The sequence below is a fragment of the Agromyces sp. NBRC 114283 genome (genome assembly GCF_030268405.1).
Taxonomy (GTDB): domain Bacteria; phylum Actinomycetota; class Actinomycetes; order Actinomycetales; family Microbacteriaceae; genus Agromyces; species Agromyces mediolanus.
Genome location: NZ_BSQP01000001.1, coordinates 3017411 through 3074490 on the forward strand (window position 1 = coordinate 3017411; position 57080 = coordinate 3074490).

At 71.9% G+C, this 57080-nt stretch carries 52 protein-coding genes (2 of these 52 running past the window's edge); 20 read left to right on the top strand and 32 right to left on the bottom strand.

Features of this window, described 5'->3' with window-relative positions:
* The 3 genes from purE to QSJ60_RS14530 all read right to left on the bottom strand — a co-directional run.
* Positions 1–236: the 5' portion of a 5-(carboxyamino)imidazole ribonucleotide mutase gene (purE, locus tag QSJ60_RS14520; RefSeq protein WP_285465338.1), read on the bottom strand. Its footprint begins 232 nt before the window's first position; 236 of the gene's 468 nt are visible here — the first part of the coding sequence; its start codon is at positions 234–236; its stop codon lies beyond the left edge, outside the window.
* Between the two features lie 91 nt (positions 237–327).
* Positions 328–1560, bottom strand: coding sequence for an acyltransferase family protein (locus QSJ60_RS14525; RefSeq protein ID WP_285464058.1), 1233 nt, complete (start codon positions 1558–1560; stop codon positions 328–330).
* An 11-nt stretch (positions 1561–1571) separates the two neighbouring features.
* Positions 1572–2777 carry a 5-(carboxyamino)imidazole ribonucleotide synthase gene (locus QSJ60_RS14530; RefSeq protein ID WP_502871406.1) on the bottom strand — a complete coding sequence of 402 codons (1206 nt, stop codon included), beginning with the start codon at positions 2775–2777 and terminating at the stop codon, positions 1572–1574.
* Between the two features lie 42 nt (positions 2778–2819).
* On the opposite strand from QSJ60_RS14530, the gene QSJ60_RS14535 reads away from it, so the two are divergent.
* Complete coding sequence (locus QSJ60_RS14535) at positions 2820–3410, top strand: GtrA family protein (protein ID WP_230765911.1); 591 nt, start codon at positions 2820–2822, stop codon at positions 3408–3410.
* Here the strand turns inward: QSJ60_RS14535 and QSJ60_RS14540 are convergent.
* From QSJ60_RS14540 to QSJ60_RS14550, 3 genes are all read right to left on the bottom strand, one after another.
* On the bottom strand, positions 3377–4219 hold the full coding sequence (locus QSJ60_RS14540; RefSeq protein WP_285464064.1) for a DarT ssDNA thymidine ADP-ribosyltransferase family protein: 843 nt from the start codon (positions 4217–4219) through the stop codon (positions 3377–3379). The two genes, QSJ60_RS14535 and QSJ60_RS14540, sit on opposite strands and share 34 nt — an antisense overlap.
* A gap of 108 nt (positions 4220–4327) precedes the next feature.
* Entirely contained in the window at positions 4328–4867 is a 540-nt protein-coding gene (locus tag QSJ60_RS14545; RefSeq protein WP_285464067.1) for a PH domain-containing protein, read from the bottom strand.
* A 4-nt stretch (positions 4868–4871) separates the two neighbouring features.
* Entirely contained in the window at positions 4872–5750 is an 879-nt protein-coding gene (locus QSJ60_RS14550) for a biotin--[acetyl-CoA-carboxylase] ligase (RefSeq protein WP_285464068.1), read from the bottom strand.
* A gap of 129 nt (positions 5751–5879) precedes the next feature.
* Here QSJ60_RS14550 and QSJ60_RS14555 point away from each other — a divergent pair, with 129 nt between their 5' ends.
* Complete coding sequence (locus tag QSJ60_RS14555; RefSeq protein WP_189086258.1) at positions 5880–7481, top strand: acyl-CoA carboxylase subunit beta; 1602 nt, start codon at positions 5880–5882, stop codon at positions 7479–7481.
* Positions 7482–7490: 9 nt separating this feature from the next.
* Positions 7491–7721: an acyl-CoA carboxylase epsilon subunit gene (locus QSJ60_RS14560; RefSeq protein WP_285464069.1), complete on the top strand. Its 231-nt coding sequence runs from the start codon at positions 7491–7493 to the stop codon at positions 7719–7721.
* 279 nt (positions 7722–8000) lie between these two features.
* On the opposite strand, the gene QSJ60_RS14565 is transcribed toward QSJ60_RS14560, so the two are convergent.
* From QSJ60_RS14565 to QSJ60_RS14580, 4 genes are read right to left on the bottom strand one after another with little or no spacing between them, the layout of a single operon-like run.
* Positions 8001–9059, bottom strand: a complete 1059-nt coding sequence (locus QSJ60_RS14565; RefSeq protein WP_285464071.1) for a DUF8320 family protein — start codon at positions 9057–9059, stop codon at positions 8001–8003.
* A complete protein-coding gene (locus QSJ60_RS14570; RefSeq protein ID WP_285464073.1) occupies positions 9056–10246 on the bottom strand; it encodes a sensor histidine kinase in 1191 nt (396 codons plus the stop codon). Before QSJ60_RS14570 ends, QSJ60_RS14565 begins: the two co-directional genes overlap by 4 nt.
* A 34-nt stretch (positions 10247–10280) precedes the next feature.
* On the bottom strand, positions 10281–10970 hold the full coding sequence (locus QSJ60_RS14575) for a response regulator transcription factor (RefSeq protein ID WP_189086254.1): 690 nt from the start codon (positions 10968–10970) through the stop codon (positions 10281–10283).
* Positions 10971–10998: 28 nt separating this feature from the next.
* A complete protein-coding gene (locus QSJ60_RS14580; RefSeq protein WP_285464075.1) occupies positions 10999–12336 on the bottom strand; it encodes a class I SAM-dependent RNA methyltransferase in 1338 nt (445 codons plus the stop codon).
* 53 nt (positions 12337–12389) lie between these two features.
* Between QSJ60_RS14580 and QSJ60_RS14585 the strand changes: the two genes are divergently transcribed.
* Both QSJ60_RS14585 and QSJ60_RS14590 read left to right on the top strand, forming a co-directional pair.
* The gene (locus QSJ60_RS14585) at positions 12390–13025 is read left to right on the top strand and encodes a Maf family protein (RefSeq protein WP_285464077.1); all 636 of its coding nucleotides are present in this window, start codon (positions 12390–12392) and stop codon (positions 13023–13025) included.
* Positions 13026–13160: 135 nt separating this feature from the next.
* Positions 13161–14939, top strand: coding sequence for an acetyl/propionyl/methylcrotonyl-CoA carboxylase subunit alpha (locus QSJ60_RS14590; RefSeq protein ID WP_189086251.1), 1779 nt, complete (start codon positions 13161–13163; stop codon positions 14937–14939).
* A gap of 24 nt (positions 14940–14963) precedes the next feature.
* Here the strand turns inward: QSJ60_RS14590 and QSJ60_RS14595 are convergent, their stop codons facing one another.
* Positions 14964–16151, bottom strand: coding sequence for an MFS transporter (locus tag QSJ60_RS14595; RefSeq protein WP_285464078.1), 1188 nt, complete (start codon positions 16149–16151; stop codon positions 14964–14966).
* Positions 16152–16231: 80 nt separating this feature from the next.
* Between QSJ60_RS14595 and QSJ60_RS14600 the strand changes: the two genes are divergently transcribed.
* Both QSJ60_RS14600 and QSJ60_RS14605 read left to right on the top strand, forming a co-directional pair.
* Positions 16232–16555 carry an ArsR/SmtB family transcription factor gene (locus tag QSJ60_RS14600; protein WP_189086248.1) on the top strand — a complete coding sequence of 108 codons (324 nt, stop codon included), beginning with the start codon at positions 16232–16234 and terminating at the stop codon, positions 16553–16555.
* A 78-nt stretch (positions 16556–16633) separates the two neighbouring features.
* The gene (locus QSJ60_RS14605; protein WP_285464079.1) at positions 16634–17680 is read left to right on the top strand and encodes a GNAT family N-acetyltransferase; all 1047 of its coding nucleotides are present in this window, start codon (positions 16634–16636) and stop codon (positions 17678–17680) included.
* Positions 17681–17803: 123 nt separating this feature from the next.
* Here QSJ60_RS14605 and QSJ60_RS14610 read toward each other — a convergent pair whose 3' ends face one another.
* The 6 genes from QSJ60_RS14610 to QSJ60_RS14635 all read right to left on the bottom strand — a co-directional run bounded on the left by QSJ60_RS14610 (position 17804) and on the right by QSJ60_RS14635 (position 21940).
* Entirely contained in the window at positions 17804–18316 is a 513-nt protein-coding gene (locus tag QSJ60_RS14610) for a hypothetical protein (protein ID WP_285464081.1), read from the bottom strand.
* A gap of 52 nt (positions 18317–18368) precedes the next feature.
* Positions 18369–19196 carry a hydrolase gene (locus tag QSJ60_RS14615; protein WP_285464083.1) on the bottom strand — a complete coding sequence of 276 codons (828 nt, stop codon included), beginning with the start codon at positions 19194–19196 and terminating at the stop codon, positions 18369–18371.
* 64 nt (positions 19197–19260) lie between these two features.
* On the bottom strand, positions 19261–20436 hold the full coding sequence (locus tag QSJ60_RS14620) for an adenosylhomocysteinase (RefSeq protein ID WP_285464086.1): 1176 nt from the start codon (positions 20434–20436) through the stop codon (positions 19261–19263).
* A 27-nt stretch (positions 20437–20463) separates the two neighbouring features.
* On the bottom strand, positions 20464–21096 hold the full coding sequence (locus QSJ60_RS14625; protein WP_285464088.1) for a dihydrofolate reductase family protein: 633 nt from the start codon (positions 21094–21096) through the stop codon (positions 20464–20466).
* Positions 21096–21602, bottom strand: a complete 507-nt coding sequence (locus QSJ60_RS14630) for an SRPBCC family protein (RefSeq protein WP_285464090.1) — start codon at positions 21600–21602, stop codon at positions 21096–21098. Before QSJ60_RS14630 ends, QSJ60_RS14625 begins: the two co-directional genes overlap by 1 nt.
* On the bottom strand, positions 21599–21940 hold the full coding sequence (locus QSJ60_RS14635; protein WP_285464092.1) for an ArsR/SmtB family transcription factor: 342 nt from the start codon (positions 21938–21940) through the stop codon (positions 21599–21601). Before QSJ60_RS14635 ends, QSJ60_RS14630 begins: the two co-directional genes overlap by 4 nt.
* A 212-nt stretch (positions 21941–22152) precedes the next feature.
* Between QSJ60_RS14635 and QSJ60_RS14640 the strand changes: the two genes are divergently transcribed.
* From QSJ60_RS14640 to QSJ60_RS14655, 4 genes are read left to right on the top strand one after another with little or no spacing between them, the layout of a single operon-like run.
* A complete protein-coding gene (locus tag QSJ60_RS14640; RefSeq protein ID WP_285464094.1) occupies positions 22153–23106 on the top strand; it encodes a ribokinase in 954 nt (317 codons plus the stop codon).
* Positions 23103–23960 carry an MIP/aquaporin family protein gene (locus QSJ60_RS14645; RefSeq protein ID WP_230765887.1) on the top strand — a complete coding sequence of 286 codons (858 nt, stop codon included), beginning with the start codon at positions 23103–23105 and terminating at the stop codon, positions 23958–23960. The genes QSJ60_RS14640 and QSJ60_RS14645 overlap by 4 nt, the downstream gene beginning before the upstream one ends.
* A 10-nt stretch (positions 23961–23970) precedes the next feature.
* On the top strand, positions 23971–24774 hold the full coding sequence (locus tag QSJ60_RS14650) for a class I fructose-bisphosphate aldolase (RefSeq protein WP_285464096.1): 804 nt from the start codon (positions 23971–23973) through the stop codon (positions 24772–24774).
* 39 nt (positions 24775–24813) lie between these two features.
* Positions 24814–25563 (top strand): GntR family transcriptional regulator, encoded by a 750-nt coding sequence (locus QSJ60_RS14655; RefSeq protein WP_285464097.1) that lies wholly within the window; start codon positions 24814–24816, stop codon positions 25561–25563.
* On the opposite strand, the gene QSJ60_RS14660 is transcribed toward QSJ60_RS14655, so the two are convergent.
* Together QSJ60_RS14660 and QSJ60_RS14665 are read right to left on the bottom strand one after the other, a co-directional pair.
* Entirely contained in the window at positions 25538–26431 is an 894-nt protein-coding gene (locus QSJ60_RS14660) for a CPBP family intramembrane glutamic endopeptidase (RefSeq protein WP_285464101.1), read from the bottom strand. The two genes, QSJ60_RS14655 and QSJ60_RS14660, sit on opposite strands and share 26 nt — an antisense overlap.
* Before the next feature lie 98 nt (positions 26432–26529).
* Positions 26530–27579 carry a GNAT family N-acetyltransferase gene (locus QSJ60_RS14665; RefSeq protein ID WP_285464102.1) on the bottom strand — a complete coding sequence of 350 codons (1050 nt, stop codon included), beginning with the start codon at positions 27577–27579 and terminating at the stop codon, positions 26530–26532.
* A gap of 177 nt (positions 27580–27756) precedes the next feature.
* On the opposite strand from QSJ60_RS14665, the gene QSJ60_RS14670 reads away from it, so the two are divergent.
* Both QSJ60_RS14670 and QSJ60_RS14675 read left to right on the top strand, forming a co-directional pair.
* Positions 27757–29103, top strand: a complete 1347-nt coding sequence (locus tag QSJ60_RS14670; RefSeq protein ID WP_285464103.1) for an alpha/beta hydrolase family protein — start codon at positions 27757–27759, stop codon at positions 29101–29103.
* A 236-nt stretch (positions 29104–29339) separates the two neighbouring features.
* Positions 29340–30845 carry a nucleobase:cation symporter-2 family protein gene (locus tag QSJ60_RS14675; protein ID WP_285464105.1) on the top strand — a complete coding sequence of 502 codons (1506 nt, stop codon included), beginning with the start codon at positions 29340–29342 and terminating at the stop codon, positions 30843–30845.
* A gap of 18 nt (positions 30846–30863) precedes the next feature.
* Here QSJ60_RS14675 and QSJ60_RS14680 read toward each other — a convergent pair whose 3' ends face one another.
* Positions 30864–32294: an NAD(P)H-quinone dehydrogenase gene (locus tag QSJ60_RS14680; RefSeq protein ID WP_189086233.1), complete on the bottom strand. Its 1431-nt coding sequence runs from the start codon at positions 32292–32294 to the stop codon at positions 30864–30866.
* Between the two features lie 84 nt (positions 32295–32378).
* On the opposite strand from QSJ60_RS14680, the gene QSJ60_RS14685 reads away from it, so the two are divergent.
* Both QSJ60_RS14685 and QSJ60_RS14690 read left to right on the top strand, forming a co-directional pair.
* A complete protein-coding gene (locus QSJ60_RS14685) occupies positions 32379–33206 on the top strand; it encodes a purine-nucleoside phosphorylase (protein WP_189086232.1) in 828 nt (275 codons plus the stop codon).
* Between the two features lie 58 nt (positions 33207–33264).
* Entirely contained in the window at positions 33265–34974 is a 1710-nt protein-coding gene (locus QSJ60_RS14690; protein ID WP_285464109.1) for a phospho-sugar mutase, read from the top strand.
* 46 nt (positions 34975–35020) lie between these two features.
* Here the strand turns inward: QSJ60_RS14690 and QSJ60_RS14695 are convergent, their stop codons facing one another.
* From QSJ60_RS14695 to QSJ60_RS14735, 9 genes are all read right to left on the bottom strand, one after another.
* The gene (locus QSJ60_RS14695; RefSeq protein ID WP_230765875.1) at positions 35021–35305 is read right to left on the bottom strand and encodes a PTS sugar transporter subunit IIB; all 285 of its coding nucleotides are present in this window, start codon (positions 35303–35305) and stop codon (positions 35021–35023) included.
* Positions 35302–35754, bottom strand: a complete 453-nt coding sequence (locus QSJ60_RS14700; protein ID WP_230765874.1) for a PTS sugar transporter subunit IIA — start codon at positions 35752–35754, stop codon at positions 35302–35304. The genes QSJ60_RS14695 and QSJ60_RS14700 overlap by 4 nt, the downstream gene beginning before the upstream one ends.
* 69 nt (positions 35755–35823) lie before the next feature.
* A complete protein-coding gene (locus QSJ60_RS14705) occupies positions 35824–36939 on the bottom strand; it encodes an adenosine deaminase (RefSeq protein WP_189086228.1) in 1116 nt (371 codons plus the stop codon).
* Positions 36940–37066: 127 nt separating this feature from the next.
* On the bottom strand, positions 37067–38368 hold the full coding sequence (locus QSJ60_RS14710) for a thymidine phosphorylase (RefSeq protein ID WP_189086364.1): 1302 nt from the start codon (positions 38366–38368) through the stop codon (positions 37067–37069).
* A 2-nt stretch (positions 38369–38370) separates the two neighbouring features.
* Positions 38371–38817 (bottom strand): cytidine deaminase, encoded by a 447-nt coding sequence (locus QSJ60_RS14715; RefSeq protein ID WP_189086227.1) that lies wholly within the window; start codon positions 38815–38817, stop codon positions 38371–38373.
* Positions 38818–38944: 127 nt separating this feature from the next.
* On the bottom strand, positions 38945–40261 hold the full coding sequence (locus QSJ60_RS14720; RefSeq protein ID WP_373292273.1) for an ABC transporter permease: 1317 nt from the start codon (positions 40259–40261) through the stop codon (positions 38945–38947).
* On the bottom strand, positions 40258–41538 hold the full coding sequence (locus QSJ60_RS14725) for an ABC transporter permease (protein WP_285464115.1): 1281 nt from the start codon (positions 41536–41538) through the stop codon (positions 40258–40260). Before QSJ60_RS14725 ends, QSJ60_RS14720 begins: the two co-directional genes overlap by 4 nt.
* Positions 41535–43049 (bottom strand): ABC transporter ATP-binding protein, encoded by a 1515-nt coding sequence (locus QSJ60_RS14730; RefSeq protein ID WP_189086226.1) that lies wholly within the window; start codon positions 43047–43049, stop codon positions 41535–41537. Before QSJ60_RS14730 ends, QSJ60_RS14725 begins: the two co-directional genes overlap by 4 nt.
* Before the next feature lie 168 nt (positions 43050–43217).
* Positions 43218–44315: a BMP family lipoprotein gene (locus QSJ60_RS14735; RefSeq protein WP_230765872.1), complete on the bottom strand. Its 1098-nt coding sequence runs from the start codon at positions 44313–44315 to the stop codon at positions 43218–43220.
* 437 nt (positions 44316–44752) lie between these two features.
* Here QSJ60_RS14735 and QSJ60_RS14740 point away from each other — a divergent pair, with 437 nt between their 5' ends.
* A complete protein-coding gene (locus QSJ60_RS14740) occupies positions 44753–45052 on the top strand; it encodes a GIY-YIG nuclease family protein (protein WP_285464118.1) in 300 nt (99 codons plus the stop codon).
* Between the two features lie 169 nt (positions 45053–45221).
* On the opposite strand, the gene QSJ60_RS14745 is transcribed toward QSJ60_RS14740, so the two are convergent.
* Both QSJ60_RS14745 and QSJ60_RS14750 read right to left on the bottom strand, forming a co-directional pair.
* On the bottom strand, positions 45222–46280 hold the full coding sequence (locus tag QSJ60_RS14745; RefSeq protein ID WP_285464119.1) for a BMP family lipoprotein: 1059 nt from the start codon (positions 46278–46280) through the stop codon (positions 45222–45224).
* 57 nt (positions 46281–46337) lie between these two features.
* Positions 46338–47453, bottom strand: a complete 1116-nt coding sequence (locus QSJ60_RS14750; RefSeq protein ID WP_285464121.1) for a mannose-1-phosphate guanylyltransferase — start codon at positions 47451–47453, stop codon at positions 46338–46340.
* A 161-nt stretch (positions 47454–47614) separates the two neighbouring features.
* Here QSJ60_RS14750 and sdhC point away from each other — a divergent pair, with 161 nt between their 5' ends.
* Genes sdhC through QSJ60_RS14770 form a run of 4 tightly spaced genes read left to right on the top strand, consistent with a single transcriptional unit; the run spans position 47615 to position 51068 of the window.
* The gene (sdhC, locus tag QSJ60_RS14755; RefSeq protein ID WP_189086221.1) at positions 47615–48037 is read left to right on the top strand and encodes a succinate dehydrogenase, cytochrome b556 subunit; all 423 of its coding nucleotides are present in this window, start codon (positions 47615–47617) and stop codon (positions 48035–48037) included.
* A gap of 11 nt (positions 48038–48048) precedes the next feature.
* Complete coding sequence (locus QSJ60_RS14760; protein WP_189086220.1) at positions 48049–48492, top strand: succinate dehydrogenase hydrophobic membrane anchor subunit; 444 nt, start codon at positions 48049–48051, stop codon at positions 48490–48492.
* A gap of 7 nt (positions 48493–48499) precedes the next feature.
* Positions 48500–50305, top strand: a complete 1806-nt coding sequence (gene sdhA / locus QSJ60_RS14765; protein ID WP_285464125.1) for a succinate dehydrogenase flavoprotein subunit — start codon at positions 48500–48502, stop codon at positions 50303–50305.
* 1 nt (position 50306) lies between these two features.
* Positions 50307–51068 (top strand): succinate dehydrogenase iron-sulfur subunit, encoded by a 762-nt coding sequence (locus tag QSJ60_RS14770; RefSeq protein ID WP_230765863.1) that lies wholly within the window; start codon positions 50307–50309, stop codon positions 51066–51068.
* Positions 51069–51296: 228 nt separating this feature from the next.
* Here the strand turns inward: QSJ60_RS14770 and QSJ60_RS14775 are convergent, their stop codons facing one another.
* A protein-coding gene (locus QSJ60_RS14775; RefSeq protein ID WP_285464126.1) for a DUF5979 domain-containing protein crosses the window boundary here: on the bottom strand, positions 51297–57080 show its 3' portion. It continues 1890 nt past the right edge of the window; 5784 of the gene's 7674 nt are visible here — the last part of the coding sequence; the start codon falls outside the window, past its right edge; its stop codon occupies positions 51297–51299.

Sequence of the window (57080 nt, forward strand, 5' to 3'; positions counted from 1 at the left end):
GGCACGCCGACGACGGGCAGAGTGGTGACGGAGGCGAGCATGCCGGGCAGGTGCGCCGCTCCCCCGGCCCCGGCGATGATGACCTTGAGCCCGCGGCCGGCGGCCCGCTTGCCGTAGTCGATCATCTTCTCGGGCGTGCGATGGGCGGAGACGACCTCCACCTCGTGCGGGATGCCGAACTCGTCGAGCAGCTCGGATGCCTCGCGCATGACGTTCCAATCGGAATCGGAACCCATGACGACGCCGACGAGCGGAGCGGGAGAGGTCTCAGTCACTCGAACGAGTGTAGGGGCGAGGGCTGGGAGATGCCCGCAACGACGCCGCGCGTCAGCCCTGGTTGCGCCCGAGGCTCGCCGTCAGCGCCGAGGCCCGGCGCCCCACCCACCCGGAGGCGCGGTGGGACGGCGCCTCGACGATGCGGTAGAAGACCGTGCCGACGAGCAGGGACAGCGGGATGCCGAGGGCCATGATCCAGTGCGCCGGCAGCTCGGGCAGCGCGAAGCGGAGCGCCACGATCACCGGCACGTGCACGAGGTAGAGGCTGAACGAGATGCGCGCGAGGTACTGCACCGGGCGGGAGCCGAGCGGGCCCGCCGCACCGCGCGAGCCGAGGCAGCAGAACACGAGCAGCGCGGCTCCGACCACGACGACGACCTTGAGCAGCGGGGCGAACTCGGCGATCGAGCCGAAGGCGCCGAGCTCCCAGCGGAGGACCAGCAGCACGCATCCCGTGACGAGCAGCCCCGTCCACGCGAACGGCGCCCAGCGAGCGCGATTGATGGCGGCGGCCGCCCGCTCGAGCACATCGAGCTTCGCCGCGAGGAGCACGCCGATGAGGAAGACCGGCAGGTACTCGAGCGCCGCCGTCCCGGTCTCGGCCCCGACCCAGACGCCGGCGAGGGCCGCGACGAGGCCGAGCGGCCACCAACGGCGCACCGCGAGCGCAAGCACGACGAAGACGGGCAGCGTGACGGAGAAGATCATCTCCCACTGGATCGACCACAGCGGGTTGTCGAGCTTGTACGACCCGTTGAAGAGGTTCAGCGCGTTCAGCACGAGGTGCCAGTCGAGCTCCTTCGCCGTGCGCTCCTCGACCCAGGGCGAGAACCGCTCGACCGCCGGGCGCGGCACCACGGCGATGAGGAACGCGGCGAACGCGACGGCGCCCACGACCGGCAGTCCGAGTCGCACCATGCGACGCGGGAAGTAGGACACCCAGTCGAAGCCGCCGCGCAGCACCGGCAGCGCGAGCACGAAGCCGCTCAGCACGAAGAACACGGTGACTGCCTCGTGCCCCGCGTTCGTGAGCTTCAGCGGGCTGTAGGTGAGCCACCAGAGCACGGTTCCCGGTTCAGGTGCGCTTCCGCCCTTGACGTAGAGCGAGGAGATCGAGGGGTTCAGGAGCAGGGCGTGGTGCACGAGCACGACGAGCGCCGCGATGCCGCGCAGCCCGTCGAGCGCGAGGAAGCGGCCCCGTCCGGCGCCGGCGCTTCCGCCCGCGCCCGCGGGCGCGCCGGATCGCTCCGACGACAGCGCCGTCGAGTCCAGCGATGCGGTCATCGCGCCGGACATCAGTCCTGGAACACCGCCGCAGCGGCGCGGGCCTGATAGACCACGTCGTCGAGATCGGGGCCCACCGCGGTCACGTGCCCGATCTTGCGGCCGGGCCGCGGGGCCTTGCCGTAGTTGTGCACCTTCACCGTCGGGTGACCCGAGAGCGCCTCGGGGTAGCGGTCGGTGAGTGAGCCCTCGGCGGGGCCGCCGAGGATGTTCACCATGACCGACCACGCGTCGTGGGTGCCGGTGCCGCCGAGCGGCAGGTCGAGCACGGCGCGGAGGTGCTGCTCGAACTGCCCGGTCGTCGCGCCGTCCATCGACCAGTGGCCGCTGTTGTGCGGGCGCATCGCGAGCTCATTGACGAGCACGCGGTCGTCGTGCGTCTCGAAGAGCTCGACCGCGAGCACACCGGTGACGCCGAGGCCCTCGGCGATCGCGATGGCCACGTCGGCGGCCACATCGGCGAGGCGGCCTGCGGAGCGCGGGGCCGGCGCGATCACTTCGCTGCAGACGCCGCCGACCTGGACGGTCTCGACGACGGGCCACGCCGCGAGTTCGCCGGAGGGGCGACGAGCGACGAGCTGCGCGAGCTCGCGGCGGAACTCGACGAGCTCCTCGACGAGGAGGGCGCCGGGGCGGCCGTCCTCGGCGAGCGCGGCGAACCACTCCGCGACCTCGGCGGAGCCGTGCACGACGCGCACGCCCTTGCCGTCGTAGCCGCCGCGGGGGGTCTTCACCACGGCCGAACCGCCGTGCGCCTCGATGAAGCGGTCGAGCTCCTCCGCGGTCTCGACGCGGGCCCAATCGGGCACCGGCAGGCCGAGTTCGGAGAGGCGCTCGCGCATGAGCAGCTTGTCCTGCGCGAAGCGGAGCGCATCGGGGCCCGGGTGCACCGGGATGCCGGCGTCGACGAGGGCGTGCAGCACGTCCTGCGGGACGTGCTCGTGATCGAAGGTGACGACGTCGACCTCGCGCGCGAAGGCCAGCACGGTCTCGGCGTCCAGGTAGTCGCCCACCGCGGTCGCGGCGAGCTCGGCGGCCATGCCCTCGGCCTCGGCGAGCACCCGCAGCTCGACGCCGAGCTCGATCGCCGCAGGGATCATCATCCTCGCGAGCTGCCCGCCACCGATCACTCCGACCCGCACCCGACCGACCTCTTCCTCTGCTCCGCCTCGCGAGGTCCGGGAGACCCCGCGCCCGGCCGAACGGCCGGATCCGATGCCCCCAGTCTACGGGCGGCGCCTGTGGCTAAGATGTGCCGGGTGACGACGCGCGATCTCGCGGCGGGAGCGGCGACCGGCTCCCGGGCCGGAGATCTCGCGCGCCGACTGTGGCGGGGCGTGGTGGCGTACGCGCTGAAGTTCGGCGTCGTCGGCCTGATCGGCCTCGCGATCGACGTCGCGCTGTTCAACGCGCTGCGGCTCGGCGCGTTCGGGGCGGATGGCTGGGCGCAGTCGGCCCTCGGCGCGAAGACCATCTCGACGAGCGTCGCGATCGTGTTCAACTGGCTCGGCAACCGCTACTGGACGTTCCGTAGCCATCGCCGGAAGAACTACCTCCGCGAGTTCGCGGAGTATGTCATCGTCTCGCTCGGCGGGATGGCGATCGCGCTCGCCTGCCTCTGGATCAGCCACCACGTCCTCGGCCTGACGAGCCTCGTCGCCGACAACATCGCCTCGAACGTGATCGGCCTGGGCCTCGGCACGCTCTTCCGCTTCGTGCTGTACCGCTACTGGGTGTACGGCCACCACCGCGCGGACGGGCTGTCGCAGCTCGCCCGCGCGGAGGAGGCGCAGCGCGCGCTCTTCGAGGAGCCGGCTCAGTCCTCGGCGGGCAGGAACCAGGGCGGGTAGACCGCGATCCGGGTCTTCGCGCCCACTGCGGAGAGCGCGGCGCGCACGCGGTCGCGGACGCGCTCGTTGCCGACGGCGATGAGCGCGATCCGCTCGAGCGGGACCTCGCCGCGCACGAGGAACTCGGCGGTGCGCAGGCGCGCGGTCTCCTGCTCGTGGGCGAGCAGTCGGAGCATCCGCTCGACCGCCGGCCACGCGACGGCGAGCTCCGCGCCGGGCAGCGCGGCGTCGACGTCGCTGACGGCGACCGCGCCGTCGGCCGTGGTGGCGCCGCGCGCGGCCGCGACGGAGCTCACGAGCATGACGTGGTCGGCCGCGGGGCGCTCGACGGCCTCGGCGGCGAGCCGCGGGTCGGGCGTGCCCTCGCGCACCGCGTTCCAGACCAGCGCGTCGGGGGTGAGCAGGAAGGGCACGTAGTCGGCGATGACCGCGTCGGTGCCGTCGACCGCGCGAGCGCGGCGGAACTCGCGCACTGCGGGGGCCGAGAGGTCGACGAGCGGTGCGGCCCCGGCCGCGTCCGGCACGAGCGCGCCGGCGCCGAGGATGCGAGCCAGGTTGTCGAGGTGCGTCACGTGGTAGATGCGCACAGCCCCGGCGTCGATGGGCGGGGCGCTGAGCGCACCGGCGCCCGCCTTCGCGCGGGCGGGCTTCGCGACCGGCGCGCGCAGCGACGCTGCGCTCGGCCGCCGGCCCGGGACGCGGTTCGCCCGAGCCGCCGGTTCGGGCTGCGGCGCGGGCTCAGGGGCCTTCGGCGGGAAGCAGATGGCGCACAGGCCGTCGTCGAAACCGTGGATGCATTCGTCGGCCAACAGGCACCTTTCCTCTGCGTCCCGCGCCGGGGGCGCGCGGGAACCGCCCGTCTACTTTACGCGTGCGCGGAGGCCTCCGCCGCCAGGTGCGGCGACTCGCGGGCTGCGTCAGCGCTGGCCCCACATGACGGTGTCGGCGTCCGTCTGGGCCGGCTGCAGCGGGGCCACCGAGGGCGCGCCGGCGATGAGCTCGTGCAGCGCCTGCTGCGCGAGCTCGGGCGCGGGGAGGTCCTTCAGCACGAAGGGGCGGTCGCGGCCCACGTCGATCCGGACGTCGCCCGAGCCGAACATCCGCTGGCCGGGCGTCCGCCGGACGGTCACGTCGTAGCCGCGGCGCAGCGGCAGCTCGCGACGGACCCGGACGAACACCCCGTTCGTGACGATGACGCGGCGGTCGGTGATGGTGACCCGCCCGGCGAGCCAGGACAGGAAGGGCAGGAGGCACGCGAGCAGCACGAGGAGCACCGAGCCGCCGAGCAGGGCCCAGCGCTGCCAGTCCTCGAGCAGGATGCCGCTCGCGTACGCGGCGCCGCCGGCCACGCCGATCAGCACGATCGCCGGCAGGATCAGGCGCCGCCCGTGCCGGCGCAGACGCGCGACGACCCGTTCGGGGGTCGCCTGACGCTGCTCGGTCTCGGGTGGCCTCATACGGTCATTCATACCGCAGGTGCGTCACATCGCCCGCGGCGACGGCCTGCGATTCGTCCGACTCGCGGTCGAGCACCAGCAGGCGGCCGTCGGCGTCGAGCCCCTCGGCGGTGCCGAGGAGCATCCGCCCGCCCGGCAGCTCGACGCGCACCTCCTCGCCGATCGTCCCGCAGAGCGAGGCGACGCGCGCCGCGATGCCGGACGCGGCCGCGTCGCCGCCCGCCGCGCGGTAGGCGTCGAAGAGCTCGAGGAAGCCCGCCAGGTAGTCGGCGAGCACCGCGTCGGCGTCGGGGCGGCGCCCGCTCGCGAGCAGGAGCGAGGTCGAGGTGAGCGTGGGCAGGTCGTGCTCGTCCAGGGTGAGGTTCAGCCCGGCGCCGACGACGACGCCGCCCGGCGCGGCCTGGCCCGGTTCGGGCGGCAGCAGTTCGGAGAGGATGCCGCAGACCTTGTAGCCCGACACGAGCACGTCGTTCGGCCACTTCAAGTCCACCTCGAGGAGGCCGGGGCCGTCGGCGTCGTCGTCAGCGGTCTCGTCGAGGCGCGCGACGCGGGCGGCGTCGAGCTCCCGTCGCACCGCCCCGGTCATCGCGGCGCCCGCGATGAGCGGGATCCAGCCGTAGGCCTCGAGCGGGAGGGCCGGCGCCCGGCCGTCACCCGGGCGCAGCAGCAGCGAGATCGCGAGCGTCTTGCCGCTCGGGGCGAGCCAGCTCCGTCCCAGCCGGCCGCGCCCGGCGGTCTGCTCGTCGGTCACCACCACCGCGCCGTGCGGCCACGTCGAGGCATCCGCCCCGGTCGCCGCGATCCGCAGCTCGTCGTTCGTCGATCCGGCCCGTTCGAGGAACTCGAACCGGGGCACGGCGGCCCGCGATCGCTCCCAATCCATGGCCATCACCCTAGCGACGGCGGTCGCGCCCGGGTGCGCGTCGCGTGGCGGGAGGCGGGAAAGGAGCGCCCCAGATTTGTAGGGTTCCGTCAACGATCCGGCCGGAGTGCTCACCGGTAGAGTGATCCGGTGACCGAAGCGACGAACGACGGCCCCGACCTCTCGACCACCGCGGGCAAGCTCGCCGACCTCAAGGCGCGCTACCACGAGGCGGTGACCGCCTCGGGGCAGGCCGCCATCGAGAAGCAGCACGCCAAGGGCAAGATGACCGCGCGCGAGCGCATCGAGGGCCTGCTCGACCCGGGCTCCTTCGTCGAGCTCGACGAGTTCGTGCGGCACCGCACCCATGCCTTCGGCATGGAGTCGAAGCGCCCCTACGGCGACGCCGTCGTGACCGGTACGGGCACCATCCACGGCCGCCAGGTCGCCGTGTACTCGCAGGACTTCACGATCTTCGGCGGCTCGCTCGGCGAGGTCGCCGGCGAGAAGATCATCAAGGTGATGGAGCTCGCGCTGAAGATCGGCGTGCCGATCATCGGCATCCTCGACTCGGGCGGCGCCCGCATCCAGGAGGGCGTCGTCGCGCTCGGCAAGTACGGCGAGATCTTCCGCCGCAACACCGCCGCCTCCGGCGTCATCCCCCAGATCTCGATCATCATGGGCCCGGCGGCCGGCGGCGCGGTCTACTCCCCCGCCCTCACCGACTTCGTGATCATGGTCGACAAGTCGAGCCACATGTTCGTCACCGGCCCCGACGTCATCAAGACCGTCACGGGCGAGGAGGTCGGCTTCGAGGAGCTCGGCGGCGCGCTCACCCACAACACGGTCTCGGGCGTGGCGCACTACCTCGCGAGCGACGAGGACGACGCGCTCGACTACGCGCGCACCCTCGTCTCGTTCCTGCCCGACAACAACATGGCCGACCCGGTCGTGTACGAGTCGGAGATCGAGCTCGAGATCACCGACGAGGACCGACGCCTGAACACCGTCATCCCGGACTCGCCGAACCAGCCGTACGACATGCGCACCGTCATCGAGGGGCTCGTCGACCACGCGGACTTCCTCGAGGTGCAGCCGCTCTACGCGCCGAACATCGTGATCGGCTTCGCCCGCATCGAGGGGCGTTCGGTCGGCATCATCGCGAACCAGCCGAGCCAGATGGCCGGCACCCTGAACATCGCCGCGGGCGAGAAGGCCAGCCGCTTCGTGCGCTTCTGCGACGCCTTCTCCATCCCGATCCTGACGCTCGTCGACGTGCCGGGCTACCTGCCGGGCACCGACCAGGAGTGGACCGGCGTGATCCGCCGCGGCGCGAAGCTGCTCTACGCGTACGCCGAGGCGACCGTGCCGCTCGTCACGGTCATCACCCGCAAGGCGTACGGCGGCGCGTACATCGTGATGGGCTCGAAGCAGCTCGGCGCCGACATCAACCTCGCCTGGCCGACCGCGGAGATCGCGGTCATGGGCGGGCAGGGCGCCGTCAACATCCTCTACCGCGCCGAGATCAAGCGCGCCGAGGAGGCCGGCGAGGACGTCGCCGCGGTGCGCACGCAGCTCGCGAACGAGTACACCTACAACGTGGCCTCCCCGTTCCTCGCCGCCGAGCGCGGCGAGCTCGACGGCGTCATCGAGCCCGCGGCCACCCGCGTCGCCATCGCCAAGGCGCTCCGCACGCTGCGCACGAAGCGCGCGAGCCTGCCGCCGAAGAAGCACGGCAACATCCCCCTGTAAGGAGCCGCTGTGACCGATCAGGACGCCCCGCCCGCCGTCGACCTCCGCTTCGTCGACCGACGGCCGCCGACGCCCGCCGAGACGGCGGCCGTCATCGCCGTCGTCACCGCCGTGCTCGAGGAGCACACCCCCGAGGCCTCCGTCGCGCCCGCCGGTCGGGACGAGTGGGTGCGCTCGGGATCGGCGCTCCGCCGCCCGGTCGAGACCGGTCAGGGGCGCTGGCAGCGGTCCCTCCGCTAGGGGGACGCGATGAGGACCCGTTGTCCTCACAAATGCTGACTATTGCGAACCTCGCCCCTGTTGCACTATTGATGTGCAGGCTCCAGAGGAGTCGCCATCATCACCGGTCGGGTAACCGGTGATTGTTGGGGGCGAGCCAGGGCGATATTCGGGTTGTCGCCGTGGCTCGGGCTGTGAGGGGGCCGGTCATCGACCGGCCCCCTCCTCATTTAACTCGCGGCGGTCTTCGCGGGCGTCGCCCACGGCGCGGATGCCTCGACCGGCCCGATCCGCAGCGGCTCAGTCCTCGGCGGACTCGATCTCGGCGGCGGGCATCGCCGCCTCGGCCTCGCTCTCGGGGAGCCGCGGGATCTCGAGCCACAGCTCGACCTCGGCGTCGTCGCCGTCGTCGCCCGGCACCGCCGAGGTGCGCAGGCCGACGACCGTCACCGCGGCGGCCGAGCCCTCAGCGGCGGTGCGGGCGATGATCCGGTCGGCGTTCGAGCCCGCGATGGCCTCGGCGAGCTGCGAGAGCACGCGGTCCCGCGCGACCTCGTCGAGGTCGTCGATGCCGCCCTCGTCGAGGAGGGTCACGGTCATGCCCCGCTCACGGGCGCGCTGCACCTCGACGCGGACGGCGTCGGTGAGCAGCATCCGGCCGCGGATCTCGTCGCGGATGGCCGCCTCGAGCCGTCGGCACTCCTCCCGCTGCGACTCGCTGAGGACGCCGTCGCGGTCGATGATCCGGCGGAGCATGGGCGCGGCGACCCGGTTCGTGTGGGCGAGCCGCATCCGCCCCTCGAAGAGGTACGCGTCCTGCGCCGCCTGCCAGGCCGCCGCCTCGCGCTCTGCCTGCGCGTAGCGCCGGGTCTCCCGGGCGGAGTTCGCGAGGGCGGAGGTGAGCGCGTGCGCGATGGCCACCCAGACCACGCTGCCGATGACGCCGAGCGAGCCGAGCGCGAGCGGTCCCGCCCACACCATCGTCTGCACCGCGAGCGCGATGACGCCGAGCCACGCGACGACGAGCTGCCGGCGCGCGGCTGCGATCGTCATCAGCGTGCCGACGGCCGCGACGTACCAGGTGGCGTAGCCGTTGTCGCCAGCGGCGTCGAGCTGGCTCGTCGCGAGCAGGGGCAGGGCGATGCTCACCGCGAGGTCGAACGCGGCGAGCCAGTCGGGCATCCGCGCCCGCGAGGACGGCCAGAGGCTCAGCACGGTCGCGAAGGCGTAGCAGGCGAGCGCGACGACCGCCGGCCAGGGGCTCGCGGGCACCGCGAGCGAGTAGACGCCGAGGATGACGTGGTAGGTCGAGAAGAGCGCCGCGAGGACGAGCAGCAGCCACCTGGGGACGGAGATCACGCGTCGCCCCCGATCGCACCCGTGGGCCAGGCGAGGATGACCGTCGTGCCGTGGCCGGCGAGCGACTCGATCTTCGCGAGGCCGCCCGCGTTCGTCATCCGCTCCTCGATGGAGACGCGCACGCCGAGCCGCTCGTGCGGCACCGTGATGGGGTCGAAGCCCACTCCGTTGTCGGCCACCTCGACGACGCAGCCGTTGGCGCGCACACCGCGGACGCGGAGCTCGCGCCGCGTCACCCGGCCGGGCTCGTCGGCGTGCTGGAGGCTGTTGACCATCGCCTGCACGGCCGCGGAGTAGAGGGCTTCGACGGCCTCGACCGGCAGCTCCACGCCGCCCGCGTTCACGACGCGCACGGCGAAGCTCGCATTGAAGGTGCCGATCGCGGTGCGCAGCCGGCGCACGAGCACGCCGAGGGAGACCCGATCGAGGGAACGAGGGCCGGCGACCCCGGCTTCGTCGAGGCGGGCGATGGCGTCTTTCGCCATGCGCGCGGCGAGCGCCTGCTGCTCGGGCCTGGTGGCGGCCGCCGCCGAGAGCAGCGTCGTCAGCACGCTGTCGTGCACGAGGGCGTCGACCTTGACGCGCTCGAGCTCGTTCGCGTGCAGCCGGGCGGCGAGGTCGTAGCGCTGCAGGGCCGCCTCCTGGGCCTGGTCGACGCCGATCGCCGCCTGCCGCAGCATCGTGATGATGACGAGCACGACGATGCCGAGGATGAGCGCGTAGGTGGCGTCGAGCACGGCGAGCAGCGGCTCGGCCGCCCCCCCCGACGGCGAGACGCGGACGATGCCGTACACGATCGGCACGACGACGGTGTACGCCGCCGCCCACCAGCTCGGCAGCGCGACGACGGCGGCGGTCGTCGCGACGGTGCAGAGGAAGTAGAGCCAGGGCACCTGCCCGGCCATCGCGCCGAAGTCCTCGACCAGGGTGGGCCAGGACAGCAGGGCGAGCAGGTAGAGGATGGCGAAGGAGAGGCACGCGGCACGGATGGCGACCTTCGAGAGGGTGGCCACGGCGAGGGCGACGATCGCGCCGTACACGACGGCCATGAGCGCGGCGCCGGCCCCGGGACGGAGCACCGCGGCCTCGGCGAGGGCGGACGGCACCGTCTGCGCGGCGAAGACGAGGCCTGCGATCCCGACCGCGCGAGCGGAGATCGTCTCGACCTGGCTCCGGCTGACCGACATCCTCCGCCGTGCGGTGGGCCGGGCGACGCGCCACTCAGCGGAGGGCATCGCCCGCTTCGCCGTCGAGGCCGGGGAGGATGCCGTCTTCGACCGCCCGGCGCAGCAGGTCGACCTTGGTCGGCGCGGGACGGCCGACCTCGACGTACTTGGCGCGGATGCGGTCGAGGTACTCGCGGGCGGTCGAGTGCGCGATGCCGAGCTGGGCGGCGACGAGCTTCAGCGGCAGGCCGGAGGCGTACAGGTGCAGCACGTCGCGCTCGCGACGGCCGAGCTGCGCCCTCGCGAAGTCGCGGTCGGCCTCGATCGCGCTCGCCCACTCGACGTTGTTCAGCACGTCGCCGCGAGCGACGGTGGAGATGGCGCCGATGACCGCGGCCATCGGCGAGGCCTTCGGGATGACGCCCGCGGCCCCCGCGGCGAGCGCCTCGCGGACCGCGGCGACGCGGTCGGCGATGGAGTGCACGAGCACGTGGCTGCCGGTGGCGAGCACCTGGCGCACGTTGTCGGTGACGCTCGAGCCGTCGCCGAGCGAGAGGTCGAGGACGACGACGTCGCAGCTGCCGCCGCCGAGTGCGGCGAGGAGCTGGGGCACATCGGCCGTGTCGGCGATGACGTCGTAGCCGGCGTCCTGGCAGGCGGCGCGCAGCCCGAGCCGGACCGCCTCGTGGTCGTCGACGATCGCGACCGTCGCCTGGCGTGCGTCGCTGTCGCGCTCGTCGCTCACAGCACCCCCCGTTTCCTCAGGTGCCACCCTAGCGGGCGAGACGCACCACTGCTTCGAGGTGATGCGTGTTCGGGAACAGATCGAACGCCTCGATCGACTCCGGTTCGTAGCCGTGCCCTCGGAAGAGGGCCACGTCGCGCGCGAGCGCGACCGGGTCGCACGCGACGTAGACGATCTGGGCCGGTGCGAGCCCGGCGATCCGGTCGACGACCTCGCGGCCGGCGCCCGCGCGCGGCGGGTCGAGCACGACCGTGCCGGCCGTGAGGCTCGCGCGCTCGGCGGCGCCCGCGCCGGCCTCGAGCTCGGCGAGGAAGCGGTCGACGCGGCCGGTCACGGCCTGCGCTCCGACCCACTCGGCGAGGTTCTCCCCGGCGTGCAGCGTGGCGCGCGCATCCGCCTCGACGGTCGTGATGCGGGTGGTGTCGCCGAAGCGGTCGCCGACGGCGGCCGCGAGCAGGCCGACGCCGCCGTAGAGGTCGAGGTTCGCGGCGCGCGGGTCGAAGCGCTCGGCGTCGATCGCGCGCTGGACGGCGGCGTGCAGGGTGGCGGCGGCGCCGCGGTGCACCTGCCAGAAGCCGCCGCGGTCGACCTGGAAGCGCCGCCCGGCGACGAGCTCCTCGACGATCACGGTGTCGCGGGGCGGCGCCGGGGGCGCGGGCTGCGCGCGCCGCTGACCGCCGCGCCGGCCCCGCTGGCCCCGCTGGCCCCGCTGGCCGCGCTGGCGCGGTTCGGCGGTCGCCTCGACGGTGACGAGCTGGGCCTCGCCCGCGCTCGGCAGCACGAGGTCGATCGCCCCGACGCCCGGCATGCGCGCGTCGAGCGGGGCGAGCGCCGCCAGCTCGACCGCCGCGAGCGGCAGCGAGGCGACGGGGACGACCCGGCGGCTCCGCGCGGCGTACGGCCCGACCCGGCCCTCCTCGTCGACGTGCAGCCGCACCCTGGTGCGCCAGCCCGTGCCGTTCGCGGCGTCGACGCCGGGCGCGAGTCCCTCGGCCACGGCCGCGACCTCGGGGGCGAGCGCGACGCCGCCCATGCGCGAGAGGGCGTCGGCGAGGACCTCGCCCTTGAGCGCGCGCTGGCGCTCGATGCGGATGTGGCCGAACTCGGCGCCGCCGGCGCGCTCGGCGGGGTCGCGATCGACGGAGGCCTCGGCCCAGACGTGCTCGCGGCGGTCGGGCGAGGCGTCGAGGACCTCGACGGTGTCGGCGCGCCAGAACCGGTCCTTCGAGGCATCCGTCACCCGTGCCCGCACCCGCTCGCCGGGGATGGCGTCGGCGACGAAGACGACGCGGCCGTCGTGGCGGGCGACCGCGATGCCGCCGTGGGCGATGCGGTCGACCTGGAGGTCGAGCAGGGTTCCGAGCATGCATCGAGCATCCCACAGCAGCGCGGGCGGCCTCCGCCCGGCAAGATGGTCGCATGCGCCTCTACCTCGCCTCCACCTCCCCCGCCCGGCTGCAGACGCTCCGCGCGGCGGGCATCGAGCCGATCGCCGTCGCCCCCGGCGTCGACGAGCGCGCGGTCGTCGAGGCGTACGAGGGGCAGCACGGGCCGCTGCCGGTGGAGCGGATGGTGCAGCTGCTCGCGCAGGCGAAGGCGGAGGCGCTGCTCGGCTCGACCCCCGGCGGCGAGCCGATCGACGGGCTGATTTTCGGCGGCGACTCGGCGTTCCTCGTCGACGGCCGCATCCACGGCAAGCCGCACACGCCGGAGGTCGCCAAGGAGCGCTGGCTCGCCCAGAACGGCGGCAGCGGCGCGCTGTGGTCGGGGCACTGGCTCATCGACCACCGCGGCGGCCGGGTGAACCGGGCGGTGGGTCGGGCGGATGTCGCGACGGTGCGCTTCGCGACGCTCGACGAGGCCGAGATCGACGCCTACATCGCGACGGGCGAGCCGCTGGCGGTGGCGGGAGCGTTCACGGTCGACAGCCTGGGCGGCCCGTTCATCCGCTCGGTCGAAGGCGACCCCTCGACCGTCGTCGGCCTCTCGCTCTCGACGCTCCGGGAGCTCGTGCGCGAACTCGGCGTGCCGTGGACCGGGCTCTGGAACCGCTGAGCCCCGAACGCACCGATCCGATCGGCAACTCCGGCGAGCTGAGGCCGCAGTTGTGAGCTGCCGCACCATGCAACCGTGTCTTTTTGTGGGAGCCCTTCAAAGCCGAGGGGGTCCCGCGCAATAGAGTTGAGAACTATGCCGCGCATCACCAAGGTCCTCATCGCCAACCGTGGCGAGATCGCCGTCCGCGTCATCCGGGCGGCCCGCGACGCCGGAATCGGCTCGGTCGCCGTCTACGCCGACCAGGACCGCGACGCGCGCCACGTGAAGCTCGCCGACGAGGCGTACGCCCTCGACGGCGCCACGAGCGCCGACACCTACCTCGTCATCGACAAGCTGCTCTCGGTCGCCCGTCGCTCCGGCGCGGACGCGGTGCACCCGGGCTACGGCTTCCTCGCCGAGAACCCCGACTTCGCCCGCGCGGTCATCGCCGCCGGCCTCGTCTGGATCGGCCCCTCCCCCGAGGCCATCGAGCGCCTCGGCGACAAGGTCTCCGCGCGGCACGTGGCCGAGAAGGTGGGCGCGCCCCTCGCCCCCGGCACCCTGAACCCGGTCGCGGGCGCCGACGAGGTCCTCGAGTTCGTCGACCAGCACGGCCTGCCCGTCGCCATCAAGGCGGCGTTCGGCGGCGGCGGCCGCGGCCTCAAGGTCGCCCGCACCCGCGAGGAGGTGCCCGAGCTCTTCGACTCGGCCACCCGCGAGGCGGTCGCCGCCTTCGGCCGCGGCGAGTGCTTCGTCGAGAAGTACCTCGACAAGCCACGCCACGTCGAGACCCAGTGCCTCGCCGACCAGCACGGCAACGTCGTCGTCGTCTCGACCCGCGACTGCTCGCTGCAGCGCCGCCACCAGAAGCTCGTCGAGGAGGCGCCCGCGCCGTTCCTCAGCCAGGTGCAGATCGACGCCCTCTACTCGGCCTCGAAGGCCATCCTGAAGGAGGTCGGCTACGTCGGCGCCGGCACCTGCGAGTTCCTCATCGGCCAGGACGGCACCGTCTCCTTCCTCGAGGTGAACACCCGCCTCCAGGTGGAGCACCCCGTGTCCGAGGAGGTCACCGGCCTCGACCTCGTGCGCGAGCAGTTCCGCCTCGCCGAGGGCGGCGTGCTCGACTACGACGACCCCGAGGCGAGCGGCCACTCGATCGAGTTCCGCATCAACGGCGAGGACCCGGGCCGCAACTTCCTGCCCGCGCCGGGCCCGATCCACCAGCTCCGCTTCCCCGGCGGCCCCGGCATCCGCGTCGACTCGGGCGTGACGAGCGGCGACGAGATCTCAGGCGCCTTCGACTCGCTGCTCGCGAAGCTCATCGTGACCGGCAAGGACCGCCAGGAGGCGCTCTCGCGCGCCCGCCGCGCCCTCGACGAGTTCGAGGTCGCCGGCCTGCCCACGGTGCTGCCGTTCCACCGCGACATCGTGACGAACCCGGCCTTCGCGCCCGAGGGCGAGCAGCCGTTCTCGATCTACACGCGCTGGATCGAGACCGAGTACGAGAACACGCTCGAGCCCTGGTCGGGCGAGCTCGAGGAGGTGCGCGGCCCGGCCGCGCGCGCGAGCGTCGTCGTCGAGGTCGACGGCCGACGCATCGAGGTCTCGCTGCCGAAGAAGCTCGTCGGCACCGCCGGGTCCAACGGCGGCGCCTCGGCCGGCGCCCCGGCTCCTCGCCGCCGCGCCGCGGGCGGGGCGGTCGACACCGCCACCGGCGACGCTGTGAAGGCCCCCATGCAGGCCACCGTCGTGAAGGTCGCCGTCGCCGAGGGCGACAAGGTCGTCAAGGGCGACCTCGTGCTCGTGCTCGAGGCGATGAAGATGGAGCAGCCGATCATCGCGCACAAGGACGGCATCGTCGGCGTCGTGAACGCCGAGCCCGGCGTCACGGTGTCGAGCGGGCACCTGCTGCTGTCGATCGCCGACGCGTAGGCGCCGAGGCCCGGCAGGGACGGCTCAGTAGCCCGCGCGGCCGGGCGCCCGCCAGCGCAGCGCCGCTGCGAGAACGGCGAGCAGCACGACGACCGCGCCGTAGCCGTAGGTCGTCGCGCCCAGCGAGATCGCGGGGGCGAGCAGGCCGGCGACGACGGCGGGGATGCCGAACGCCAGGTAGGACACCGTGTAGAGGGCGGCGAAGGTCGCGGCCCGCTCCGCCGGATCGACGCTCGGGATGATCGACCGCAGCACGCCCATGAAGGCGGTGCCGAATCCCGAGCCGGCGACGACGACGGCGGCGAAGTACGCGGCGAGCGAGTGCGCGCCGAGCGCGAGCAGGCTCAACGCCATTCCCGCGGCGAGCGCGGCGGCCCCGTAGATCGTGATGAAGCGCGGGGTGCGCGAGCGGATGAGCGCCGCCGACACCGCCCCGGAGCCGGCGAGCGCGGCGACGGCGAGGCCCTGCCAGAGGTGGAGTTCGGCGCCGAGTTCGCGGTGCACGATGCTCGCCCCGAGCGAGAGGAAGAGCCCTCCGGTCGCCCAGCCGGCGAGCACGACGGGGGTGCTCTTCACGAACAGACCGCGCACGTGCGCGGGAACGCCCAGCCGTGGCCGAAGCGAGGCCGGCCATCCGGGGTGGCGCGGGGAGGTCTCCGGCGCGACCCACGCGAGCGCGGACATCGCGAGGAAGGCGATCGTGAGGGGCAGGAACACGGCGGCGAACGGGTCGGGGGCGATGTCGAGCACCGCGCCCGCGGCGAGCGCCCCGAGCGCGAGCCCCGCCATCGGGGCGACCGCGTTCCAGAGGGCGGCGGAACCGGGACGGCCGGCCGGCTCGAGATCGGCGATGCTCGCGGAGAGCGCGGAGAGCAGGAGTCCGCTCGCCGCCCCCTGCACCGCCCGAGCCGCGAACAGGGTCGCCGTGGCATCCGCGTGCCAGAACAGGAGCACGCTCACCGCGAGGAGCAGGAACCCGGCGCTGACGACCGGGCGGCGGCCGAGGTGGTCCGACAGCGACCCGGTCGTGAGCAGCGCGCCGAGGAGCGTGATCGCGTAGACCGCGAACACCGCGGTGATGGTGCCCGAGTCGATGCCGAGCTCGAGCTGCAGCACGGGATAGAACGGCGAGGGGGCGCTCGCGCCGGCCATCATCACGGTGACCCCGACGATCGCGAGGGCGAATCCGGGGCCGGTCGGGCGAGTGTGCATGAGGCATCCTGTCTGTTCCAAAAATGTCGAACGATTGGACGCTACTCGCCATCCGCGCATTATTCAACTATTCTCGAACCATGCGCGCCCCCGTCGAGCTCCCGCACCCCGAGCGGGCGGAGCTCACCCTCAGCGCGGTGCTCTTCGCGCTGAGCGACCCCGAACGGCTCGCCATCGCGCAGCAGCTCCACGACGGCCCCCTCGACATGGCCGCCTGCCACCTGAGCGACCCGAACGTGCCGAAATCGACGAAGTCGCACCTCATGAAGGTGCTCCGAGAAGCCGGGGTCATCCGAAACGAGCCGAACGGGCGCGGGCGCATCCTCACCCTGCGCCGCGAGGACCTCGACGCCCGCTTCCCCGGTCTCCTCGACACGATCCTCGACGCCGCCGGGCCTTCCTGACCCGCCCGGGCGAAACCCGGCACGAAGCCCATCCGCCCGCCCGTTGTCGGCCGACGGCGGCCCGCCTAGGATGAGCGGATGACCGAGCGGACCGCCGGGCGCCCCCGGACGCCACTCAGCGAACGGGTGCGACCCGCCGCAGCGCCGCGCTTCGCCCATCCGGACGTCGCGGACTGGCGCTCCGTCGGCGAGGCGGAGCTCGACGCCGTCGCCGAGCTCGAACGTGCGATCTCGGAAGCCGACCACCCCGAGTACTCGACGACCCGCGACGATCTCGCCGACGAGCTGGGCATGTCGTTCGTCGACCGCGAGCACGACTCGATCGTGGCCCTCGACGACGCGGGACGCGCGATTGCCTGGGGGCTCGTGCAGCAGCCGCCCGGGCAGGAGACGCTCGTGCGCTCGATCGCCATGGGCGGTGTGCACCCGCGCCATCGCCGGCGGGGCGTCGGGCGGCTCCTCCTCGACTGGCAGCGGGCGCGAGCCGAGCAGCAGCTCGCGGCGTCCGAGCGCCCCCTCCCCGGCTGGATCATGGCCTTCTCCGACGACCGCGCCGCGGGCGCCGCTCCGCTCTTCGACGCGGCAGGGTTCACCGCCGCCAGGTTCTTCGCGGGCCTGCGCCGCGACCTCGCCGAACCGATCGAGCCGCTCGAGCTCGGCGACGGCCTCCGGCTGGAGTGCCTGACGGCCGAGCGCTTCGAGCAGGTGCGCGAGGCGCGCAACGACGCCTTCCGCGACCACTGGGGCAGCCAGCCGTCCTCAGCCGAGCAGTGGCGGGCGTTCGTGTCGCGAACAGCGTTCCGACCGCAGCTCTCATTCGTCGCCGTCGACCCGGCGATCGACGCGGCCGTCGGCTTCGTGCTCGCCGACGTCGACGAGGACGACTGGCCGCGGCAGGGGTACTCCAGCACCCACGTGCCGCTCGTCGGCGTCGCCCGCGCGGCGAGAGGGCGCGGCGTCGCCAGCGCCCTGCTCGCCGCGCACCTCCGGGCGAGCGCGGCGGAAGGGATTGAGTTCTCCACGCTCGAAGTCGACGCGGCGAGCCCGACCGGCGCCTTCGCCCTTTACGAACGAATGGGGTACCGACCGGCGGCCCGGGAGACCGGGTACACGATCGTGTACTAGTCCGGTCGGAGCCGGCCCCGTCTCCGCACTGACCAAACGGGCTTCGGCAACCATTGCTCGTCGTACGGCATCCGGCTCTGAGCGCTCGCCGTCGAGGTGCGGAGCCACGCGGACGCGCTCGCCTCAGCAGACCTCTTCGGACTGCTCGGTCAGGATCCAGCGGCCACCCTCGGGCACGAGCGCGACCGTGCCGCAGTCGCCGGAGCCGTAGGTGACGAACAGCGCGGCGCGATCGGCCGCCTCGTCGAGCGTCTCGACCTCGGCATCCGCCGTCTCGCCGAGCGCGGCGTACAGCTGCGCGGTCGTCGCGATCAGCTCGGTGCAACCGCCGAGCGAGACGCCGCTCGCCGCGAGCTCCGCGAGCATGTTCGCGACGAGCTCGTCGCTCAGGTAGGAGCAGGCCAGTTCGACGTCCGGCTCGCGGCTCGCCGCGAGCCAGGTGCGGAAACTCTGCTCCGGGGTCTCCGCCGCGGCCGCGCTCGGCGAGGCGGGCGCCGGCGACGCTGGGGCCGACGCCGCCCCGCTCGGCGCAGCTCCGCCCGCCGGCGCGCTCGTGCAGCCGGCGAGGAGGCCTGCAAGGAGGGTCGCGGCGAGCAGCGGGCGGATGGCGCGGCGAATCGATCGGGACGTGGTCACCGTCCCATCCTGCCGGGTTCCGAGCCGGGGCTGCGGCGCCCGCCCACGCCCGTCAGCCCGGCCCGGTGAGGTGATCGAAGTCGCCGCGCGCCCAGGCGGCGTGCCGGTCCGCCGAGGCGCGCAGTCGCGCCTTCCCCTCGGAGCGGATGGCGCCGCCGAAGTTGCCGTAGATGCGCTCGAACTCGTACCGCTCGACGTGATCGGCGATCCGCAGCACGACGCCGGCCGACAGCGGGATCCGATTCGGGTACGAGCGCATGAAGGCGAGCGACTCCCCGTCGGGGTTGACCCCGATCGTGTCGCCGGTCAGCAGCACGCCGGCGCCGTCGCGCCCGGCCCAGTGCACGACGCAGCTGCCCGGGAAGTGGCCGCCGGGCTGCGAGGCGACCACACCGGGGACCAGCTCGATCTCGCCGTCCCAGTGCACGACCGGCTCCGGCACGACGCCGAGCCATTCGCGGTCCGCGTTCGACACGTACACCGGCGCCCCGCCGAGCGCCCGCGACCACTGCGACTGCAGCCCGTACATGTGCGGATGCGAGGCGATGATCGCGGCGAGTGGGCCGAGCACGCGAACCGCCTCGACCGCGGGCTCGGTGATCGACGCCGGCACCTCCACCATCACGTTGCCCGCCTCGGTGACGACGACCTTCGCCTGCTGGTCGATGCCGGGGCCGCCCTCGACCGCGATCGACCACAGCCCGGGCTCGGTCTCGAAGACCTCGATGCCGCCGGTGAAGTCGGCCGGGTCGACCCAGTGCTGCCGCCGATCCGCGGCGAGGTACTGGCGTTCGTCGGCGCAGATCGGACAGATCTCAGGCAGCGCCTCGGGGTCGTATTCGACGCCGCAGACGGCGCACTGCAGCACAGCTGGGTTCATGCGGGCTCCTCACCTCGCACCCCAGTCTCGAACCTCGAGTGCACTCGAAGTCAAGCCGGGCGGCTCACCGCCACGTCTCCACGAGCCGCGTCGCGAGCGCCCGGTCGACGTCGGCCGGCACGGCGTGCGGGCCGGTGAACGGCGCCCGCCCCGTGGCGATCGCGGCGAGACTCGCGGCCTGCAGCGCGAGGCCGAGGTCCATCGCCTGGATGGGGTTCCCGCTCGCGGCGACGAGGTTGATCATGCGCGTGCCGTGCAGCACGACGATCTCGCGGCCGTCCGGCATCCGGTAGAGCGTGCGCGCCGACGCCTCGGCGCCCGGCACGGACAGCGAGCGCTGCTCGACCGCGGCCTCGGCGAGTGCGCCGAGGTCGAGTTCGTAGGGTTCGTGGCCGACCCCGGCGACGATGAGCCCGTCGGGCAGGAGCGGGAAGGCCTCGACCGGCACGACCTCGGGATGGCCCGTCGCGAGGAAGAGCGCGTCCGAGCCAGGCAGCAGCTCCGTGAGCGGGCCCACCCGGTGGCCGTGCATGATCGCCTCGAGCGCCCGGTACGGGTCGGAGTCCACGACGCTGACCCGCGCGCCGAGGCGCTGCAGGGTGTCGGCGACACCCTTGCCGCAGGGCCCGTAGCCGATGACGGTCGCGCGGATGCCGGGCAGCATCGCATTCGTCGCGTTCATGAAGCCCTGCACGATGCTCTGCCCCACGCCGAACTCGTTCTCGACGAGGAGCTTCAGGGTGCTGTCGTTGATCACGATGACCGGGAAGTCCGCGGCGACGTCGAGCTCCCGCAGCCGCCGCCCGCCGGTCGTCGTCTCCTCCGTCGCGCCGAGGAAGGCGGCAGCTCGCGGGCCGCCCCGCAGCACGAGCTCGATCATCTCGCCGCCGTTGTCGAGCAGCAGCTCCGGCTCGGCGGCCACGACCCGCGCGACGTTGCGGGACTGCTCGGCCGGGTCATCCGTCCGCTCCCCCACGACCGTCGCGCCGAGCTCGGCGAGCGCCGCCGCCGTCTCGGGGACGGTCGTGCCGAGGTTGCCGGTGATCGTCACGCGCGCGCCGACCCGGAGCAGCCACTGCACGAGCACCCCCGTCTTGGGCTCGGTGTGCAGGCAGATGCCGACATGCCGGCCGGCGAACGCGTCGGCGTGCTCGCGCATCGTCGCGGCGAGCACGGGCATGGAGCGTGCAGCCCAGTCGAGCGCGGGGAATCCGCTCGGCGGGAGGTGGAGCTCGGTCATCGTCGGGTCCTTTCCGATGAGCGAAACCTACCGCGTCGGCTCCCCGACCCGCACCCGGTAGCGGAGGTGCGTGGTGAGCGGCGAGGACTCGGCGCTCACCTGCTCGATCCCGATCCTCGCGGCGTCGATCCGGTCGAAGAGGCGCACCCCGGTGCCGAAGAGCACCGGCGAGACGGCGAGGTGGAACTCGTCGACGAACCCGGCGTTCAGCGCCTGCACGATCGTGTCCGCGCCACCGGCGATCCGGACGTCGCGCGCGTCGGCCGCCGCACGAGCCTGCTCGACCGCGGACTCGATGCCGTCGGTGACGAAGAAGAAGGTGGTGCCGCCGGCGCGCACCCACGGCTCGCGCGGTGCGTGGGTCACCACGAACACCGGGGTGTGGAACGGCGGCTCCTCCGGCCACATGGCCTCGCCGGCGTCGAACATGCGTCGGCCCATGACGCTCGCCCCGGTGCGCTCGAAGGTGGCGCGCACGAGATCGTTGTCGGGCCCCTCCTCACCGCCGGTGCCGAGCTGCAGGTTCTCGCGGAAGTGCTTCTGCCGGAACACCCACTGCTGCAGCTGCATCCACTGCCGGCCCATCAGCTCGTCGGCGGACGCCGGGGCGATGTAGCCGTCGAGCGACATCGAGACGCTGAAGAACACGGTGCCGGCCATCAGCGCGTCCGCTCCGTCCGGTCCGCCCGTTCGACGTAGGCGGCGAGTTCGGCAAGGGTCTGCCGGCCGCCCTCGACGGCGCCGTGCCGTTCGATCGCGGCATCGCGCAGCTCCCGACTCCGGAACACCGTCTGCATCCGCACCCTGGTGGCCCCTCCGAGCTCCTCGAAGCTCAGCACCGACTCGAAGGCCTCGGGATCGTCGCGGTGCTCGCCGTGGAGCATGGCGATCCGCTCCGGCGGGACGATCTCGGTCCAGCTGATCCACTCGGGATACTTCGTGCCGTCCGGCCCGTGCATCACGAACTCCCAGACCCCGCCCTCCCGGAACTCGAACGCGCGGGTGGTCGTCGTGAAACCGTGCGGGCCCCACCACTGCGACAGGTGCGACACCTCGGTGAACGCCTCGAACACGAGGGCCCTCGGGGCGTCGATCAGGCGGGTGATCACGATCTCGCGGTCGGCCGTGGCCGACTCCACACCGTTCGTCGCCGCATCGTCCGTCATTGCGCACTCCTGTTCCGCTTGAGGTCCTGCACGTACGCGTCGAGCCGCTCGAAGCTCTCGTTCCAGAACCGCTCGAATCCGCCCGCCCACTCGTGCACCGGCTCGAGGCCGCGCGCGTCGAGCCGGTACACGCGCTGCCTGCCGTCGCGCCGGTCGTGCACGAGCCCCACCTCCCGCAGCACGCGGAGGTGCTTCGACGTCCCGGGCTGGCTCAGCCCGAGTTCCTCGGCGATGGCGGTCGCGGGGCGCTCGCCGTCGCGGAGCAGCAGCAGGATGTCTCGTCGCTGCGGTTCGGCGATGGCGTTGAAGACGTCGGAGGTCGTCGCTGCACGGGCCATCCCCGCATCATATTCCCATATAGGAAAGCAATGCAAGGACCACCGGGGTGGCACCCCCGCTCGCGCCGCGCCTGCGCGCCGCCCGCCGGCGAGGAGAGGAGGATCCGAGGCATGGATCACCTCGGTTCACGGGCGAGTACTTTGCAATACGTACATATACGTCTATGCTCCTTTTCGTACGGTACGGATCAACGACGTTTCGGAGAGAACCCATGACCCCCAGCACTCCCCCGGCCGCCCAGATCGTCTGCGTCGGCAGCACGATGGTGGACCTCATCTCGTATCTCGAACGGATGCCCGCGCAGGGCGAGACCGTCTTCGGACGCGGCTTCGCCCAGGGCTTCGGCGGCAAGGGCGCGAACCAGGCCGTGATGGCGGCGCTCCTCGGCAGCCGTGTGGTGATGGTGAACACCGTCGCCACGGACTCCTTCGGGCGCGACACCATCGAGAACTTCCGCTCCTTCGGGATCGACGTCGAGCACATGGCGCAGGCGCCGGACAGCTACAGCGGCGTCGCCAATGTGATGGTCGACCCGAGCGGCGACAACCGCATCATCCTCGGCGCCGGCGCGAACGAGCTCATGACGCTCGACCAGGTCGACGACGCGTTCGCCGCGAACCCGGCGCCGGCACTCGTGCTCAGCCAGCTCGAGGTGCCGCAGCCGATCATCGAGCGCGGCTTCCGGCACGGCAAGGACGCCGGCGCGATCACGGTGCTGAACCCGGGGCCGGCGGCCCCCGTCGCGCCGGGTCTGCTCGCCCTCACCGACTGGCTCATCCCGAACGAGACGGAGTTCGCGCTGCTGTTCGAGGCGGAGTTCGGCCGGGCCCCCGAGGACATGACGACGGACGGCGCGGCCTTCGCCGCCCGCCTCGGGGTGCGCCTCGTGATCACCCTCGGCGAGGACGGCGCCAACCTCGTGCACGAGGACGGCAGCGTCCGGCACTTCCCCGCCCCGGTCGTCGACGCGGTCGACACGACGGGAGCCGGCGACGCGTTCTGCGGCGGATTCGCGCACGGCCTGGCCGCCGGCCTCGATCCGATCGCCTCGATCGAGCTCGCCATCGTCGTCTCGGCCGACTCGGTCACCCGACGCGGCACCCAGGCCTCTTACGCGCGCGACGAGGCGCTGCAGCGGCTGCTCGCCGAGGGGGTCGCCCGATGACCGGCCACTGGCGCGCCTACGCGGGCGAGGCGCTCGGCACCTTCGCGATCGTCCTGCTCGGCTGCTCAGGCGTCGCCGTGGCGATCCTGCTCGCCCAGGTCGCGGACCTCGTCTCGATGGGCATCATCTGGGGCTCGGCCGTCGCGATCGCCGTCTGGCTCGCCGCGACGTTCTCGGGCGCCCACCTGAACCCAGCCGTCACGCTCGCCTTCGCCATCGCGGGCAAGCACTCCTGGCGACTCGTCCCCGGCTACTGGATCTCGCAGATCGCCGGCGCGCTCGTCGGCGCCTCCGTCGTCATGCTCTGGTTCGGCGGGACCCTGCGGCAGTGGATGGCCGAGCAAGGCATCGCGAAGGGCGCGCCGGGCGCGGAGGCGGCCGCGATGGTCTTCGTGCCCTACTCGCCGAACCCCGCGATCATCGGCACCGACGCCGCCGCCTACGAGGCGGTCCCCGTCGGCGTCGGCTTCTCCGTCGAGCTCATCGCGACGGCGGTGCTGATCCTCTTCGTCGTCATCGTCTCCCACCGGCGGACGGTGAACGCCCCGGTGTCGTGGGCCTTCCCGCTCGCGATCGGCGTGCTCATCCTGATGCTCACGGTCGCGACCGGCGCCCTCTCGATGACCTCGCTGAACCCCGCCCGCGACCTCGGCCCCCGACTGCTGCTGCTCCTCGACGGCTGGGGCGCGAACGCGTTCCCCGGGCCGCGCGACGGGCTCTCGCTGCTCATCACCGTGGGCGCCCCGATGCTCGCCGGCGCCGTGATGGGGCTCGTGCTGCGGTTCGGCCTGGACCGCGCACTCGACCGACGAACGACCGACGAGCCGGCGGAGCAGACCGCCGACGTCATCTGAAAGGCAGGGAATGAACACGCTGACGACCGCACCGAACGGAGTGGACCGACGACTCGCGCGCGTGCTCGGCGATGACGGGCGAGCCCTCATCGTCGGCTACGACCACGCCGTCTCGGCGGGCACCAGCGGCGGGTACCTCGGCGGCCTCCGCCAGCTCGCGCACGCGAGCTGGCGGGGCGGCGCCGACGGCCTGCAGATGGGGCTGCACTCGGCCAAGACCCTCGACCCGGAGGTGCACGGCTCCCCCACGACGGGCCTCGTGCTGCGGGTGGACCGCTCTCCCGTGACCGACGACCCGCACGAGCGGCTCGAGGCATCCGCCCACTGGGCCGGCGCGGAGCAGGTCGTCCGCGCCGGCGGCGACTGCGCCGTGGTCTTCCTCATCTACGACGTGCGGGCGCCGCGGGTCGTCGACCTCGGCGCCGAACGCACCGGGGCGCTCGCGCGCGAGTGCGAGCGCCTCGGCCTGCCGCTCATGGTCGAGGTGATGGCGAAGGCCGCGGACGTCGACGACGCGGCGCTCTCGCAGATCATGATCGACGGCACCCGGGTCGCCTTCGAGCTCGGCGCCGACCTCGTGAAGATCGACCGGACGCCCTCCCGCGCGGCGCTCGCCGACCTCGTCGCGGCCGTGCCGGTGCCGGTCCTGCTGCGGGGCGGGCCGCCGCGCAACGGCCCCGCCGCCACGATCGCGGATCTCGAGGCATGCCTCGACGCGGGCATGGCGGGCGCGGTCTACGGGCGCACGGTCTGGCAAGATGAGGATCCGGAAGGGATCACTCGCGAGCTGCGATCGGTCATCCATGGTCGGTGATCCGTAGGGCTCCACGCGCAGGAACGAGACGCTTTGACCGTGCCCCAGCTGGACCCGCTGATCCGTGACACCGCCTGGGCGCTGCACGATCAGATCAGCGACCAGATCCGCCGGAACATCACGAGCGGCGCCTGGCCGCAGAACTACAAGCTCCACGCCGAGTCCGATCTCGCCGAGGAGCTCGATGTGAGCCGGGGCACGGTCAGGCGCGCACTCCGCACGCTCATCGACGAGGGGCTCCTCCGCCAGATCCAGGGCCGCGGCACCTTCGTCGCGGCAGGCGAGCTGCAGCAGGACTTCAGCAATCCGCTCCGCTCGATGGCCGAGGAGCTGCAGGCGCAGCGGATCGACTTCGCGACCGCCCTCGTCTCGGCGGAGCGGGTCGCCGCCCCCGCGGGCGTAGCCGGACTGCTCGAGCTCTCGCCCGGCACGCCGACGTGGAAGCTCGTGCGCGTCCGCAGCAACGCCGACGGCGAGCCGATCATGGTGCTGGAGAACTGGATCGGCACCGCGGCGCTGCCCGAGCTCGACGAGGGCGCGGTGCTCGGCAAGGGGCTCTTCCGGCACCTCGAGGAGGATGCCGGCATGCGCATCACCCTCGGTCGCCGCATCGTCGGCGCCACCGCGCCGACTCCGCAGTTGTCCGAACTGCTGCGCGTTCCGGCGGGCGAGCCGCTGCTGCACGTCGAGCAGACCACCTACACGCGCGGCGACCGCCCGGTGGAGTACTCGAACGTGTGGATGCCGCCCTCGCGGATCCGGCTCACCTCGCTCGTCCGCCGGAGCTGATCGCCGACCCGCCGGCCCCGTCCGCTCGGCGCTGATCGCCCGCGCGCGAGGAGACGATCCAGATCCCCGCGGTGACGATCACGCACACCGCGATGCCGAGCAGCTGGCGCGGCGAGCCCGCGGCGTCGGGGTCGGCGACGCGGTGGTCGCCGGCGAGCCACACCGTGACCACGATGGCGGCGAGGTTGTTCGCGGCGTGCATGACGCTCGCCGACTCCAGGCCGCCCGTGCGCCAGGTGATGAGCGACGCCGCCACGCCGAAGGCGAGGTAGAAGGCGAGCCGCCACGGATCCGCCGTGCCGTGGAACGCCGCGAAGAGCACCGCGGTGACGAGCAGGCTCATCGCGAGGCTCACGATGCTCGGCCCGAACCAGGTGGCGACCGAGCGCGTGAGCAGCCCCCGGAACAGGTACTCCTCGGCCATGGACTGCAGCGGGGCGAGAAGGAGCGCGAGGAGGATGGCCGTTCCCATCGCGAGCGAGGTCGCGGGCGGCGCCGGCGCGCCGTCGAGCACCCAGTCGGCGGCACCGAGCAGCGCGAACGCGGGTACCACGACGAGTGCGGCCCGGCCCGCCACGGCCCACCGGAACCTCCCGGCGACCGAGTGCAGCCAACGACCCGGAACCCCGAAGCACACCCGCTGCACGAGGAAGACGAACGGCAGCACCGCCGCGATCGTGAGGAACGAGAGCGGCAGCCGCGCATCCGGGAAGCCCGCCGCGACGATCGCGGGCACGACCCAGCCGCCCATCGCTGCCGCGAGGCCGACGTAGATCGCGAGGATCGCGACGGCGGCGACGGCACCGCGCAGACCGGAACGGCGGATGCCCCGGAAGAACTCGTGGTACTCGCGCGCTTCCGGGGCCATCCCTCCAGTCTCACATCAGCGGGAGCGGAGCGCCCGCATCCCGAGCAGGCGATGCACCGATCTCTGCGAACGTGGCGAGGCGCCCCGGCCGCTGCCGCCTAGAGCACCTTGACGAGGCTGACGGAGCGCTGCGACTCGCGGAAGCCGAGCCCCTCGTAGAGCCCGACGGCCCCGGTGGGGCTGTCGGCGTCGACGTCGAGCACGGCGAGCGCGAACCCGGCGTCGCGGTAGACGCGCATGGCATCCGCGAGGAGCGCCGACGCGAGCCCCCGACCGCGCCATTCCGCCCGGACGCCGAGGGCGTCGATGTACGCGAACGAACCGCCCCGCAGCGCCCACTCCTGCTCCGACACGGTGACGATGACGAACCCGACGACGAGCTCGCGGCCGGCCTCGTCCGACGCGACCAGGACGCGCGACAGCTCGGGCCGGGCGGACTCCAGGCGCTCGTCGGCGTCCCATTCCCGCGCCGTCGCGGGCTGACTCCCCCAGTGGTCCTCGAACGCGGCGTTGTACGCCAACCGGGTCTCCTCGCGCCAGTCCAGGTACGGTTCGAGCCGCACGCCTTCCGGCAGCGGCCGTTGCGGGATCGGCGCCCCGAGGTCGCCTTCGAGTTCGAGCCACCACCGGGTGGGCGCGTATCCGTGGCGCTCGAACAGCGCGATCGCGTCCGCCACGTGCTCCTCGGTGCCCGCCGCCAGCCACGCCGGCAGGCGCTCCTCGGACGAGCCGAGCATCTGCCGGCCCCGGGCCTCCTGCCAGGCGAGCAGCGCGGTGCCGATGCCTGCTCGCCGGCGCGCGGGATGCACCGTCCCGTCGAGGGTGATCCAGACGACGGTGCGGTGCTCCTCACCGGCGATCACCGCGCCGTACGCGACGATCCGTCCGCCCGGCTCGACGCCGACGATCGTGTCGAGTGCGAGGTCCACCGTCGGCATCTCGAGCAGCTGGGCGACCTCGTCCTCCGCCACCACGACGGTCGAATGGTCGAGCCGCCCGGCCTCCGCGAACAGCTCCGTGATCGCGGGGACGTCCTCGGCGGTCATCGGGCGCCACTCGAGCCCGCCGACGCCGTCGAGCACGACCGGCTCGAGGAGTTCGACGCGGTCGCGCAACGGGCGGAGGTCAGAAGGGGTGGGTTGGATCATTGTTCGACGCTATGCCGTGGGGAGGGGCTCGGACATCCGCCGCCGGAGGGATCCGGCCCCTCCGTGATCGTTCCGCGGTACCACCCGCCGACCCGCGCGGCGCGTCATCACCGCGGATGACCCGGAGTCATCCGGGCGTCGGACGCGGCTCGGTCCGGCCGCGCCGAAGCTGAAGCGGTGACCCCGCTCGACGTGCTGCTCGCCCTCACCGCGCCGCTCCTGCTGGCCTCGTCCGCGCTGCCGCGACGCATCCGCGCCGTCGCCGTCGCGGCCTCCGCCGCCGTCAGCGCGGCGCTCGTGCTCACCGCGCTCGCCCTCGACGGCGTGCGCTGGCCGAGCGCGGTGCTTGCCGTCGCCGCGGCGGTGGCCCTCGTCGTGACCCTCGCGCGGCTCCGCTCGCCGGGGCGACCACGGCGCCGTGCCACGACCGTGCTCGCCCGGCTCGGCGGGGCCGCGGCCGGCACCCTCGCCGTGCTGCTCGCGATCGGCGCCACCGGGGCGAACTGGGCGCTGCCGAGGTTCTCGCTGCCCGCACCGAGCGGACCGCACGCCGTCGCGGAGACCACCCTGCAGTGGGAACGCCCGCACGCCGGCCCGAGCCCGCGCACCATCGTGGGCCGGCTCTGGTACCCCACCGAGCAACCACCCGACCCCGGCGGCGTCGCCTACCTCGGCCGCGACGCCGAGGAGTCGACGATCGTCGCGGCGGCGTTGGCCGAGGATTTCGGCGCGCCCGCGTTCCTCTTCGACGAGGTCGCGCGGGGGCGGGTCCAGGCCGCCGCCGACGCGGCGCCCGCACCGGGCAGCTGGCCGGTGATCGTGCTCTCCCCCGGGCTCGGCGGCGTCCGCGCGCAGAACACCTCGCTCGCGATGGAGCTCGCGAGCCACGGCTACGCCGTGCTCACTCTCGATCACCCGGGCGACAGCTCGGCGACGGTGCTCGAGGACGGCACGGTCGTGCGCAGCGCCCTCACGGACGACCCGGCCGCCGCCGACGCGCTCATCGGCGAATGGGCGCGCCGGCGGGCGGCCGATCTGTCCTCGGCGCTCGACGAGCTCGAGCGGATCGCCGAGGGCGAGCGGGCCGACCCGGCCGGCCGACGTCTGACGGGTGCCCTCGACCCGGCACGGGCGATCGCGGCCGGGCATTCCCTCGGCGGCGCCTCCGCCATCCTCGCCGCCGGCCTCGATCCTCGCTTCGCCGCCGCCGTCGACCTCGACGGCTACCCGTGGCTCGCGGAGACGCTGGGCGCGCTGCCGCCGGTGCTCGCGCTCGTCGCGGGCGAGGGCACGGGCGATGCCGAGGCCGACGACCGCTACCGTGCGGCGCTCGACGCCGTGCTCGCCGCGTCGAGCGATCCGGTCCGCGTCGAGGTGGCCGGGGCCGCGCACCTGAGCTTCACCGATGCCCCCGCCTATCTCCCCCCGCTTCCCGAACTCGTCGGCGGCAGCGGTCGCGGCGGAGCGAGCGCGGAGTCGGCCGAGGCGATCCTGGCGTTCGCCGCTCGGGTCCTGCACGGCTGAGCCGCCGGCGCTGCACGGACGCACCCCGACCGTCCCCGGCCCCCTTGACACTGGTGGAGTCGAGTGCTTCACTCTTCTCACTCATTGGAATCAAGTTTCCGCCTTGCGAAATCAGATTCCTCCGGCAGGGTCGCCGGCCTGGCGTCGGCGACCCTGCCGCCTCGGTCCGTTCCCCACACGGCCCCGGTGAAGACACATGCGACATCGCATCAACGGCAACCGACAGCAGAGGAACCATGGGACGCACACGATCGGCCGCGACGGCCACCCCCACGAGGCCCGAAGACACGAAGCTCGGTCTCGGCCCGACCTTCGCCTACGGGCTCCAGCACGTGCTCACGATGTACGGCGGCATCATCGCCCCGCCGCTCGTCATCGGCCAGGCCGCCGGCCTCAGCCAGCTGGAGATCGGCGTGCTCATCGCGAGCGCGCTCTTCATCGGCGGCCTCGCCACCATCCTGCAGACCATCGGCATCCCGTTCTTCGGCTCGCAGCTGCCGCTCGTGCAGGGCGTCTCGTTCGCCGGCGTCGCGACGATGCTCGCGATCCTCTCCGGCGGCGGCGGACTGCCGGCGGTGTTCGGCGCCATCCTCGCGTCGGCGGTCATCGGCATCCTCATCGCGCCGTTCTTCGCGATGATCGTGAAGTTCTTCCCGCCCGTCGTGACGGGCGTCGTGATCACCTCGATCGGCCTGACACTGATCCCGGTGGCGGGGACCTGGGCGATGGGCGGTGCCGGCGCGCCGGACTTCGGCGACCCGGCGAACCTCGGCCTCGCCGGCGTGGCGCTGCTCATCATGGTGCTGCTGACGAAGTTCGGCACCCCGGCACTCGCCCGCCTCGCCATCCTGCTCTCCCTCGTGCTCGCGACCGTCGTCGCCGCGTTCTTCGGCCGCGTCGACTTCGCCGGCGCCCTCGAGGGACCGATCTTCGCCGTGCCGATGCCGTTCCAGTTCGGCCTGCCGACCTTCGAGCCCGCGGCGATCATCTCCATGCTCATCGTCGTGCTCGTCACCTTCACGGAGACGACGGCCGACATCCTCGCGGTCGGCGAGGTCGTCGGCACGAAGGTCGACTCCAAGCGGATCGCGGCCGGCCTGCGCGCCGACATGCTCTCGAGCGCGGTCTCGCCGATCTTCAACTCGTTCACGCAGAGCGCGTTCGCGCAGAACGTCGGACTCGTCGCCATCACCAAGGTGAAGAGCCGCTACGTCGTCGCCGCGGGCGGCGTCGTGCTCGTGCTGCTCGGCGTGCTGCCCGTGCTCGGCCGGATCGTCGCGGCGATCCCGACGCCCGTGCTCGGCGGCGTCGGCGTGGCCCTGTTCGGCACGGTCGCGGCGAGCGGCATCGCGACGCTCTCGAAGGTCGACTACAGGAACAACCTGAACCTCATCATCGTCGCGATCTCGCTCGCCTTCGGCATGCTGCCCGTCGTGCTACCGGCGATCTACGACGCATTCCCGACCTGGTTCCAGATCATCTTCCACTCCGGGATCAGCTCGGCGACGATCATGGCCGTGCTGCTCAACGTGCTGTTCAACCACGTCGTGCGGCGATCGAACTCGCGCGGGGATCGCTCGACCTTCGTCGCGGCGCCGACGCGACTGGTGCCCGAGGAGGCGCTCACCGCGCTCGAGGAGGGCGACTACTACGTCGGCGGCAAGCTCATCGACAAGGACGGCGCCGAGGTGAGGATCGTGCCCACCGGCTCGATCCCCGCCGTCGACCCCGAGCGCCCCTAGCCCCGGAGCGCGCCCGCGTCAGCGCACGACGTGCATGGCGCGGGCCGCGTCGGTGAGCGAGCCCGAGAGCGAGGGGTACACCGGGAAGGCTTCGGCGAACTGGTCGACCGTGAGGCGGTGCTCCACGGCGAGCGCGAGCGGGAAGATCAGCTCGGACGCCTTCGGGGCGACGATCACGCCGCCGATGATCGCGCCGGAGCCGGCCGAGGCGAAGAGCTTCACGAAACCGTCGCGGATGCCCATCATCTTCGCCCGCGGGTTCGAGGCGAGCGGCAGCTTGTACACGGTGCCGGGCACGACGCCCTCCTCGATCTCCTTCTGCGTCCAGCCGACGGTCGCGATCTCGGGCTGGGTGAAGATGTTCGACGTGATGTTGCGGTTCTCGGGCGGGTTCACGACGTCGCCCATCGCGTGGAACACGGCCGTGCGGCCCTGCATCGAGGCGACCGAGGCGAGCGGGAGGAACGTCGTGCAGTCGCCGGCGGCGTAGATGTTCGGCATCGAGGTGCGGGCGACCCGGTTCACCCGGATGTGCCCGGACTCGGTGAGCTGCACGCCGGCCTCCTCGAGGCCGATGCCCTGCGTGTTCGGCACCGAGCCGACGGCCATCAGGCAGTGCGAGCCGCGCACCTCGCGCCCGTCGGTGAGCGTCGCGACGACCGAATCGCCGTCGCGCACCACGGACTCGGCGCGGGACTTGTTCATGACCTTCATGCCGTTGCGGGTGAAGACCTTCTCGATCACGGCGGCGGCGTCGGCGTCCTCGCCGGGCAGCACCTGGTCGCGGCTCGAGATGAGCGTCACCTTGGCGCCGAGCGCGCGGTACGCCGAGGCGAACTCCGCGCCCGTGACGCCGGAGCCGACGACGATGAGGTGCTCGGGGATCTGCTGCAGGTGGTAGAGCTGCGTCCAGGTGAGGATGCGCTCGCCGTCCGGCACGGCGGTGGGCAGCACGCGCGGCGTGGCGCCGACCGAGATGACGAGGGTGTCCGCCTCGATGCGGTCGAAGTCGGTGCCGCCCTTCGAGGTCGACACGATGACGGCGTTGGCCCCGTCGAGCCGACCCTCGCCCTGCACGAGGTGCACGCCCGCCTCGATGAGGTTCGAGCGCATGTCCTCCGACTGCTGGGCGGCGAGGCCGAGCAGGCGCTTGTTCACGGCGGCGAGGTTGATGGCGACCTTGGGCTTCACGGCCTTCTCGGACTCGCCCTTCGCGTAGAACTGCACGCCGAGGTCGGCGGCCTCCTTCACGGCGTTCGAGGCCTCGGCCGTCGCGATGAGCGACTTCGAGGGGACCACGTCGGTGAGCACGGCCGAGCCGCCCACGCCGGCCCGTTCGATGAGCGTGACTTCGGCGCCGAGCTGCGCCGCGGCGAGCGCCGCCTCGTACCCGCCGGGACCGCCGCCGAGGACAGCGATTCTCTGGGTGCGCTCGAATTCATAGGCCATGCTCAATATTCTGGCGCAGGCCGCGAAAGGGCAGCAAACGAGCAGGCGGATGCCACGGCCCTCCGTGCTGATTAGCATGGTGGGATGACCGAGCAGAACCCCCTCGACGATCCCGCCGCCGACCCCTTCGTGGTGGCCCAGCAGGCGGCCGACCGCATCGCCGAGCTCACCGGGGTCGCCCGGCACGACCTGGCCCTCACCCTCGGCTCCGGCTGGGGCAAGGCCGCCGAGATCATCGGCGAGACGACGCACACCATCCCGGCGACCGAGGTGCCCGGCTTCTCGAAGCCCGCGCTCGAGGGCCACGTCGGCACGCTGCGCTCGGTGCTGCTGCCGAACGGCAAGCGGGCCCTCGTGATCGGCGCGCGCACCCACTACTACGAGAACCACGGCGTGCGCCGGGTCGTGCACTCGGTGCGCACCGCCGCCGCGACCGGTGCGAAGACGATGATCCTCACGAACGGCGCCGGCGGCATCAAGTCGCACTGGAAGCCGGGCACTCCCGTGCTGATCAGCGACCACATCAACCTGACCGCCGACTCGCCGCTCGAGGGCGCGACGTTCATCGACCTCACCGACCTGTACTCGACGCGCCTGCGCGAGCTCGCCCGCTCGATCTCGCCCGAGCTCGACGAGGGCGTCTACTGCCAGTTCCGCGGCCCACACTACGAGACGCCGGCCGAGGTGCAGATGGCGAAGACCATCGGCGGCCACATCGTCGGCATGTCGACCGCGCTCGAGGCCATCGCCGCGCGCCAGTCCGGCATGGAGGTGCTCGGCATGAGCCTCATCACCAACCTCGCCGCCGGCATCCAGACCACCCCGCTCAGCCACGAGGAGGTCATCGAGGCGGGCCGCGAGGCCGAGCCCGTGATCTCCAAGCTCCTCGCGGACATCGTCGCCGCGATCTGAGCCCAGCGCCGCCCTGTTGGCGGCTCCGGCGTTTCGCCGACCCCGAAAGGACCATCGGATGCCCGAGCAGCACCCCACCGACGACGCCCGCGTCGCCCTCGCCGAGGCGTGGCTGGCCCAGGACCCCGACCCCGAGACGCGGGAGGAGCTCAGCGGCATCCTCGACGCCGTCCGCGCCGGCGACGGAGCGGCGGCGGCCGAGCTCGCCGACCGCTTCGACACCCGGCTCGCGTTCGGCACGGCGGGGCTCCGCGGCGAGATCGCCGCCGGGCCGAACCGGATGAACCGGGTGCTCGTGTCGCAAGCGGCGGCCGGGCTCGCGGCGTACCTGCTCGAGCAGGCCGCGCCCGGCGAGACCCCCTCGGTCGTGATCGGCTACGACGGCCGCAAGAACTCGGCGGTGTTCGCGCGCGACTCGGCGGAGATCATGTCGGGCGCCGGCGTGCGTGCCGTGCTGCTGCCGCGGCTTCTGCCGACCCCGGTGACGGCGTTCGCGGTGCGGCACCTGGGGCTCAGCGCCGGGGTCATGGTGACCGCGAGCCACAACCCGCCGAACGACAACGGCTACAAGGTGTACCTCGGCGGCGAGCACGGCGGATCGCAGATCGTCTCGCCCGCCGACGCCGAGATCGCCGCGCACATCCTGCGCGTCGCCGAGTCCGCTCTGGTGCCCGAGCTGCCACGCGGGGATTACGAGACCGCCGACGAGTCGGTCGTCGACGCCTACGTCGCGGCGACGGCGCAGGCGGCCGGAGGCGCCCCCGCGGCGCAGCCCGAGGTCGCGTACACGGCGATGCACGGCGTGGGCTGGGAGACGACCGCCAAGGTGCTCGCGGCCGCCGGGTTCGACCGCCCGACGCTCGTCGCCGCGCAGATCGAGCCCGACCCGGCGTTCCCGACCGTGGCCTTCCCGAACCCGGAGGAGCCGGGCGCCATGGACCTCGCGTTCGCCACGGCGCGCGAAGCCGGTGCGGAGCTCATCATCGCGAACGACCCCGACGCCGACCGGCTCGCCATCGCGATCCCCGACGAGACCGCTGCCGAGGGCTATCGCCGGCTCACCGGCAACGAGGTGGGCCTGTTGCTCGGCTGGCAGGCGGCCGAGCGCGCCGTCGCCGCGGCGACAGGCGACGGCGGACCCGAGGGCACGCTCGCCTGCTCGATCGTCTCCTCCCCCGGTCTCGAGACGGTGGCACGCCACCACGGCCTGGAGTTCCGGGCCACGCTCACGGGGTTCAAGTGGATCTCCCGCGCCCCGCACCTCGTGTTCGGCTTCGAGGAGGCCCTCGGCTACCTCGTGAACCCCGGCACGGTGCGCGACAAGGACGGCATCTCCGCCGCAGTCGCCTTCCTCGGCCTCGCCGCGGACCTGAAGGCCGCCGGCCGCACGGTCGCCGACCACCTCGACGACTTCGTCGCGCGCTTCGGCTGCTTCGCCTCCGCGCAGGTCTCGATCCGCGTCACCGACCTCGCCCGCATCGGGGAGGTCATGGCCCGGCTCCGCGCGAACCCGCCGGCGGAGGTCGGCGGCATCCGCGTCGAGCGCATCGAGGACCTCGCCGAAGGCGGCGAGCTGCCGCCCTCGGACGTGCTGCGCATCGTCCTCGCCGGCGGCGGCCGCGTGATGGTCCGCCCGAGCGGCACCGAGCCGAAGCTGAAGGTCTACATCGACGCCGTCTCCGACGAGGGCACCGTCGCCGAGCGCCGCGCTGCGGCGACGGCCGCGGCGGCCGCGCTCGAGGCGGGCATGCGCAAACTCGTCGCCTGAGCGATCGGTCGCTCGGGCGCCGGCCCGCTCGAATGCTCGCTCCGGCTCAGCCGAGCGAGCGCTCGAGCAGCACGGCGAGCTCGTCGAGGTCCAGGAAGTTCCGCACCTCGACGATCTCGGCGTAGTTGCGCCCGATCGCCCGGCGCACCGCCGACGCGAGCTCGGTGGACGTCAGGATGACCTGCGCGTCGCTGGCCGCTCGGGCGACCCCGTCGAGGTCGCTCGCGCTCACCTCGGCGTCGATGCCGAGCCGCTCGAGGACGCGCTCGGCGTTGACCTTGAGGATCGCCGAGGTGCCGATCCCGGCGCCGCAGACCGCCACGATCCTCATCGCCCGGCCGCCAGCCCGAGGATCGTGCGCACCTCGGCGGCGTTCCCCGCCGCGGCGAGCCGATCGATCGCCTCTGGGTCGTTGAAGGCGTTCGCGAGGGCGGCGACGCTCGCGACGTGCTCCTCGGCGTTCGCCACGGCGAGGCCGACCACCACGCGCACCGGGTCGTTGTGCGGATGCCCGAACGCGACCGGCTCGGCGAGGGTGACGACGGAGAGCCCCTCGTGCAGCACGTCGGGACCCGGCCGGGCGTGCGCGAGCGCGAGACCGGGGGCGATCACGACGTACGCGCCGAACTCGTCGATGACCGAGATCATCCGCTCGGCATACTCGATGCGCACCGCACCGGCGCGGGTGAGCGCCCGGCCGGCCTCGCGCACGGCGGCGCGCCAGTCGGCGGCGTGCGCGCCGAGAGCGACGGCTTCGTCGGGGAGCGGCGGAAGGGTCACTGGCGGTTCCGTTTCACAGCCCGGCGTTCGTGGCGCGGCGGGCGGGTTGCGACGGGACGTCGCGGCCGGTCAGGCCTCGTCGAACCCGTCTTCGATCAGCTCGGCGAGCTCTTCGCGATCGTCGAGCGGGAGGAAGGCGGCGGCCGCCGCGTTCAGCTGGAACGCCTCGAGGTCGTCGAGGTCGTAGCCGAAGGCGTCGGACAGCAGGGCGAGCTCGCGCGTGAGCGAGGTGCCCGACTGCAGCCGGTTGTCGGTGTTCACGGTGACCCGGAAGCCGAGCTGGTACAGCAGGTCGAAGGGGTGGTCGACGAGCTCGTCGCCCCAGGCCGCGATGGCGCCGGTCTGCAGGTTCGAGGACGGGCTCGTCTCGAGCGCGATCTCGCGGTCGCGCACCCACTGGGCGAGCTGGCCGAGCGAGACGTAGGTGTTCTCGTCGTCCTGGCGCTCGATCACCAGGTCTTCCGCGAGGCGCACGCCGTGCCCGAGGCGGAGCGCCCGGCCGTCGACGAGGGCGCTGCGGATGGAGTCCAGGCCGTCGGCCTCGCCCGCGTGCACCGTCACCGGCAGGAACTGCCCGGCGAGGTAGTCGAAGGCGGTGCGGTGCCGGCTCGGCAGGAAGCCCGCCTCGGCGCCCGCGATGTCGAAGCCGACGACACCGCGGTCGCGGTGGCGCACCGCGAGCTCGGCGATCTCGAGGCCGCGGTCGGCGTGGCGCATGGCGGTGACGAGCTGGCCGATGCGGATGCCCCGGCCCTGGTGCCTGGCGTCGTCGATGCCCTGCTCGATGCCCTCCTGCACGGCCTCGACCGCCTCGTCGAGGCTGAGGCCCCGGGTGAGGTGCTGCTCGGGGGCCCAGCGCAGTTCGCCGTAGATGACGCCGTCGGCCGCGAGGTCCTGCACGGACTCGCGAGCGACGCGGGTGAGCCCCTCGCGGGTCTGCATGACCGCGGTGGTGAGCTCGAAGGTCTTCAGGTACTCGACGAGCGAGCCGGAGTTCGACTGGGTGGAGAACCACTCGGCGAGACCGGCCTCGTCGGTGGCGGGCACGTCGAGGTCGATCTCCTCGGCGAGCTCGATGAGGCTCTGCGGGCGCAGGCCTCCGTCGAGATGATCGTGCAGGCTGACCTTGGGCAGGCTCCGCAGCTCGATGCCGTCGCCCTCGAGGCGGTACTCAGTCGTGTCCACGAGTCAACGATAGCCGGTCGCGACTCGGGAGCATCTGCCGAATGCGGCGAACGCCGCGTCGCGGCATCCCCGGAGTTGTGGGGATGCCGCGACGCGGCGTTCCTGAGCCGTGCGGGGCCGCGCGCTCTCAGCGGCCGATCCGGTCGGCGATCAGCGGGCCGCCGTCCTGGACGGGCTCCCCCGCGTCGCCGATGCGCCACGCGCCCTCGACGGCCTCGAGCGCCCGCCCGAAGCGCTCCGGCTCGTCGGCCGAGAGCGTGAACAGCGGCTGACCGGCGCGCACCTCGTCGCCCGGCTTCGCGTGCAGCTCGATGCCCGCGGCGTGCTGCACCGGGTCCTGCTTGCGGGCGCGACCCGCTCCGAGCCGCCACGCGGCGATGCCGAACGGCAGCGCGTGCTGCTCCACGAGGACGCCGTCGCGGTCGGCCGTGACGACGTGGTGCTCGCGGGCGACGGGCAGCTCGGCATCCGGGTCGCCGCCCTGCGCCGCGATCGCGCGACGCCAGGTGTCCATGGCCCGGCCGTCGTCGAGGGCGCCCTCGACGTCCTCGCCGTCGCGCCCGGCGAGGGCGAGCATCTCCCGGGCGAGCGCGATCGTGAGCTCGCGCACGTCGGCGGGGCCGCCGCCGGCGAGCACCTCGACCGACTCGCGCACCTCGTTCGCGTTGCCGATCGTGCGACCGAGCGGCACGTTCATGTTCGTGAGCAGGGCGCTCGTCGCGACGCCCGCGTCCTCGCCCAGCTCGACCATGGTGCGGGCGAGCTCGCGGGAGCGCTCGATGTCCTGCAGGAACGCGCCGGAGCCGAACTTCACGTCGAGCACGAGCGCGCTCGTGCCCTCCGCGATCTTCTTCGACATGATCGAGGAGGCGATGAGCGGGATCGCCTCGACGGTGCCGGTGATGTCGCGCAGCGCGTACAGCTTCTTGTCGGCGGGGGCGAGCCCGGCGCCCGCCGCGCAGATCACGCCGCCCACGTCGCGGAGCTGCGCGAACATCTCGTCGTTCGTGATCTCCGCGCGCCACCCCGGGATCGACTCGAGCTTGTCGAGGGTGCCGCCGGTGTGCCCGAGGCCGCGGCCCGAGAGCTGCGGCACGGCGACCCCGAAGGTCGCGACGAGGGGCATGAGCGGCAGGGTGATCTTGTCGCCGACGCCGCCGGTGGAGTGCTTGTCGCTCGTGGGCTTGCCGAGCCCCGAGAAGTCCATCCGCTCCCCCGAGGCGATCATCGCCATCGTGAGGTCGCGGATCTCGCGACGGCTCATGCCGTTCAGGAAGATCGCCATCGTCATCGCCGACATCTGCTCGTCGGCGACGTAGCCGCGGGTGTACGCCTCGACCAGCCAGTCGATCTCGGCGGTCGTGAGCTCGCGCCGGTCGCGCTTCGCCCGGATCAGGTCGACGGCGTCGAAGGCCTCGACTGCGGCCATGGTCATGCTCCCTTGCTCGGGCCGGCGGACTCCTCCGCCTGGCCGCGGTAGACGGCGAGGGTGCGCGGGCCGAACGCGTCGGGCAGCACCTCGTCGATGGTCTTGAATCCGGAGACGGTGTCGAGCACCATCCCCTCCGCCGAGTGCTCGAAGAGCAGCTGGCGGCAGCGCCCGCACGGCATCAGCGTCTCGCCGTGTCCGTCGACGCACGCGAAGGCGACGAGCTTGCCGCCACCCGACATGACAAGGGCGGAGACGAGCGAGCACTCCGCGCAGAGCGTCACGCCGTAGGAGGCGTTCTCCACATTGCAGCCGGAGACGACGCGGCCGTCATCGACGATCGCGGCGGCGCCGACCGGGTACTGCGAGTACGGCACGTAGGCCTTCGCCATCGCGTCGCGGGCGCGCTCCCGGAGGAGCTCCCAGTCGATCTCGTCGGTTCGGGTCATGGTGCTCCCCTTTCCGGGCAGTGCTTGGCGGGTGGAACGGCCGGGTGGATGACGCGACGCTCGGCGGCCGGATGGAACGCCGGAGGCCCCGGGCGGGCTGGCCGCACGAGGCCTCCGGATGCGTCGCTCAGGACTTTATGTAGGGTTTGCCCGCCGCGGCCGGCCCGCGGACCTTCCCGACGAGGCCGGCGACGGCGATGATCGTGACGAGGTACGGCAGCATCAGCATGAACTCGCTCGGCACCGGCGAGCCGATTACCGAGAGCGTGTTCTGCAGGTTCGACGCGAAGCCGAACAGCAGCGCCGCGAGCGTGGCCCGGATCGGGTCCCAGCCACCGAAGATCACCGCAGCGAGGGCGATGAAGCCCGCACCCGCCGTCATCTCCTTGTTGAACGCGATGCCCGAACCGATCGTGAAGAACGTGCCGCCGAGGCCGGCGATGGTGCCCGCGAGGGCGACGTTCCAGAACCGGGTGCGGTTCACGTTGATGCCCACGGTGTCGGCGGCCTGCGGGTGCTCACCGACCGCGCGGAGGCGGAGGCCCCAGCGAGTCTTGAACAGCCCGATGAAGACGACGATCACCGCGATGTACATCAGGTAGACGATGAGCGTCTGGCGGAACAGCACCGGCCCGATGATCGGGATCTCGCTCAGGAGCGGGATCGGCAGGCGCGGGAACCGCGGCGGCGAGTTCAGCACGGCGGCGTTCGGGGCGAGCACCTGCGAGAAGAAGAAGCTCGTGAGGCCCGTGACGAGCACGTTCAGCACCACACCGACGATGACCTGGTCGACGAAGTACTTGATCGCGAAAGCGGCGAGCACCATGCCGACGAGCGCGCCGGCGACCATCGCGCCGATGACGCCCGCGAGCAGGGCGAGGCCGACCGACCCGGTCGAGCTCATCACCACGGAGGCGGTGACCGCCGAGGTGAAGGCGCCGGCGAGCAGCTGCCCCTCGATGCCGATGTTGATGACGCCGACCCGCTCGCCGATGACACCGGTCAGCGCACCGAAGATCAGCGGCACCGCGAGGCTCAGCGAACCGTAGAGCAGGTTGATCATCGGCAGCATCGCCCCGGCGCCGGCCCAGGTGAGGAAGCCGAACAGGAACACGATCGCGAAGACGACGATGAGCCAGAGCGGCACCCGGCGCTTCTGCGTGACGAGCCAGACGGAGAACGCCGTCGCGAGCAGGAGCAGGACGACCACGACCCAGAGCGCCGGCATCGCCGGCACCGAGATGTTCGCGATGATGATCGCGTCCTTGTCGGAGGCGTTCAGGCGGTATGTCGTGTCGCCCTCGCGCGGGGCGAAGACGGCCAGCGCCAGCGCCGCCAGGGTGAAGACGGCGAAGGCGATGGGGGCCTTCCAGCTCGTGACCACCGTGGTGGCGAGCGCGTCGGGCTGCGGGGACACCTGGTGGTGTTCGGTCACGGTGGTCACTTCGCCGTCACCTCCTTCGTGACGATCGGCCTGGGTCGCTTCGGACCTCGGCTCGGGTCGGGCAGGCGGAAGATCGTGCGCACGAGCGGCGGAGCCGCGATGAACAGCACGATGAGGGACTGGACGACGAGCACGATGTCGACCGGCACGCCCTCGGCGGCCTGCATCGAGTACCCGCCGGCCTTGAAGGCGCCGAAGAGCAGGCCCGCGGCGAAGATGCCCCACGGGGTGGAGCGGCCGAGGAGGGCCACGGTGATCGCGTCGAAGCCGACGCCCGCGTCGATGCCGGCGGTGAAGCCGGTGGTCACGGTGCCGAGCACCTGGTTGACGCCGGCGAGGCCGAGCAGCGCACCCGAGATGAGCATCGCGTAGACGTAGATCGACGGCACGTTGATGCCGGCGACGCGCGCGGCGTTCGGGTTCTCGCCGACCGCGCGGAAGCGGAAGCCGAGGCTCGAGCGGCTGAGGATCCACCAGACGAGCACCGTCGCGGCGACGACGATCACGAAGCCGAGGTGCAGGTTGTAGCCGTACTCCTTCAGGTTCCAGAAGATCGCCGTGTCCTTCATCGGCGGCGTCTTCGGGTTCGACGAGCCCGGCGCCTGCAGCAGCCCGGGCGTGCGCAGCAGCCACGACACCAGGTAGAAGGCGACGAAGTTCAGCATGATCGTCACGATGACCTCGTGCGCGCCCGTCTTCGCCTTCAGGAGGCCGGCGATGCCGCCCCAGAGGGCGCCGCCGAGCAGGCCGCCGACGAGGGCGACGAGCATGTGCAGGCCCCACGGCAGCTCGAAGCCGAAGGCGAGCCATCCGGCCACCGACGCGGCGATCAGCATCTGGCCGCGGCCGCCGATGTTGAACATGCCGACGCGGAAGGCGAGGCCGACGCCGAGGCCACCGGCGATGAGCGGCGTCGCGAAGGTCAGCGTCTCCGTCAGCGGCTTGATGCCGGCGGCGAAGCTGTCGCGGCGGAAGTTGTAGATCGAGCCCTGGAAGAGCGCCGAGTAGGCGCCAGACACCGACTGCCAGATCGCGACGAAGGTGTCGCCCGGTCGGGCGAAGAAGTAGCCCGCCGCCTTCTGCACGTCCTCGTCGGTGAACGCGATCATGATCGCGCCGACGACGAGGGCGAGCAGCACCGACAGCACCGAGATGAGCGCGTTGCCGGTGGTGATCTTCTGGAAGGTCTGGTGCCAGCGCGAGGGCTCCGGCGCCTGCGCGGGAACCGTCGTGGTGTCCCTCGGCGTCGTGCTGGTCTTGGGCTGGGGCTCGCTCACGCTGCGGCTCCTTCGGGCTGTTCGCCGGCCATCATGAGGCCGAGCACGTCACGGGGGGTGGTGCCGGGCACGATGCCGACCACACGACCGCGGTACATCACCATGATGCGGTCGGCGAGCGCGACGACCTCGTCGAGCTCGGTCGACACGACGACGACGGGGACCCCGCTGTCGCGCGTCTCGACGATCCGCTTGTGGATGAACTCGATCGAGCCGACGTCCACGCCGCGGGTCGGCTGGGCGGCGACCAGCAGCGAGAGCTCGCGGCTGAGCTCGCGCGCGAGCACGACCTTCTGCGCGTTGCCGCCCGAGAGCTGGCGCACCTGCTCGTCGATGCCCTGGGTGCGGACGTCGAACTCCTTGACCTTCTCGCGCGCGAACTCGGCGAGCGTCCCGCGCTGGATGCTGCCGGCCTTCACGAAGGGAGCGCCCGAGGAGCGGTCGAGCATGAGGTTCTCGGCGATCGTGAACGCGCCGACGAGCCCGTCCTCGTTGCGGTCCTCGGGGACGAAGCCGACGCCCTCGTCGAGGATGCGCTGCACGCTCGCGGTCGTGAGCTCCTCGCCGTTCAGGCGGATCGAGCCGCGGACCCGGGGCTGCAATCCGACGAGCGCCTCAGTGAGCTCGGTCTGGCCATTGCCCTGCACGCCCGCGATCGCGAGGATCTCGCCCTTGCGCACCTCGAAGCTGACATCGTTCACGACGAGCTGACCGATGTGGTCGACGACGGTGAGGCCCTCGACGACGAGCGCCTCGTCGCCGAGCTGCGGCGGGTTCTTGTGCACCGTCAGCTCGACGGCGCGGCCGACCATGAGCGAGGCCAGCTCGGTGTTCGACGCGGTCGGGGATGCCTCGCCGACGACCTTGCCGAGGCGGATGACCGTGATGCGGTCGGCGACCTCGCGCACCTCGCGGAGCTTGTGGGTGATGAAGACGATGGAGGTGCCCGCATCGCGGAGCTGACGCATGATCTGCATCAGCTCGTCGGTCTCCTGCGGGGTGAGCACGGCGGTCGGCTCGTCGAACACGAGCACCCGGGCGTCGCGCGAGAGCGCCTTGATGATCTCGACCCGCTGCTGCACGCCGACGGGGAGCTCGTCGACGAGGGCGTCCGGGTCGACGTCGAAGCCGAAGCGCTGGCTGATCTCGCGCACCTTCGCGCGGGCCGCGTTCAGGTCGAGGAACACCCCGCCCTTGGTCGCCTCGTTGCCGAGCATGACGTTCTCGGCGACGGTGAAGACGGGGATGAGCATGAAGTGCTGGTGCACCATGCCGATGCCGGCGGCCATGGCGTCGCCGGGGCCCGAGAAGTGCTGGACGACGTCGTCGAGCAGGATCTCGCCCTCGTCCGCCTGGTACAGGCCGTAGAGCACATTCATCAGCGTCGACTTGCCTGCACCGTTCTCACCGAGCAGGCAATGGATCTCGCCGGCCTCCACGGTGAGGTCGATGTGGTCGTTCGCGACCAGGCTGCCGAACCGCTTCGTGATTCCGCGAAGTTCGAGCTTCATGTCCTTGATCCTAGTGAGCGCGCAGCATCTGCTGCAGATGCTGCGCCGATGTTGGGGCGGGGCGATTCGCCCCGCTCAGATGTTGCGGCGCGTGCACCGTCGCGCGCACCACGGGAAGCAGATCGGGGAGGCCGGCGTACCGACCTCCCCGATCATGGCTGGCGTGTCTTAGCCCGCCAGGTAGGACTCGACCTTGACGTCGCCCGAGATGATCTTCGCCTTCAGATCGTCGAGCTCGCCCTGGAGCGACGGCGAGACCTTGGACTCGAAGTCGTGGAACGGAGCCATGCCGACGCCGTCGTTCTCCAGCGTGCCCACGTACGGGGTCGCGTCGAAGTCGCCCTTGCCGGCCGCGAGGACCGAGTCGTACGTCGCGACGTCGATGCCCTTGAGGATCGAGGTCAGGATGAGGTCGGCGACCGAGGGGTCAGTCTGGGTGAGGTCGGCGTCGACGCCCACCATCGCGATGTCACGACCGGAGTCGCGGACCGCGGCGGCACCCGACTGGTAGATCGGGCCGCCAACGGGCAGCAGCACGTCGATGTTCTGGTCGATCAGGGCCTGCGCGGTCTGGCGAGCGGTGTCGTTCGCCTCGAAGCCGCCGGTGAAGGAGCCGTCCTGCGCGGCGCGGTCCCAGCCGACGACCTTGACGGCCTTGCCCTTCTCCTGAGTGTAGTAGTCGACGCCCTGCGCGAAGCCGTCCATGAAGATCGAGACGGTCGGGAAGTTCATGCCGCCGTAGGTGCCGACGACGTTCGTCTTCGTGTAGTCGGCCGAGGCGTAGCCGGCGAGGAACGCGGCCTGCGCGGTGTCGAAGAGGATCGGCTTGATGTTCTCGGCGTCGGTCTTGCCGTCGAAGTCGTTGTCGGCCGCGTCGTCGATGATGACGTACTCGACGTCCGGGTTCGCGGTGGCGGACTCGACGGTCGCGGCGGAGAGCGCGAAGCCGACCGTGACGATCAGGTCGCAGCCCTGGTCGACGAGGCTGGTGAGGTTCGGCGCGTACTCGGTCTCGTCCTTCGACTCGACCGTCTTGACCTCGACGCCGAGCTCGTCGGCGGCCTTGCTGATGCCCTCGAAACCGAGCTGGTTGAAGGACTTGTCGTCGAAGCCGCCGGCGTCCGAGACCATGCAGGGGAGGAAGTCGCTCGCCTCGCCGCTGCCCGAGCCGCCCTCTTCGGGGGCCGAGGCGCAGCCGGCGAGCAGCGCGGCGCTGCTGAGCAGCGCGAGGCCGCCGATGGCGGCCTTCTTGGTCGTGACCTTCACAGTGTCCTCCAAAGACGTGAGAGGCCCCCGCCTTCTCGCAGGGGGCTGATCGTCGTTACGTTACCGAATGTTGCGCCGGATGCCTCGGGCGCGAAGAGCCGCAGCGTCAATGGTTATCAAGACGCGACATTCTGCTCATATGAGCACGGCCGCTGGCTCCCTGAGCCCGTCGAAGGGAGCACTGGCCCCCTGAGCTCGCCGAAGGGACGGGCTGGTCCCCTGAGCCCGTCGAAGGGAGAGGTTGGTTCCCTGAGCTCGTCGAAGGGAGCACTGGCCCCCTGAACTCGTCGAAGGGTTGGTTCCCCGATCCCCTCCAGGCGTCTGGTCCCCTGAGCTCGTCGAAGGGTCCCGTCCTCCACAGCGCCCTCGCGCACTCGCCCATCCCCGGGCCATCCCGCCGCCCGGCGCAGGCCGCGCTCGTCGGGCACGATCAGCCCATGCCATGGATGTACATCGTGCGCTGCACCGGCGGCGCCTTCTACACAGGCTCGACCAACGGCGACGTCGAGTTCCGCGTCGCCGAGCACAACGCCGGCCTCGGGGCGAACTTCACTCGCCGCCATCGTCCGGTCACGCTCGTCTACTGCGAGGAGTGGCCGACCGTCGCGCAGGCCTACGAGCGCGAGAAGCAGGTGCAGGGATGGGGGCGTGCGAAGAAGCTCGCGCTGATCGAGGGGCGCGGTTCGGAGCTGCCGGGGCTGGCACGCGGAAGGAACGGACGGACAACTCGCGGGTGACCATCCCCGAGAGGCTCCGACGCACTCGGGGATCTCTCCTTCGACCGGCTCAGGGGACCAGCCCGTCCCTTCGACAAGCTCAGGGAACCAACCCCTTCGACAGGCTCAGGGAACCAACCCCTTCGACGAGCTCAGGGAACCAACCCTTCGACGGGCTCAGGGACCAGGGTCAGGGGGCGCTCGGGGAGGTGATCTCGAGCTCGCCGGAGATGATCTGCTGACGCAGTCCGTCGATCTCGGCGTCCAGCTCCGCGCTGACGAGCGGCGCGAGCTCGTGGTAGGGCGCGATCTCGACGCCGCCGTTCTCGAGCGTGCCCACGTACGGCTCGTTCGTGAACGCGTCGTCGAGCACCTCGCCGACGATCTGCACCATCGCGTCCTGCGTGTTCTTCAGCACGCTCGTGAGGATGACGGGGCGGTACTGGGCGGCGAGCGTCTCGTAGCCGTCGCTGTCCACCCAGATCACCGACACCCCGCCGCGCTCGACGGCGGCCGAGGCGGCGCCCTCGCCGACCTGGCCCGCGACCGGGAGGATCACGTCGGCGCCCTGGTCGATGAACCCCTCGGTGAGCGCCTTGCCCTTGTTGATGTCCTCGAAGTCGCCGGTGAACGCGCCGTCCTGCGCGGCCTTGTCCCAGCCGAGCAGGCGCACCGTCGCGCCGTGCACCTCGTTGTACTTCGCGACGCCGTCGGCGAAGCCGTCCATGAACAGCGTCACGGGCGGCTGGTTGCCGCCGCCGAAGGTCGCGACGACCCCGGTCTTCGAGACGCCGGCCGCGAGGTAGCCGGCGAGGAACGCCGCCTGGGCGGTGTCGAAGACGACGGGCTTGATGTTCTCGCCCTCGACGGTCTCGTCGACGATCGCGAAGGCGAGGTCTGGGTTCTTGCCGGCTTGGTCGGTCGTCGCCTCGGCGAGCTCCCAACCCACCGTCACGACGAGCCCGCACCCGCTTTCGACGGCCTGCTGCACGTTCGGGGCGAGGTCGGTCTCGCCGGTCGAGACGATCGCCTCGGCCTCGATGCCGTACTCGGACTCGGCCTGCTGCAGCCCCTCCCAGCTCGACTGGTTGAACGAGCGGTCCTCGAGACCGCCCGAGTTGGTCACCATGCGCACGCAGGCCTCGCTCTGCGTCCCGCCGTCGCCGGCGGGCGCCGGGGCGCACGCCACGAGGACCAGGGATGCCGCGGCCAGCACGGCGCCGAATCCGAACCGAGTGCGTCGGGTCATCCGTCCGCCTCCCCCATCTCTCGCGCCCCGCGGGGCTCCGCTGCCGGCCCGGTCGGGCTAGAGCACGTCGCTCGAGCCGCCGAGCCGCAGGGCGTCGACAACCGCTTTGACCCGCTGGGCGTGCTCGCTCGTGGTGACGAGCAGCGCGTCGGGCGTGTCCACGACGACGATATCGTGCACGCCGATCAGGCTGATCACGCGCTTGGAGCGGCTCACGACGATGCCGCTCGACGCGTCGGCGAGCACCCGCGCGCCCTCGCCGAGGATCGCGAGCTCGCCGGAGCGGCCCGCGGTGTTCAGCTTCGCGAGCGAGGCGAAGTCGCCGACGTCGTCCCACTGGAAGTGCCCGCGCACGACGGCGAGCCGGCCCGCCTCCGCGGCCGGCTCGGCGACGGAGTAGTCGATCGCGATCTTCTCGAGGTTCGGCCAGATGCGGTCGACGGCGGGCCCACGGGTCGCGGGGTCGTCCCAGGCGGCGGCGAGCTCGACGAGCCCGGCGTGCAGCTCGGGCTTGTTGCGCTCGATCTCGGCGAGCAGCTGGTCGGCCCGGGCGATGAACATGCCCGCGTTCCATAGGTGCCGGCCGCCGGCGAGGTAGCGCTTGGCGGTCGCGAGGTCGGGCTTCTCGACGAAGCTCGACACCGCCTCGACGTCCTCGGCGCCGGCCACCTCGAGCCGGTCGCCGCACTCGATGTAGCCGAAGCCGACCGCGGGTTCCGTCGGGGTGATGCCGATCGTCGCGATGTAGCCCGCCTCGGCGGCGGCGACCGCCTGCGAGACGGCGTGCTGGAAGAGCGCGTCGCCCGAGATGACGTGGTCGGCGGCGAAGGAGCCGACGATGACGCCGGGCTCGCGTCGTTCGAGGATCGCCGCGGCGAGGCCGATGGCGGCCGTCGAGTCGCGCGGCTCGCTCTCGAGCACGACGTTCTCGTCGGCGAGCTCGGGCAGCTGCGCCTCGACGGCGGCGCGGTGCGCGCGGCCCGTGACGACCATCACCCGCTGCTCGCCGGACAGCGGCGCGAGGCGGTCCCAGGTGTCCTTCAGCAGGGTCTGCCCGGATCCGGTGAGGTCGTGCAGGAACTTCGGCGCATCGGCGCGCGAGAGCGGCCACAGGCGGGAGCCGATGCCCCCGGCGGGGATCACCGCGTAGAACCGGTCGAGCTTCGCTGGCATCAGCCCAGGATAGCCGGAGCGCACTCCGCCGTGGCGATCGGCTAAGGATGCCCTAACCCGCGCGGCGAGCGGCACGGGTCTAGACTCGGCACAGGGCGCACTGCGCCTCGACGCGCCCGCTCGTCACGGGCCGATCGTCACACAGCCAGGGAGGGTTGTTCATGCCAGAGTCCTCGGCAGGAACCCTGACCGCACCCGAAAAGCCGGCGAAGCAGAAGCCGGGCGGCACGCTGTATCGCGGCCGCGAGGGAATGTGGTCTTGGGTGCTGCACCGCATCACGGGTGTCGCCATTTTCTTCTTCCTGCTGGTGCACATCCTCGACACCGCGCTCGTCCGGGTCTCCCCCGAGGCGTACAACGCGGTGATCGGCACGTACCAGACCCCGATCATGGGCCTCGGCGAGGTCGCCCTCGTCGGCGCGATCGTGTTCCACGCCCTGAACGGCCTGCGCATCATCCTGGTCGACTTCTGGACCTGGGCCACGCGCCACCAGAAGGTGCTGTTCTGGATCGTCATCGCCCTCTGGGTCGTGACGATGCTCGCCTTCACCCCGCGCCACCTGATCAACGTCTTCAGCCACTGAGGAGTGCGAGCGTGACCACCATCGAAGCACCCCGCACCCCGGTCCGCCCCGCGCCCAAGCGCGGCGTGAACCTGGAGAAGTGGGGCTGGATCTACATGCGCGTCTCGGGCGTCGTGCTCATCGTGCTGATCTTCACCCACCTGTTCGTCAACCTCATGCTGGGCGACGGCGTCAAGGCCATCGACTTCGGCTTCGTCGGCGGCAAGTGGGCCGACCCGTTCTGGCAGTGGTGGGATGTCGCGATGCTCTGGCTCGCCCTCATCCACGGCGCGAACGGCATGCGCACCATCGTGAACGACTACACCAAGCCGGGCACGGCGCAGAAGCTCATGAAGCTCGCGCTGTTCCTCGCCGCCGCCGTGCTCATCGTGCTCGGCACCCTCGTGGTCTTCACCTTCGACCCGTGCCCCGCCGGCGCCCCGGCGGACCTCCTCCCCTCGTTCTGCGCCGCCTAGGAGACACGTGACCAGCGAGACCCACGCCGAGACCCAGGTCGTCGACGGCGTTCATTACCACCAGTACGACATCGTCATCGTCGGCGCCGGCGGCGCCGGCATGCGGGCGGCCATCGAGGCCGGCCCCGGCGCGAAGACGGCCGTCATCTCGAAGCTCTACCCCACGCGTTCTCACACGGGCGCGGCGCAGGGCGGCATGGCCGCGGCGCTCGCGAACGTCGAGGAGGACTCCTGGGAGTGGCACACCTTCGACACCGTCAAGGGCGGCGACTACCTCGTCGACCAGGACGCGGCCGAGATCCTCGCCAAGGAGGCGATCGACGCCGTCATCGACCTCGAGAACATGGGCCTGCCGTTCAACCGCACGCCCGACGGCAAGATCGACCAGCGCCGCTTCGGCGGGCACACCCGCGATCACGGCAAGGCCCCGGTGCGCCGGGCCTGCTACGCCGCCGACCGCACGGGCCACATGATCCTGCAGACGCTGTTCCAGAACTGCGTCAAGCTCGGCATCGAGTTCTACAACGAGTACTACGCGCTCGACGTCGTGATGACCGAGGTCGACGGGGTCCCCCAGCCGTCCGGCGTCGTCGCGTACGAACTCGCGACCGGCGAGCTGCACGTCTTCCAGGCGAAGGCGATCATCTTCGCGACCGGCGGCTTCGGCAAGATCTTCAAGACCACCTCGAACGCCCACACCCTCACGGGCGACGGCGTCGGCATCATCTGGCGCAAGGGCCTGCCGCTCGAGGACATGGAGTTCTTCCAGTTCCACCCGACCGGCCTCGCGGGCCTCGGCATCCTCCTCACCGAGGGCGCCCGAGGCGAGGGCGCGATCCTCCGCAACGCCTCCGGCGAGCGGTTCATGGAGCGCTACGCCCCGACCATCAAGGACCTCGCGCCCCGCGACATCGTCGCGCGCTGCATGGTGCAGGAGGTCGCGGAGGGCCGCGGCGCGGGCCCGCACAAGGACTACGTGCTGCTCGATTGCACGCACCTGGGCGCCGAGGTGCTCGAGACGAAGCTCCCCGACATCACGGAGTTCGCCCGCACCTACCTCGGCGTCGACCCGGTCTACGAGCCGGTCCCCGTGATGCCGACCGCGCACTACGCGATGGGCGGCATCCCGACGAACACCGACGCCGAGGTGCTGCGCGACAACACCACCGTCGTGCCCGGTCTCTACGCCGCCGGCGAGTGCGCCTGCGTATCGGTGCACGGCTCGAACCGCCTCGGCACCAACTCGCTGCTCGACATCAACGTCTTCGGCAAGCGCGCCGGCCGCAACGCGGTCGAGTACGTGAAGACGGTCGACTTCACCCCGCTCCCCGCGGACCCGGCCGCCGGCGTCCGCGAGCTCCTCACGGGTCTGCGCGACTCGACGGGCACCGAGCGCATCGCGGCCATCCGCAAGGAGCTGCAGGACGAGATGGACCGCAACGCGCAGGTGTTCCGCACCGAGGAGTCGCTGACCCACGCCGCGGGCGTCGTCGCCGAGCTCCGCGAGCGGTACAAGCACGTCGCCGTGCAGGACAAGGGCAAGCGCTTCAACACCGACCTGCTCGAGGCCGTGGAGCTGGGCTTCCTGCTCGACCTCGCCGAAGTCGTCGTGACGAGCGCCCGCAACCGCAAGGAGAGCCGCGGCGGTCACATGCGCGACGACTACCCGAAGCGCGACGACGAGAACTTCATGCAGCACACGATGGCCTATCTGTCGGGCGACGCGCACTCGTCCGACGCGAGCGACCACATCCGGCTCGATTGGAAGCCGGTCGTCGTCACTCGCTACCAGCCGATGGAGAGGAAGTACTGAGGTGAGCACCGCTACGCTCGAGCACCCGCCGGCCGAGGCCGACGCCATCCAGTCGTTCACGGTGACCTTCCTGATCCGTCGATTCGACCCCGACGTGGACACCGAGCCGCGCTGGCAGGACTTCGACGTCGAGATGTACGCCACCGACCGCGTGCTCGACGCCCTGCACAAGATCAAGTGGGAGCAGGACGGCTCGCTGACGTTCCGCCGCTCGTGCGCCCACGGCATCTGCGGCTCCGACGCCATGCGCATCAACGGCCGCAACCGCCTCGCCTGCAAGACGCTGATCAAGGACCTCGACATCTCGAAGCCGATCTACGTCGAGGCGATCAAGGGCCTCCCCCTCGAGAAGGACCTGATCGTCGACATGGAGCCGTTCTTCGCGAGCTACCGCGAGGTGCAGCCGTTCCTGCAGGCGAACACCGCCCCGGAGCCCGGCAAGGAGCGCGTGCAGTCGGTCGCCCAGCGGGCGATCTTCGACGACACCACGAAGTGCATCCTCTGCGCCGCGTGCACGTCGAGCTGCCCCGTGTTCTGGACCGACGGCCAGTACTTCGGCCCGGCCGCGATCGTGAACGCGCACCGCTTCATCTTCGACTCGCGCGACGACGAGGCGAAGGTGCGCCTCGACATCCTGAACGACAAGGAGGGCGTGTGGCGCTGCCGCACGACCTTCAACTGCACCGAGGCGTGCCCCCGCGGCATCGAGGTGACGAAGGCGATCGCCGAGGTCAAGCAGGCGATCATGCGCGGCCGCCCCTAGCGGCTCCAGCACGAACGGCGGATGCCGCGGCGACTCGATCGCCGCGGCATCCGCCGTTTTCGTGCTGCCCCGTTCCGACTCCCCCGGAATGCACTCACCCGGGCCGCTCTCGGGGGAAAGCAGCCCGGGTGGGTGTTATGGGGAACGGGCCCGGAGCTCGGGATGGACTCCGGACCCGCTGGAGCGAAGAAGGCTCCAGCCTCGGCGGCGACGACGGCCGCCGGGGTCTTACTCCGCGGTGCGGCGGCGGCGGATGATCAGCAGCAGCCCGACACCCCCGATCACGAGGATCGCGGCGCCCCAGATGCCCCAGCTCGGGTCGAAACCGGTGTTCGCCATGCCACTGGCGTTCGGCTTCGGCTGGGTCGGAGCGGCGTTGCAGTCGGGCGTTGCAGGCGGGTAGGCCTCGACCGCGTCCGTGCTCGGGTTCATGCGGATCTCGACGATCGCGTTCCCGCGCAGCTCGTAGAACGGCGCGGTCGGGTCGAGGACCCAGCGACCGTTCGGCAGCAGGCGCCAGCCGGGCCAGGCGATGCCGTTGCCGGCCGCGTCGACCGCGGCACCGGGCCAGAGCTGCTGGCCGGTGATCGTCACGCCGCTCTGCGCGTTCGCCGGGGGCACGATCTCATCGACCTTGGCGGCGCCGTCGGCGAGGATGCCGTCGATGTCGCTCGCCGGGATGTTCGGGTTGCGGGCGGCGTAGGCCTCCGGCGTCCACCAGATCATCACGACCCGCGGCATCTCGACGTTCTCGATGTTGTACGGCGTCAGCTCGTAGGTGACCCACGGGGCGTTCGCGATGCACATCGCGAGCGCGTTGACCTCGATCGACTTCACCGGCGTCTCCTCGGTCGACGTGTTGTCGTCCGGGGTGCCTTCGACGCCGCCGCTCGTGACCGTGGCGGTGTTCACGATGTCGAGGATCTTGCCCGTGTCGCTGCCGTCCTCCCGCGGGAGCTCGGCGGCGGTCGTCACCTGGAAGCCGAATTCGTAGCTCTGCGCCTCCTCCGGCGTCCACGACGCGTCCTTCCTGAAGGTCGCCGTGCCGCCGAAGCCCTCGGCCGAAGCGCCGCTCAGCGCCGCGGTCCAGCCGGCGGGAACCGTCCACTCCTCGACCGGTGCGGCCTTCAGGGTGGCGGGCAGCTCGTCGGTCACGACCACGTTCGGCACGACCAGGTTCGGCGTGTTGTTCTTCACGGTGATCGAGTACGGGTAGCTCGAGTCCTCGTCGGTGGGCACGAGCCAGTCGCCGCTGTCGTTCTGCTCGACGTGGTGCTTGTCGATCGACAGGTCGACCGTCTTGGCCGTGTTGAGGATGGTGCAGGTGCCGTCGGCGCCCGGGTCGAGCGTCAGCACGCCCTCACTGAGCGAGACGCCCTCGCCGACACAGCTCCAGTCGCCCGGGCTGTAGAAGCCGAGCAGCGGGTTCGTCTCGTTGTCGAGCGACTCCAGGAGCGTGTAGGCGCCCGGCTTCACCTCGCGGTCGAAGATGTCCGCCGAGCCGCCGAGGCCGTGGAACACGGACTCGCCCTGACCGAGCAGGCGCAGGCGCCAGTCGGCCGGCTTGCCGGGCACCTGGCCCTCGCCGAGCTTGCCCTCGAAGGCCGAGTTGTCGACCTCCTTCACCAGCGTGAGGTGGGCGGGCTCGGGGTCCGTGTGGTGGTCCGTCGTGCACGGCTCCTCGGGCGTGCACTCGTCGGACGGCACGTCGCCGCCGGCGGTGACCGAGTTGCCGATCGTGGCGTCCCAGGCGTCCGCGTTCACCTTGACCGAGTAGACGAGCGTCTGCGTCCCGGCGTCCGCGGCGAGGTCGCCGACGGTCCAGGTGAGCTTCTGCGTCGCGTCGTCGAAGGCGAAGGTGCCGACGCTCGCCGTGATGCCGTCCTCGTCGAGCACGGCCTTGCCGAGCACGCCGCTGAGGTCGTCCACCGCGACGATGTCGTGCACGGTGACCGCGCCGGTCGGGGTCACCGTCACCGTGTAGGTGATGGTGTCGCCCGGGAGCACGGTGCTGCCGCTCGGCGGGTTCGACGTCTTCGCCGTCGTGAAGGCGCCCGGGGTCTTCGTGATCGGGTTGGTCGCGGTGACGAGCACGTGTCCGAGCTCCTCGGCGCCCTTGCCGGCGATCGTGAAGGTGATGCTGCGGCCCTCGGTGGTGGCGCCGCCGTCGGAGGACGTGTAGCTCACGTCGCCCCACGAGTAGGCGTCGTCCTTCAGGCCCGGCAGCTGGTCCGCAGGCTCGGTCACGGTGCACTCGGTGCCCGCGGGGAGCTCCACGCCGGCCGGCAGGTTCGCCGGGGTCGTCGCGGTCGCGGTCAGCTCGCCCGTCACCGGGTCGCCGCCCTCGGGGAGGGTGCACGAGTACTCGAAGGTGTACGAGGCATCCGGGTCGACGCCCTCGAGCGCCGCATCCGTGCCCGACACGACCTTCTCGATCGTGAAGTCGCCCTTCAGACGGAAGGTGTCGTTCGTGACCGTGACGACGGGCCAGTCGTCGCCCGCGGCGGGGACGGTGGCCGGGTTGCCGTCATAGCCCACGACCTCGACCCACTGGTACGACGGGTCGGTCGGCACCGGGCCGGTGGTCGGCGCGGTCTCCACGGCGGTGCAGTCGCTCGTCGCGAGCACACCGGTCACGGTCGCGTTGCCGTCGGGCGTCGCGGTCCACTCGTACTCGACCGCGGGGTCGTCGCCGTAGACGCAGCTCAGGGTGCCGGTGAACGGCGTGGCGCCGTCCACGAGGCCCTTCGCCGGACCGGTCACGACCTTGTCGATGATGACGGTGCCGCGCACGCGCTCCACCGTGTTCGTCACGGTGATGCCGGCGGTCTGGCCGTCGACCAGGGTGACGGTCTCGCCGTTGTCCGGGGCGGCCCAGGCGTACGACGGGTCCTTCAGCTCACCGTTGTCGAGCGTGTCCTCCTGCACCTGGCAGTCGGCGCCGACCGGCACCTTCTTCTGCGCGGCGGTGAAGAGGGAGACGGTGCCGCCGGTGGCCGGGACGGTCCACTGCCCGCCGGCCTGCGCGTCCTCGCCCTCGCCGTCGACCCAGTCGCAGGTCCACGAGCCGGTCACGTCGAGCCCGGCGGGGATGCCGGCGGTGTCGCCCTCGGTGACCTTCGTGAGCTCGAGCGCGCCCCAGAGCTGAGACACCGAGTTGGTGACCGCGATGTTCGGCACGACGTCGGAGGAGACGATCTCGACCGGGTCGGCGATGGCCGGCGTGTTCCACGACCAGCCGGTCGCGAGGTCGCCGTCGCTCGGCTCGTCCTCGGTGATCGAGCACTCGCTCGTCAGCGGGACCGGCCCGAAGGCCTCGGTGGTGCCGCCGCTCGCGTCGTCGATCTTCCAGTCGCCGGACGCCACCACGTCGCCGTCGTAGCTGCAGCTCCAGGTGCCGGTGTAGCCGGTGCCGTCGGCGACGACCTTGCCGGGGACCTGGTCGAGCTGCTTCGTCACCGTGAAGGTGCCGAAGGCCTGCGAGATCGGGTTGGTGACGTTCACGAGCTTCGTCTCGCCGTTGGAGCCGAGCGTGAGCTGCGCGGGCGACACGGTCGCCTGACCCCAACTGTACGAGGCGTCCTTCAACGTGTCGGGGTCGAGCTGACCCTCGCTGAGCGCGCAGCTCCAGCCGAGCGGCACCCCGTCGACGAGCACGGTCTTCTGGCCGTCCGCGACGTTCACGGTGCCCATCAGGTGGCCGGCGACGCCGTCCACGGAGCAGTCGTAGTTGATCGGGAAGTCCTTGCCCCCGGCGGCCTGGGCCACGTAGCCCTCGGTGTCACCGGTGACGGCCTTCAGGACCTCGATCTTGCCGGTCTCACGGCTGAACGAGTTGCCGACCACGAGCAGGGCGGGCTCGGCCGCGCCGACGGAGTCACCGGTGAACACCGGGGTGCCCCAGGTGTACGACGGGTCGTTCGACGGCTTCTGCGAGAGGTCCTCGCCGAGCACGACGCAGTCGGAGTCGACGAGCACCTCGTCGCTGAGCGTGATGGCGCTCGCGCCGGCCGTCGTCGTCCAGTCGCCGCTCACCGGGTCGTCACCGTCGTGGGTGCACTGCCAGGTGCCGGAGTACTCGCGGTCGGGGTCGACCACGCCGGTGGGACCGCTCAGGGTCTTCTCGAGGGTGACCGAGCCGTAGACCCGCTTCAGCGTGTTCGTGATCGTGACGTCGATCTTCTGGCCGGGCTCCGTGATCGTGAAGGTGTCGGGCGAGACGGTCACGCCGTCCCAGGCCCAGCTGCCGTCGGCGAGCCCGCCGACCGGCGTGACCTCGGTCACGGTGCACTCGGAGCCGAGCGGGAGCTGGAGCGCGTCGCTGCCGCCGGTCGTGAAGGTCACCGACTCGGTGCCGTTCACGCCGCAGGCGACGGATGCCTCGAACTCCATGTCGGCGCCGCCGGTGTACCCGTCGCCGTCGACCACCTTCGTGATCTCGACCGAGCCGTACTTCTTCGACAGGGCGTTCACCGCGGAGACCTGCACGGTCACCGGGTCGCCGTTCTGCGGCGCCGGGATCGTGAAGGAGACCGAACGGCCGTCCTGCGGGCTGCCGCCCGGGGTCGCCGTGAGGGTCACGCCGTCCCAGGTGTAGCCCGAGGCGGGCGCCGGGGCGTCGTGCTCGGTGACAGTGCAGTCGCTGCCCGCGGGGATGTTCTGCCCGGGGCCGCCCACCGCGCCGGCGAGCACGTCGAAGCTGCCGCTGTACTTGTTATTGCTGTCGTCGGTGCAGACCCAGTCGAAGCCGAACGGCACGGCGGGGTCGTAGCCGGCCGCGTCGCCCTCGACGGTCTTCGCGACCGCGAAGGAGCCGGACTGGCGCACGACGGTGTTCGTCACCGTGACGCCGGGGTTCGGCGTGGCCGCGCTGAGCGTCACCTGGGTGCCCGGCGCGTAGTCGATGCCGGCCCAGACGTAGGAGGCGTCACCGGGGGCCGGGGCGGCGGGCGCCGTCTCGGTCACGGTGCAGCTCGAGCCGAGCAGGATGCCGGTGACGGTCGCCTGGCCGCCGTCGGCCAGCGGGCCCCAGTCGCCGCTCGTGCCGTCGGTGCAGCTGTACGTGCCCGAGAAGCCGGGACCGCTGTACACGCCGTCGGGGTCGACGAGGTCCTTGGTGATCACGAGCGAGCCGTAGACGCGCTGCGTCGTGTTCGTGATCACGACGTTCTTCGTCTCGTTCTTCGCGACGGTGACCTTCACGTCGTTCGCGACGGGCGTCGCCGCCCAGGCGTAGGAGTCGTCGACGAGGCCGCCGGAGACCGCGCCCTCGTGCACGGTGCACTCGGTGCCCGCGAGGAGCTCGCCGGCCGGGGTCGTGTAGGTCTCGCCCGCCTTGATGGCGGCGTTGTACGTCTTCGCGCCGCAGCTGACCGTGACGTCGAAGGTCTTGTCGGCCGCGATGCCGCCGCCCTCGGTCGCCTTGGTGACCGAGACCTGGCCGTAGACCGGCACCGTCGTGTTGGTGACGGTGACGAGCTTCGTCTCGCCCTTCACGACCGTGATCTGGGTGCCCGGCGCGTACGTCGGGGCGCCCCACTCGTGGCCCGCGTCGAGCGGGGCCGTGATCGGGGTGACCTCCTGCACGGCGCAGAGGCTGCCGACCGGGATGTTCTGGACGGTCTCGGTCTCGCCGTTCTTCAGGGTGAGCGGCGTCGTGGTCGAACCGCACACGACGTTGACCGTGAAGTCGTCAGCGGTCGAGGTGTACCCGGCGCCCGTGACGACCTTCTTGACGTCGAGCTTCGTGAAGTTGCGCACGAAGGTGTTCGTCACCGTCGAGTCGACGGTCGCGTCGACGCCCTTCGGGATCGTGACGACGTTCGGCAGCACGGTGCGGCCCGCCCACTCGTACGAGGCGTCCGCGAAGTCGCCGGCCTTGGCCGAGAAGGCGGGCTCGGTGAGCGAGCAGCTGGTGCTCGTCGGCAGCGTCGGCCCGGAGACCGGCGTGCCCGGCGTCACCTGGAGGTCGCCCTCGGAGACCGTCTGGCCGCCGAGCGTGCAGACGTAGTG

Coding starts and splice junctions, on each gene's coding strand:
- QSJ60_RS14550 (WP_285464068.1), bottom strand. CDS start 5,750: ATGGATTGGGAGCGATCGCGGGCCGCCGTGCCCCGGTTCGAGTTCCTC.
- QSJ60_RS14680 (WP_189086233.1), bottom strand. CDS start 32,294: ATGGCCTATGAATTCGAGCGCACCCAGAGAATCGCTGTCCTCGGCGGC.
- QSJ60_RS14750 (WP_285464121.1), bottom strand. CDS start 47,453: ATGCCAGCGAAGCTCGACCGGTTCTACGCGGTGATCCCCGCCGGGGGC.
- QSJ60_RS14650 (WP_285464096.1), top strand. CDS start 23,971: ATGAACACGCTGACGACCGCACCGAACGGAGTGGACCGACGACTCGCG.
- QSJ60_RS14685 (WP_189086232.1), top strand. CDS start 32,379: ATGACCGAGCAGAACCCCCTCGACGATCCCGCCGCCGACCCCTTCGTG.
- QSJ60_RS14570 (WP_285464073.1), bottom strand. CDS start 10,246: ATGTCGGTCAGCCGGAGCCAGGTCGAGACGATCTCCGCTCGCGCGGTC.
- sdhC (WP_189086221.1), top strand. CDS start 47,615: ATGCCAGAGTCCTCGGCAGGAACCCTGACCGCACCCGAAAAGCCGGCG.
- QSJ60_RS14625 (WP_285464088.1), bottom strand. CDS start 21,096: ATGGCCGGCACCGTGTTCTTCAGCGTCTCGATGTCGCTCGACGGCTAC.
- QSJ60_RS14605 (WP_285464079.1), top strand. CDS start 16,634: ATGACCGAGCGGACCGCCGGGCGCCCCCGGACGCCACTCAGCGAACGG.
- QSJ60_RS14710 (WP_189086364.1), bottom strand. CDS start 38,368: ATGGCCGCAGTCGAGGCCTTCGACGCCGTCGACCTGATCCGGGCGAAG.
- QSJ60_RS14635 (WP_285464092.1), bottom strand. CDS start 21,940: ATGGCCCGTGCAGCGACGACCTCCGACGTCTTCAACGCCATCGCCGAA.
- QSJ60_RS14630 (WP_285464090.1), bottom strand. CDS start 21,602: ATGACGGACGATGCGGCGACGAACGGTGTGGAGTCGGCCACGGCCGAC.
- QSJ60_RS14715 (WP_189086227.1), bottom strand. CDS start 38,817: ATGACCCGAACCGACGAGATCGACTGGGAGCTCCTCCGGGAGCGCGCC.
- QSJ60_RS14665 (WP_285464102.1), bottom strand. CDS start 27,579: ATGATCCAACCCACCCCTTCTGACCTCCGCCCGTTGCGCGACCGCGTC.
- QSJ60_RS14740 (WP_285464118.1), top strand. CDS start 44,753: ATGCCATGGATGTACATCGTGCGCTGCACCGGCGGCGCCTTCTACACA.
- QSJ60_RS14745 (WP_285464119.1), bottom strand. CDS start 46,280: ATGACCCGACGCACTCGGTTCGGATTCGGCGCCGTGCTGGCCGCGGCA.
- QSJ60_RS14690 (WP_285464109.1), top strand. CDS start 33,265: ATGCCCGAGCAGCACCCCACCGACGACGCCCGCGTCGCCCTCGCCGAG.
- QSJ60_RS14675 (WP_285464105.1), top strand. CDS start 29,340: ATGGGACGCACACGATCGGCCGCGACGGCCACCCCCACGAGGCCCGAA.
- QSJ60_RS14545 (WP_285464067.1), bottom strand. CDS start 4,867: ATGAGGCCACCCGAGACCGAGCAGCGTCAGGCGACCCCCGAACGGGTC.
- QSJ60_RS14695 (WP_230765875.1), bottom strand. CDS start 35,305: ATGAGGATCGTGGCGGTCTGCGGCGCCGGGATCGGCACCTCGGCGATC.
- QSJ60_RS14730 (WP_189086226.1), bottom strand. CDS start 43,049: ATGAAGCTCGAACTTCGCGGAATCACGAAGCGGTTCGGCAGCCTGGTC.
- QSJ60_RS14640 (WP_285464094.1), top strand. CDS start 22,153: ATGACCCCCAGCACTCCCCCGGCCGCCCAGATCGTCTGCGTCGGCAGC.
- QSJ60_RS14615 (WP_285464083.1), bottom strand. CDS start 19,196: ATGAACCCAGCTGTGCTGCAGTGCGCCGTCTGCGGCGTCGAATACGAC.
- QSJ60_RS14580 (WP_285464075.1), bottom strand. CDS start 12,336: ATGCTCGGAACCCTGCTCGACCTCCAGGTCGACCGCATCGCCCACGGC.
- QSJ60_RS14645 (WP_230765887.1), top strand. CDS start 23,103: ATGACCGGCCACTGGCGCGCCTACGCGGGCGAGGCGCTCGGCACCTTC.
- QSJ60_RS14620 (WP_285464086.1), bottom strand. CDS start 20,436: ATGACCGAGCTCCACCTCCCGCCGAGCGGATTCCCCGCGCTCGACTGG.
- QSJ60_RS14595 (WP_285464078.1), bottom strand. CDS start 16,151: ATGCACACTCGCCCGACCGGCCCCGGATTCGCCCTCGCGATCGTCGGG.
- QSJ60_RS14585 (WP_285464077.1), top strand. CDS start 12,390: ATGCGCCTCTACCTCGCCTCCACCTCCCCCGCCCGGCTGCAGACGCTC.
- QSJ60_RS14525 (WP_285464058.1), bottom strand. CDS start 1,560: ATGACCGCATCGCTGGACTCGACGGCGCTGTCGTCGGAGCGATCCGGC.
- QSJ60_RS14590 (WP_189086251.1), top strand. CDS start 13,161: ATGCCGCGCATCACCAAGGTCCTCATCGCCAACCGTGGCGAGATCGCC.
- QSJ60_RS14600 (WP_189086248.1), top strand. CDS start 16,232: ATGCGCGCCCCCGTCGAGCTCCCGCACCCCGAGCGGGCGGAGCTCACC.
- QSJ60_RS14660 (WP_285464101.1), bottom strand. CDS start 26,431: ATGGCCCCGGAAGCGCGCGAGTACCACGAGTTCTTCCGGGGCATCCGC.